43 protein-coding genes and 1 pseudogene (2 of these 44 running past the window's edge) are annotated in these 57,671 nt (G+C 72.9%); 30 read left to right on the top strand and 14 right to left on the bottom strand.

Going from position 1 to position 57,671, the window contains the following annotated elements; translation table 11 throughout:
• Positions 1-635 carry the 5' portion of an urea amidolyase associated protein UAAP2 gene (locus OG519_RS05575; RefSeq protein WP_405579404.1) on the bottom strand. The gene continues 55 nt to the left of window position 1, outside the view, so only the first 635 of its 690 coding nucleotides appear in the window; the start codon lies at positions 633-635; the stop codon falls past the left edge of the window.
• Positions 632-1,501: an urea amidolyase associated protein UAAP1 gene (locus OG519_RS05570; protein WP_405579401.1), complete on the bottom strand. Its 870-nt coding sequence runs from the start codon at positions 1,499-1,501 to the stop codon at positions 632-634. Before OG519_RS05570 ends, OG519_RS05575 begins: the two co-directional genes overlap by 4 nt.
• Positions 1,502-1,681: 180 nt before the next feature.
• On the opposite strand from OG519_RS05570, the gene OG519_RS05565 reads away from it, so the two are divergent.
• Positions 1,682-2,347: a TetR/AcrR family transcriptional regulator gene (locus OG519_RS05565; RefSeq protein ID WP_405592486.1), complete on the top strand. Its 666-nt coding sequence runs from the start codon at positions 1,682-1,684 to the stop codon at positions 2,345-2,347.
• 66 nt (positions 2,348-2,413) lie between these two features.
• Here OG519_RS05565 and OG519_RS05560 read toward each other — a convergent pair whose 3' ends face one another.
• The 3 genes from OG519_RS05560 to OG519_RS05550 all read right to left on the bottom strand — a co-directional run bounded on the left by OG519_RS05560 (position 2,414) and on the right by OG519_RS05550 (position 6,142).
• Entirely contained in the window at positions 2,414-3,364 is a 951-nt protein-coding gene (locus OG519_RS05560) for an ADP-ribosylglycohydrolase family protein (protein WP_405579398.1), read from the bottom strand.
• Positions 3,365-3,422: 58 nt separating this feature from the next.
• Positions 3,423-4,955, bottom strand: coding sequence for an amino acid permease (locus tag OG519_RS05555; protein WP_405579395.1), 1,533 nt, complete (start codon positions 4,953-4,955; stop codon positions 3,423-3,425).
• A 350-nt stretch (positions 4,956-5,305) separates the two neighbouring features.
• Complete coding sequence (locus tag OG519_RS05550; protein WP_405579392.1) at positions 5,306-6,142, bottom strand: siderophore-interacting protein; 837 nt, start codon at positions 6,140-6,142, stop codon at positions 5,306-5,308.
• Between the two features lie 368 nt (positions 6,143-6,510).
• On the opposite strand from OG519_RS05550, the gene OG519_RS05545 reads away from it, so the two are divergent.
• From OG519_RS05545 to OG519_RS05530, 4 genes are all read left to right on the top strand, one after another.
• Positions 6,511-8,175, top strand: a complete 1,665-nt coding sequence (locus OG519_RS05545) for a cellulase family glycosylhydrolase (RefSeq protein ID WP_405592484.1) — start codon at positions 6,511-6,513, stop codon at positions 8,173-8,175.
• 251 nt (positions 8,176-8,426) lie between these two features.
• Positions 8,427-10,139: an MFS transporter gene (locus OG519_RS05540; RefSeq protein ID WP_405579389.1), complete on the top strand. Its 1,713-nt coding sequence runs from the start codon at positions 8,427-8,429 to the stop codon at positions 10,137-10,139.
• A gap of 113 nt (positions 10,140-10,252) precedes the next feature.
• Positions 10,253-11,425, top strand: a complete 1,173-nt coding sequence (locus OG519_RS05535; RefSeq protein ID WP_405579386.1) for a LuxR C-terminal-related transcriptional regulator — start codon at positions 10,253-10,255, stop codon at positions 11,423-11,425.
• A gap of 176 nt (positions 11,426-11,601) precedes the next feature.
• On the top strand, positions 11,602-15,858 hold the full coding sequence (locus OG519_RS05530) for a carboxypeptidase regulatory-like domain-containing protein (protein WP_405579383.1): 4,257 nt from the start codon (positions 11,602-11,604) through the stop codon (positions 15,856-15,858).
• Positions 15,859-16,047: 189 nt separating this feature from the next.
• Here the strand turns inward: OG519_RS05530 and OG519_RS05525 are convergent.
• Both OG519_RS05525 and OG519_RS05520 read right to left on the bottom strand, forming a co-directional pair.
• Positions 16,048-16,737: pseudogene (locus OG519_RS05525) on the bottom strand (FadR/GntR family transcriptional regulator); the annotation flags it as partial.
• A 129-nt stretch (positions 16,738-16,866) separates the two neighbouring features.
• Positions 16,867-17,352 (bottom strand): winged helix-turn-helix transcriptional regulator, encoded by a 486-nt coding sequence (locus OG519_RS05520; RefSeq protein ID WP_405579380.1) that lies wholly within the window; start codon positions 17,350-17,352, stop codon positions 16,867-16,869.
• A 165-nt stretch (positions 17,353-17,517) separates the two neighbouring features.
• Here OG519_RS05520 and OG519_RS05515 point away from each other — a divergent pair, with 165 nt between their 5' ends.
• The gene (locus OG519_RS05515) at positions 17,518-19,032 is read left to right on the top strand and encodes an MFS transporter (protein ID WP_405579379.1); all 1,515 of its coding nucleotides are present in this window, start codon (positions 17,518-17,520) and stop codon (positions 19,030-19,032) included.
• A 100-nt stretch (positions 19,033-19,132) separates the two neighbouring features.
• Here the strand turns inward: OG519_RS05515 and OG519_RS05510 are convergent, their stop codons facing one another.
• Positions 19,133-20,086, bottom strand: a complete 954-nt coding sequence (locus tag OG519_RS05510) for a 5'-3' exonuclease H3TH domain-containing protein (RefSeq protein ID WP_405579376.1) — start codon at positions 20,084-20,086, stop codon at positions 19,133-19,135.
• A 162-nt stretch (positions 20,087-20,248) separates the two neighbouring features.
• On the opposite strand from OG519_RS05510, the gene OG519_RS05505 reads away from it, so the two are divergent.
• Both OG519_RS05505 and OG519_RS05500 read left to right on the top strand, forming a co-directional pair.
• Complete coding sequence (locus OG519_RS05505; RefSeq protein WP_405579373.1) at positions 20,249-20,956, top strand: helical backbone metal receptor; 708 nt, start codon at positions 20,249-20,251, stop codon at positions 20,954-20,956.
• 196 nt (positions 20,957-21,152) lie between these two features.
• On the top strand, positions 21,153-22,136 hold the full coding sequence (locus tag OG519_RS05500) for a DUF2510 domain-containing protein (RefSeq protein WP_405579370.1): 984 nt from the start codon (positions 21,153-21,155) through the stop codon (positions 22,134-22,136).
• A gap of 154 nt (positions 22,137-22,290) precedes the next feature.
• On the opposite strand, the gene OG519_RS05495 is transcribed toward OG519_RS05500, so the two are convergent.
• Positions 22,291-23,496, bottom strand: coding sequence for an amino acid deaminase/aldolase (locus tag OG519_RS05495; RefSeq protein ID WP_405579368.1), 1,206 nt, complete (start codon positions 23,494-23,496; stop codon positions 22,291-22,293).
• Positions 23,497-23,941: 445 nt separating this feature from the next.
• Here OG519_RS05495 and OG519_RS05490 point away from each other — a divergent pair, with 445 nt between their 5' ends.
• The 4 genes from OG519_RS05490 (at position 23,942) to OG519_RS05475 (ending at position 27,922) form a co-directional block, all read left to right on the top strand.
• On the top strand, positions 23,942-24,943 hold the full coding sequence (locus OG519_RS05490) for a hypothetical protein (RefSeq protein ID WP_405579365.1): 1,002 nt from the start codon (positions 23,942-23,944) through the stop codon (positions 24,941-24,943).
• Positions 24,940-26,172 carry a type VII secretion-associated serine protease mycosin gene (gene mycP / locus OG519_RS05485; RefSeq protein ID WP_405579363.1) on the top strand — a complete coding sequence of 411 codons (1,233 nt, stop codon included), beginning with the start codon at positions 24,940-24,942 and terminating at the stop codon, positions 26,170-26,172. The genes OG519_RS05490 and mycP overlap by 4 nt, the downstream gene beginning before the upstream one ends.
• A gap of 10 nt (positions 26,173-26,182) precedes the next feature.
• Positions 26,183-26,947, top strand: a complete 765-nt coding sequence (locus tag OG519_RS05480; RefSeq protein ID WP_405579360.1) for an SseB family protein — start codon at positions 26,183-26,185, stop codon at positions 26,945-26,947.
• A gap of 150 nt (positions 26,948-27,097) precedes the next feature.
• Complete coding sequence (locus OG519_RS05475) at positions 27,098-27,922, top strand: MIP/aquaporin family protein (RefSeq protein WP_405592482.1); 825 nt, start codon at positions 27,098-27,100, stop codon at positions 27,920-27,922.
• An 11-nt stretch (positions 27,923-27,933) separates the two neighbouring features.
• Here OG519_RS05475 and OG519_RS05470 read toward each other — a convergent pair whose 3' ends face one another.
• Positions 27,934-28,335 (bottom strand): DUF1844 domain-containing protein, encoded by a 402-nt coding sequence (locus tag OG519_RS05470; RefSeq protein ID WP_405579357.1) that lies wholly within the window; start codon positions 28,333-28,335, stop codon positions 27,934-27,936.
• Positions 28,336-28,690: 355 nt separating this feature from the next.
• On the opposite strand from OG519_RS05470, the gene infC reads away from it, so the two are divergent.
• The 9 genes from infC to OG519_RS05425 all read left to right on the top strand — a co-directional run bounded on the left by infC (position 28,691) and on the right by OG519_RS05425 (position 42,118).
• Positions 28,691-29,398, top strand: coding sequence for a translation initiation factor IF-3 (infC, locus tag OG519_RS05465; RefSeq protein WP_405592480.1), 708 nt, complete (start codon positions 28,691-28,693; stop codon positions 29,396-29,398).
• 164 nt (positions 29,399-29,562) lie between these two features.
• Positions 29,563-29,757 carry a 50S ribosomal protein L35 gene (gene rpmI, locus OG519_RS05460; protein ID WP_405579354.1) on the top strand — a complete coding sequence of 65 codons (195 nt, stop codon included), beginning with the start codon at positions 29,563-29,565 and terminating at the stop codon, positions 29,755-29,757.
• Between the two features lie 98 nt (positions 29,758-29,855).
• The gene (gene rplT, locus OG519_RS05455) at positions 29,856-30,239 is read left to right on the top strand and encodes a 50S ribosomal protein L20 (RefSeq protein WP_093739444.1); all 384 of its coding nucleotides are present in this window, start codon (positions 29,856-29,858) and stop codon (positions 30,237-30,239) included.
• Positions 30,240-30,453: 214 nt separating this feature from the next.
• Positions 30,454-31,311 (top strand): TrmH family RNA methyltransferase, encoded by an 858-nt coding sequence (locus OG519_RS05450; RefSeq protein WP_405579352.1) that lies wholly within the window; start codon positions 30,454-30,456, stop codon positions 31,309-31,311.
• Positions 31,312-31,354: 43 nt separating this feature from the next.
• Positions 31,355-32,650: an ATP-binding protein gene (locus OG519_RS05445; protein WP_405579351.1), complete on the top strand. Its 1,296-nt coding sequence runs from the start codon at positions 31,355-31,357 to the stop codon at positions 32,648-32,650.
• A gap of 219 nt (positions 32,651-32,869) precedes the next feature.
• Positions 32,870-33,991: a phenylalanine--tRNA ligase subunit alpha gene (gene pheS, locus OG519_RS05440; protein WP_405579349.1), complete on the top strand. Its 1,122-nt coding sequence runs from the start codon at positions 32,870-32,872 to the stop codon at positions 33,989-33,991.
• The gene (pheT, locus tag OG519_RS05435; protein WP_405579347.1) at positions 33,991-36,612 is read left to right on the top strand and encodes a phenylalanine--tRNA ligase subunit beta; all 2,622 of its coding nucleotides are present in this window, start codon (positions 33,991-33,993) and stop codon (positions 36,610-36,612) included. The genes pheS and pheT overlap by 1 nt, the downstream gene beginning before the upstream one ends.
• Before the next feature lie 336 nt (positions 36,613-36,948).
• Positions 36,949-38,196, top strand: coding sequence for a PP2C family protein-serine/threonine phosphatase (locus tag OG519_RS05430; protein WP_405579344.1), 1,248 nt, complete (start codon positions 36,949-36,951; stop codon positions 38,194-38,196).
• Positions 38,197-38,560: 364 nt separating this feature from the next.
• On the top strand, positions 38,561-42,118 hold the full coding sequence (locus OG519_RS05425; RefSeq protein ID WP_405579342.1) for a choice-of-anchor D domain-containing protein: 3,558 nt from the start codon (positions 38,561-38,563) through the stop codon (positions 42,116-42,118).
• 55 nt (positions 42,119-42,173) lie between these two features.
• Here OG519_RS05425 and OG519_RS05420 read toward each other — a convergent pair whose 3' ends face one another.
• Positions 42,174-42,926, bottom strand: coding sequence for a TetR/AcrR family transcriptional regulator (locus OG519_RS05420; RefSeq protein WP_405579340.1), 753 nt, complete (start codon positions 42,924-42,926; stop codon positions 42,174-42,176).
• Positions 42,927-43,455: 529 nt separating this feature from the next.
• Between OG519_RS05420 and OG519_RS05415 the strand changes: the two genes are divergently transcribed.
• Positions 43,456-44,265, top strand: coding sequence for an ABC transporter ATP-binding protein (locus OG519_RS05415; protein WP_405592478.1), 810 nt, complete (start codon positions 43,456-43,458; stop codon positions 44,263-44,265).
• Between the two features lie 36 nt (positions 44,266-44,301).
• On the opposite strand, the gene OG519_RS05410 is transcribed toward OG519_RS05415, so the two are convergent.
• Positions 44,302-45,159: a 3-hydroxybutyryl-CoA dehydrogenase gene (locus OG519_RS05410; protein WP_405579338.1), complete on the bottom strand. Its 858-nt coding sequence runs from the start codon at positions 45,157-45,159 to the stop codon at positions 44,302-44,304.
• 404 nt (positions 45,160-45,563) lie between these two features.
• On the opposite strand from OG519_RS05410, the gene OG519_RS05405 reads away from it, so the two are divergent.
• Positions 45,564-46,862 carry a glycoside hydrolase family 10 protein gene (locus OG519_RS05405; RefSeq protein WP_405579336.1) on the top strand — a complete coding sequence of 433 codons (1,299 nt, stop codon included), beginning with the start codon at positions 45,564-45,566 and terminating at the stop codon, positions 46,860-46,862.
• Between the two features lie 49 nt (positions 46,863-46,911).
• On the opposite strand, the gene OG519_RS05400 is transcribed toward OG519_RS05405, so the two are convergent.
• Positions 46,912-47,511: a TetR/AcrR family transcriptional regulator gene (locus tag OG519_RS05400; protein WP_405579334.1), complete on the bottom strand. Its 600-nt coding sequence runs from the start codon at positions 47,509-47,511 to the stop codon at positions 46,912-46,914.
• A 167-nt stretch (positions 47,512-47,678) separates the two neighbouring features.
• Between OG519_RS05400 and OG519_RS05395 the strand changes: the two genes are divergently transcribed.
• From OG519_RS05395 to OG519_RS05380, 4 genes are read left to right on the top strand one after another with little or no spacing between them, the layout of a single operon-like run.
• A complete protein-coding gene (locus OG519_RS05395) occupies positions 47,679-48,260 on the top strand; it encodes a (2Fe-2S)-binding protein (RefSeq protein WP_405579331.1) in 582 nt (193 codons plus the stop codon).
• Positions 48,257-49,249 (top strand): FAD binding domain-containing protein, encoded by a 993-nt coding sequence (locus OG519_RS05390; RefSeq protein ID WP_405579328.1) that lies wholly within the window; start codon positions 48,257-48,259, stop codon positions 49,247-49,249. Before OG519_RS05395 ends, OG519_RS05390 begins: the two co-directional genes overlap by 4 nt.
• Positions 49,246-51,438 (top strand): xanthine dehydrogenase family protein molybdopterin-binding subunit, encoded by a 2,193-nt coding sequence (locus OG519_RS05385; RefSeq protein ID WP_405579326.1) that lies wholly within the window; start codon positions 49,246-49,248, stop codon positions 51,436-51,438. Before OG519_RS05390 ends, OG519_RS05385 begins: the two co-directional genes overlap by 4 nt.
• Complete coding sequence (locus OG519_RS05380) at positions 51,431-52,561, top strand: XdhC family protein (RefSeq protein WP_405579323.1); 1,131 nt, start codon at positions 51,431-51,433, stop codon at positions 52,559-52,561. Before OG519_RS05385 ends, OG519_RS05380 begins: the two co-directional genes overlap by 8 nt.
• Before the next feature lie 326 nt (positions 52,562-52,887).
• Here the strand turns inward: OG519_RS05380 and OG519_RS05375 are convergent, their stop codons facing one another.
• Complete coding sequence (locus OG519_RS05375) at positions 52,888-54,435, bottom strand: serine/threonine-protein kinase (RefSeq protein WP_405579320.1); 1,548 nt, start codon at positions 54,433-54,435, stop codon at positions 52,888-52,890.
• Between the two features lie 262 nt (positions 54,436-54,697).
• Between OG519_RS05375 and OG519_RS05370 the strand changes: the two genes are divergently transcribed.
• The 3 genes from OG519_RS05370 to OG519_RS05360 form a co-directional block, all read left to right on the top strand.
• Positions 54,698-55,432 (top strand): hypothetical protein, encoded by a 735-nt coding sequence (locus tag OG519_RS05370; protein WP_405579317.1) that lies wholly within the window; start codon positions 54,698-54,700, stop codon positions 55,430-55,432.
• Between the two features lie 460 nt (positions 55,433-55,892).
• A complete protein-coding gene (locus OG519_RS05365) occupies positions 55,893-56,717 on the top strand; it encodes an NAD(P)-dependent oxidoreductase (RefSeq protein WP_405579315.1) in 825 nt (274 codons plus the stop codon).
• Positions 56,718-56,862: 145 nt separating this feature from the next.
• On the top strand, positions 56,863-57,671 hold the 5' portion of the coding sequence (locus tag OG519_RS05360) for a methyltransferase (protein WP_405579312.1). Its footprint extends 442 nt past the window's final position; only the first 809 of its 1,251 coding nucleotides appear in the window; it begins with the start codon at positions 56,863-56,865; the stop codon falls past the right edge of the window.

The raw sequence follows: 57,671 nt of genomic DNA, 5'->3' as shown, positions 1-57,671 counted from the left end.
TCGCGCTCGCCCTCGCTGGCGCCGGGGCCGGCCTGTTCGGGCGGCGTCACCGTCATCCGCACCGGAGTCGGCTCGAAGCCGTTGCAGGGGTTGTTGATCTGCGGGCAGTTGGAGACCAGCACCAGCACATCGGTCTCGGCCCGCAGCACCACCTCAAGGCCGGGCGCGGAGATGCCGTCCACGATGCCGAGCGTCCCGTCCTCCTCGACCGGCACGTTCATGTACCAGTTGACGTTGCTCACCAGATCGCGCTTGCCGAGACCGTAACGGGCCGCCTCCGCCAGGAAGTTGTCCACGCAGGCGTGCTGCGACCAGGTGTGGTGGCCGTAGCGCAGCGTGTTGGACTCCTTGGAGCAGGCGCCGCCGATCGTGTCGTGCCGGCCGCAGGTGTCGCCGACCACCGTCATGAGCGGGGTGTGCTCGTTGGAGAGCAGGACGGATCCGGTGGTGAGGAAGACGTTGCCCAGGGCCTGGAGGGTGTCGGGGGCGCTGTAGCGGACGGCGGCGTCGTGGGCGTCGTAGACGAGGAAGTCCACCGCCTGGTTGCCGTGCAGGTCGGTGATGGTGAGCAGGGCGCCGGCCGGGAGCACCGCCGACCAGGGCGCCCGTGCCTCGACCGTCGACACGGCGCTCATCCGAGCCCTCTGGCGGTCAGGTCCGCCGCGGTGTTGAGGAAGGCGCGGCGGCCCTCCGGGGTGGTGTCCCACAGCGGATCGCCGGGGGCGGTGGCGGCGGCGCGGCGGGCGCGTACCTCCAGCGGACCGCAGGTGTACGCGGGCCGCGGGTCGAGCGGGTGCGGGACGTTCGCCAGCAGGACGGTCAGCGGCTGCTCGGCGCGCAGGGTGACGCCGGTGCCGGGCCCCGCCGAGCCGATGAACTCCAGGGCGCCGTCCGGCTCGACGCGTACGCCCTGGAAGAAGGAGAGCGACGGCGGCAGGTCGCGGGGCGTCAACCCGTGCTTGGCGGCGGCGAGTTTGAACAGTTCCCGGCCGGCGGGGGAACGGCCGTGCGGCGAACCGTCGCCGTAGCGGGTCTGGTTGCGTACCGCCGTGGAGGTGCCGCACAGCGCGTCGTGCCGGCCACTGGTGTCCGCGATCAGGGAGGCCAGCACCCGGCCCTGGTCGGACAGGAGCAGGCGGCCCGCGCCCAGGTAGGCGTTCCACTGGACCTTGGCCGTGTCGGCGGTGTTGAGCCGCTCCCAGGGGCGGTCGGTCACGAAGAGCAGCAGGTGGGCGCAGGCGTCGCCGGTCGGGTCGGCCAGCCGCAGTTCGGTGCCGCGGGCGAGCGCCTTGTGCGTGTAGCCGCCGCCCGCGACCGTCTCTGCCCACAGCAGGCCGTCCGGCGCGGGCACGATCGGCATGGCGTCGGCGTGGGCGCCGGCCTGGGCGCGGGCGTGCTTGCGGGCGCCGTGTGTCGTGCCCGTCCGCGCCGGCTTGCCCGGCTTGGGCGTCCCGCTGGTACTGGCCGGCTCGCCGGTCCTGGCTGTCCTGCCTGTCGCCATGGTGCGCCACCTCCGTTCCGTCTCGTGCTCCGTCTCGGCGGGCAGTTTCTGTCGCTCGACAGAAATTAGGCGGCGGGGACTTCGGCGCCGTTGCCCGGCGGTTGCGGCGGAGTAACCGGATGCTCACGGGAAGGGCGGGGCGAGGCCGGGGTGGCGCTGTGCGACGATCGGCCGGTGAGCATGAACGCGAAACGGGTCGGCCGGCCGCGGGCCCGGCAGCGGCCGGACAGCGGAATGAGCCCGCGCGACGAGCTGTTGGCGGCGGCGGCCGAACTCTTCACCACCCGCGGCTACACCGCCACCACCACCCGGGCGGTGGCCGAACGCGCGGGCCTGCGGCAGGCGTCGATGTACCACTACGTGGGCGGCAAGGAGGATCTGCTCGCGGAGCTGCTGGAGAGCACGGTCACCCCGTCGCTGAACCTGGCCCGCACCCTGCTCGCCGACACCGCCCGCCCCGCCGAGGCCCGGCTCTGGGAGCTGTGCCGCTCGGACGCCGAACTCCTGTGCGCGGGCCCGCACAACCTCGGCGCGCTCTATCTCCTCCCCGAGGTCGCCTCGCCGCGCTTCGGCGGCTTCCACCAGGCCCGTACCGCCCTCAAGTCGGCGTACGGCCGGCTGCTGGGGGCCACCGCCTGCTGCGCGGCGCTCACACCCGCCGAACTCGGCCTGCGGACCGACCTGCTCTTCGCGCTGATCGAGGGGCTCATCCTCGTCCACCGCTCCACGCCCACCCGCCCCGTACCGCTGATGGCCGCGGCGGCGGCGGACGCGGCCCTGCGGATCGCCGGCGTCGCGGCCGACGACCTGGCGGGCGCCCGGGCCGCGTTCACGCCGGGCGGCTGAGCGGGCTCCCGCCGGGGTCGGGTGGCTGAGCGGATCCTCTCCGGGCCCAACGGCGTCCGGGCCGGCTCAGCGGTGTGCGGGACCGATCAACGCCTCGGCCAGCGACCGCAGTTCGGCCTCCCGCAGCACCCGGCCGCGGCTCCCCGGCAGTGGCACGTGCAGGGCGGCACGCCACGCTTCCGGTATCGCGTCGACCCCGTACACCGTCCCGGCCAGTCCACCCGCCACGGCGGCCACCGTGTCCGTGTCCCCGCCCAGATCGACGGCCGCCCGAATCGCCTCCCGGTACGCCCCCGTGTGCCGCACCGCCCACACCGCCGAGCCAAGACACGGCCACACCGCCCCGTTGAACTCGGTCGCCTCGTCGGGATGCCAGTCCGGGGCGAGGACGGTCGCGTAGCGCTCGCGGTGATCGGGGTGGACCTCGGTGAGGATGCCCGGCAGGGCGGCGATCGGGTCGTCGCCGTGCAGCGCGGTCCTGACCAGCTCATGGAAGACGGCGGTGCCCTCCCAGGCGGCCGGGTCGCCGTGGGTGAGCGCGGCCAGCCGGCGCGCGGCGTCCATGGTGGCCGCCCGGCCCGCCCGCGCGAAGTACACCGCGGACGTGGCGGCCCGCATCAGCGAACCGTTGCCCGCGGCCCGGGCGTTGACCTGGAAGTGAGTGGCCGCGGCCAGATCCCACGGCATCCCGTTGGTGAGCACGTCCTCGGTCTGTAGCCCGATGTCCTTCGGCTCCGCCGCCGCCCAGCGCTGGAAACGCGCGAAGACATCGGGCAGGTCGAGCCCGCCCCGCTCCACCAATGACTCACCGACGAGCACCGCCATCTGCGTATCGTCGGTCGCCTCACCCGGCTCCCACCCGCCCCCGCCGCACATCTCGGCCCCCGACGCCGGAAACCGGGCGCTGAGCGCCCCCGCCGGCCCGAACTCGAAGGGCGCGCCCAGCGCGTCCCCGACCGCCGACCCCACCACCGCTCCGACGGCCCGCCTCCGCCACGCGTCCCGATCCCGCCCCATGACAACCCTCCCCGCTTTCACGGCCGAGTCTGCCGTACGCACGCCGGGTCGGTGTGTGTTAGGGCGCGGCCGCAGCCGGAACGCGTCTGGCGGCCCGGGTACGGACGGCGCGCCAGGCCGCGCCGAGCAGCAGGGCTCCGAGGAGGAAGAGGAGGGTGAACCACTGGAAGTACCAGTGGCCGCCCGAAGGGTCGTAGACGGCGGCGCGGGGCCAGGCGAGGTTGATGGTCATGGCGAGGCCGTAGAGCAGGGCGAGGATGTTGATGGGGATGCCCCAGCGGCCCAGGGTGAACAGGGGGTTGCCCGACTCGTCGGTGCCGGTGGGGAGTCCGCCGCGCAGCCTTCGCAGCAGCAGCGGTCCGGTGACCATCGCGTAGGCGAGGTACAGCATCACGATGCAGGTCGTGCCGATGGCCAGCCACGCCTCGGGGGAGGAGAAGCTGAGCAGGAGGAGGGCCGCGGACAGGACGCCGACGGCCAGCGCCGGCGCCGGGGGCTGGCCGGTGCGGGGGGAGACGCGGGAGAGCGTGCGAGAGAACGGCAGCGCCTCGTCCCGGGCCATGGAGAAGAGCATGCGGGTCGCCGAGGTCTGGATCGCGAGGGTCGCGACGGCGACCGCCACCGCCACGTCACAGAGCAGTGCGCGCCCGGGACCGTCCCCGAGGCGGCTGGTGAGCACGTAGGACAGGCCCTCCGTGCCGAGCCGGCCGTCGGTGAGGCTGGGCGCGGCCAGCAGGGCGGCGAGCACCAGCAGCGAGGCGAGCACCCCGGCCGCGGTGAGGGCCGACAGGATCGTCCGGGGGGCGACCCGGCGCGGCGCGCGGGTCTCCTCGCTCATCTCGCCCGCGCTGTCGAAGCCGATCATCACGTAGGCGGCGGCGAAGGAGCCGACGAGCAGCGCGGGCCCGCCGCCACCGCTGTGCACGGTGACCGATGGGGCCCGGTCCGCGTGGGTGAGGAGCAGCACGATGATCAGCGCCGCGCCGATGATCTCGGCGGTGACGCCGATCCGGTTGACCAGCGACATCACCCGGTTGTCGAGCAGATTGACGGCGGTGGTGAGGACGAGCAGCGCGATACCGAGCACCGCGGCGTTGGCGGCGCCGTCCGACGAGACCGGTGAGGTGTCCGTGCCGATGAGCTGGAAACCGGACCATACGGCGGGCAGCACGACTTGGAGGGCGAGCGCGGCCGCGGCCACCACCACGATCTGGCCGAGGACCATGATCCAGCCCGCGTACCACCCGAAGACCCTGTTGCTGAGCCGGGTCGACCACTGGTAGACGGCGCCGGAGATCGGGTAGCGGGCGGCGAGTTCGGCGAAGCAGGCGGCGACCAGGAGCTGGCCGATCAGGACGGCGGGCCAGGTCCAGAAGAAGCGGGCGCCGCCGAAGGAGTAGCCGAACGCGAAGAACTGGAAGACGGTGGTGAGCACGGAGATGAAGGAGAAGCCGGCGGCGAAGGAGGCGTAGCGGCCGAGGCTGCGGTGGAGTTCCTGGCGGTAGCCGAAGTGCGCGAGTCCTGCGCTGTCCGCGCTGCCCGGCCCCTCCGGCGGGTCGGGGCGGACGTCGGAAGGTGCGGTGGCGGTCATGGCTGTGCCCCCTGTGCTGAATTCCTGTCGGGCGACAGAAATTAGGGACCGGGTGTTTCACCACGATGACACGCCCGTATCCGCCACGGGCCGAACTCCTCACCGCCCTTGAGGTGAACCCCCACCAACGCGCCGCCCGCCCTCCGCCCCGAGCGGTGAGCCCGCGGACCACCAGCGCCGGACGCGCCCCGCCAGGGGCGCGGGGAACTGCGCGCCCAGCCACGGCGGACCGGCAGCCGGCAAAGAACGGCAAGAGGCAGGGCATGCCCCGCTCTGGGGGCGGAAGGGCCACGGCGGGTCAGTCCGGTTCGGGAGGGCCGGCGGCCCGGAACGCGGCGGGGCCGCGAGGATCAGCGTTCTTGCTCGCGCTCGACCTGTTCGTTCCAGGTCCGCTTGGTCGCCTGCCAGCCGTCCTCGTCGGCGCCGCGGCGCCAGTAGCCGGAGATGGAGAGGCGGTCGCGGGGGATCTCGCGGTCGAGGCGCAGATGGCGGCGGAGCTCCTTGACGAAGCCCGCCTCGCCGTGGACGAAGGCGTGGACGTCACCGGGCGGGAAGTCCAGCGCGCCGACCGCGGCGACCAGGGCCGCGCCCACCGGCTGCGAGGCGCGGTGGAGCCAGACGATCTCGGCGTCCGCCGCGGTGGTGAGCTTCTGCTCGTCCTCGGGCGCCGGGACCTCGAGGAAGACCTTCGCCACCGCCCCCGGCAGCAGCCGCTCCAGCGCCGCGCCGATCGCCGGGAGCGCGCTCTCGTCACCAGCGAGGAGATGCCACCCGGCCTGCGGATCAGGTGCGTACGCGCCGCCGGGGCCCATGAAGTACAGGCCGTCGCCGGGCTCGGCGCGCGCCGCCCACGGGCCGGCCAGGCCCTCGTCACCGTGGTGCACGAAGTCCACCGTCAGCTCACCGGCCGCCTCGTCCCAAGCCCGCACCGTGTACGTGCGGGTGCGCGGCCACTGCTCGGCGGGCAGGTCGCGGCGCACCGCTTCGATGTCCAGCGGCTCCGGGTAGCTGACGCCCTCCGGCGCGAAGAGCAGCTTGACGTAGTGGTCGGTGTACGCGCCGATCTCCGGCCGGTCGTCGGAGTCGATGGTGAGCACCACCCGGATCATGTGCGGGGTCAGCCGCTCGGTCCGCGTGACGGTGGCGTGCTTGGGCGGGCGTGTCCTGCGCTGCGGCCGCTCGGCCATGGGTGGGCCCCGTTCTCTCGCCAGAGGGTAGTTAGGTAAGCCTAACCGATGGTGTCGTCCGCCGCCCGCTGATTGCCGCCGGCCGACAACCGGCCCTGGAAGAAGACCACTTCACTATCTGAAGACGGTGTTACCCCTTGACGTCCATCGCGTGACATCGCTTCCATGAAGGGTGCTTGGGAGCGCTCCCACGCACCGCGCCCCCGCTCCTCGATCCCCGTACCCATCACGCACCGAAGCGTTCCGCCCCCACCGAGAGGAATCGCCACGTGGTCTCCCCGTCGGGCCCGCCGGGCCCCCCGAAAAGCGTCGGAATCCCGATCATCGGCAGTTCGCACCGGCGCACGGCATGGCTCGCGCCGGCCGCCCTGCTCGCCGCGGTCCTTCTCGTCCTGCTCTCCCTCGCCGGGCAGTCACCGGCCGGGGCCGCGCCCCGGTCGGCCGCCGCCGGCCGGTCCGACCCCGCCCGCCCGGCCGCCGCCGCCGCCGCGGGCGCCGGCTACTGGCACACCAGCGGCCGCCAGATCCTCGACGCCGCCAACCAGCCCGTACGGATCGCCGGCATCAACTGGTTCGGCTTCGAGACGAGCGACCACGTCCCCCACGGCCTCTGGTCCCGCGACTACAAGAGCATGATCGACCAGATGAAGTCCCTCGGTTACAACACCATCCGACTGCCGTACAGCGACGACATCTTCAAGGGCACCCAGCCCGCCAGCATCAACTTCTCCGGCGGTATGAACGCCGATCTGGCCGGCCTGAACTCGCTCGGCGTGATGGACAAGATCGTCGGGTACGCGGGCTCGATCGGGATGAAGGTGATCCTGGACCGGCACCGGCCGGACTCGGCCGGCCAGTCCGCGCTCTGGTACACCGCGTCGGTGCCCGAGACGACCTGGATCACCAACCTCAAGGCGATAGCGACCCGCTACCAGGGCACCTCCGCGGTGATCGGCATCGATCTGCACAACGAGCCCCACGACCCGGCCTGTTGGGGCTGCGGGGACACCAGCGTCGACTGGCGGCTGGCCGCCGAGCGGGGCGGGAACGCGGTCCTGGGCGTCAACCCCGCGCTGCTGATCTTCGTCGAGGGCGTCCAGACCTTCAACGGCTCCTCCACCTGGTGGGGCGGCAATCTCCAGGGCGCCGGGCAGTACCCGGTTCGGCTCAACGTGGCCAACCGGCTGGTGTATTCGGCGCACGAGTACGCCACCAGCGTCGCCCAGCAGCCGTGGTTCAGCGACCCGACCTTCCCGGCGAACATGTCGGCGATCTGGGACAAGAACTGGGGCTACCTCTTCAACCAGAACATCGCCCCGGTGTGGGTCGGCGAGTTCGGCACCACGCTCCAGTCGACCATCGACCAGACCTGGCTCAAGACGCTGGTGCAGTACCTGCGGCCGACCGGTACGTACGGCGGCGACAGCTACCAGTGGGCGTTCTGGTCCTGGAACCCCAACTCCGGTGACACCGGCGGCATTCTCAAGGACGACTGGCAGACCGTGGACACCGTCAAGGACGGCTATCTGGCGAGCATCAAGGCCCCGGCCTTCGGCGGCGGCACCACCACCGGCGGTACGTCATCGGGTACGTCGAGCGGTACGTCGGCCGGCACCTCCAGCGGCACCTCCGCCGGTACGTCCAGCGGCACCTCGTCCGGTACGTCGAGCGGCACCTCCGCCGGTACGTCGAGCGGCACCTCGTCCGGCACCACCGGCGGCACCGGCAACCAGGGCTGCACCGCGAGCCTGCACATCGACAACCAGTGGAGCACCGGCTTCACCGCCACCGTCACGGTGACCGACTCCGGCACCTCGCCCATCACCGGCTGGACGGTCGGCTGGACCTGGCCGGGCAACCAGCAGGAGACCAGCGGCTGGAGCGCGGACATCAAGCAGACCGGTGCTTCGGTGACCGCCCGCAACCTCGCCTACAACGGCGCCCTGTCGCCCTCGGCCGCCACCAGCTTCGGCTTCCAGGGCAACGCGACCGGCACCTTCGCCCTGCCCGCGCTGAGCTGCACCGCCTCCTGACGGACCGGCCCTTCCGCCAGGTGACAAGGCCGGCGCGCCCCACCCTGGGGCGCGCCGGCCGCTGTCCTGGTACGTCACCGCGGCTTCCGGCGGCAGTCCGGTCGATCCGGCCGCATCACCTCGTGCGCACCCCCTAGGCATACCGACTGGTCGGTACTAACCTCGGCGCACTCGGACCAGAGCCCATGACCGGCGTTCTGGCTGCTCCGAGGTCACTCCACCCGGTTTCCCGCATCTTCAGGAGGGGCCGCATGTCCGCCACCCCGACGTCCTTCGACGCCGACAGACCCGGGCCGGGGGTACCGGCCGCAACCGGCGCCCGTACCGCGCTCTCCCGGCTCTACCGCCGTGATCTGACCGAATATCCCGCCACCGGGCGCCGTCTCGCCTATCTCGCGATCGTGGTGCTCACCACCATCGTGCTGTACTACATGCTCTACATCCAGTACGCGGTGGCCACCTCGATCATCACGCACTTCGGCATGACCTACCGCTACTTCGTGTGGGTCTCGGTGATCGGCAACGCGGTCGGCGCCTTCGCGTCCCTGATCGCCGGGCTCGCCGACCGCTGGGGCCGGGCCAACCTGGTCGTCTACGGGCTGCTGATCGCCGCCCTGCTGGTCTTCTTCGGTCTGCCGAACGCGGGCGGCAAGGCCACCTATCTGGTGCTGTTCGCGCTGGTCAGCTTTATCGAGGGCATCGTCCTGGTCGCCACACCGGCGCTGATCCGGGACTTCTCACCCCAGGTGGGCCGGGCCACCGCGATGGGCGCCTGGACGATGGGCCCGGTCGTCGGCAGCCTGGTGGTCACCAGTGTCACCAGCGCCACCCTGGACAGCTCCAGTTGGCAGGACGAGCTGCGCTACTCGGCGATCGCCGGGTTCATCGTCTTCGTGGTGGCGATCGTCGCGCTGCGGGAACTCTCGCCGCGGCTGCGGGACCAGATCATGGTGAGCATGCGGGACCGTGCGCTGGTGGAGGCCCGGGCCAAGGGCCTCGATCCGGTGACCGCCCGGCGCGGGGAGTGGCGGCAGATGATGCGGCTCGACGTCACCGGCTCCGCGCTGGCGATCGCGCTCTTCCTGCTGCTCTACTTCGCCGCGGTCGGCAACTTCGTGGTCTACTTCGCCACCACCTACGGCTACAGCGAGCAGCGGGCCAACGCGGTCGCCAACTGGTACTGGGCCGCCAACGCCATCGCCCTGGTCGCGGTCGGCCTGCTGTCCGACCGGATCAAGGTGCGCAAGCCCTTCATGATCGTCGGAGCGCTCGGTTCGATCGTGACGACCGCGATCTTCGCCAGCCGGGCCACCCATCCGACCACCGACTACTACACCTTCGCCTGGCTCTTCATCGGGATCGGTGTCTTCAGCGGCGTCGCCTACGGGCCGTGGATGGCGAGCTTCACCGAGACCGTGGAGAAGCACAACCCGGCCGCGACCGCCACCGGCCTCGCGGTGTGGGGATGGACCATCCGGATCGTGGTCGCGGTCTCGGCCGCCTTCATCCCGGTGCTGGTCACGTCGGTGACCCCGCTGGTGGACCACGGGCCGCAGGTGACGGCCGCGCAGGCGCAGGCCGCTCCGGCGCTCGCCATCGTCAACGCCCATCCGCAGCTCTTCGCGGAGCTGGCCAAGTACCCGCCGGGCAAGGCCCCGGCCGCGCTCGGTGTGCAGGCGATGCGGGAGGTGGGTCCGGCGAATCTCGCGGTGGTGCAGAAGGCGCAGCCCCAGCTCGCGGTGCTCACCAAGTACGGTGCGAAGGTGCGGAAGGCCGCGCACGACGGCCCCGGGCAGTGGCGGGACTGGTGGTGGATCTGCGTCGGCGGCCAGGTGCTCTTCCTGCCGTTCGTCTTCCTGATGGCCGGCCGGTGGAGCCCGAAGAAGGCGCGCGAGGACGCCGAGCTGCATCAGCAGGCGGTCGACCAGGAGTTGGCCGCGCTGACGGCGGAACGCGCCTCGTAGCACGAAGGTGACAGGCCGTCAGCCGACGGGCTGCGGCGCCCCTGCGGCGCCGCGGCCACCCGATGTGGCGAATACCGGGTCTTGACACGGGTCTGCGGCTAGAGTCCCCGCTCATGACCGAACGTCCGTTTGAGGCACTGGGGTTGAGCGCCGAGGCGGACCGGGCCTATCCGCTGCTGATCGCCACCCGCGGAGTCACGGCGGCGGAACTGGCCCGGCAGCTTGGGGCGTCGACGCGGTCGGCCGAGGCGGCCTGCCGGGAGCTGGCCGCCCGCGACCTGGCGCGGCTCGGCCGGGACGGCCGCTGGTATCCGCTGCCGCCGCAGTCCGGGCTGCTGCCGCTGCTGTCCCGGGCCCAGGAACAGCTCCGCCACGGCCGGGAACTGCTCGACCGGCTCGGCGTGCAGTACCAGCGGGTGCACGAAGGCCGCCGGGCCGAGGAGATCGTCCAGGTGGTCGAGGGCGCCGCGGAGATCCGGCGGCGCGTGGCGAAGGCCCACGCCGAGGCGCGCACCGAGCTGATGATCTTCGCCCGGCCGCCGTGGGATCCGGACCGGGCGGCGGGCCCGGCCGGCCCGTCGGCCGAGGCCGGTACGGAAAGCCCGGCTGGTACGGAAAGCCCGGCCGGTACGGCGGGCCCGGGCCGCACCGATCCGGCGGCCTGGCAGGACTGGGCGCCCTGGATATGGCCGGGAACCGGCCAGAACGCCGGGAACGGTTCGCCCCCGGCCGACGAGGGCCCACCGGGATTACGCCGCCGGGTGGTGGTCGAGCGCGCCCTACTCGAAGCCGCGGGCGGCTTCGGACCCATCGCGACCGGCGCGACCCAGATCCGGGTCACCGAGCGCTTACCGGTCCGGATGTGTGTGGCCGACGGCGAGTTGGCGCTGCTGCCGCTCGCCCCCGACGCCCCGCTGTCCGACCCGGTCCTGCTGGTGGTCGGTCCCAGCGGGCTGCTCGACGCGCTGACCGCGCTCTTCGACGCGCTGTGGGCGACCGGGGTCCCGCTGGCCCGCCCCGACCCCCGGCATCCGCGTACCGCGCTGCACGTCCGCATCCTCGCCATGCTGGTCAGCGGCAGTACCGACGCCGCGATGGCCCGCTCCCTCGGTGTCGCGGTCCGCACCGTCCAGCGCCATATCGCGGCCATGCAGCGTGCGGCCGGCGTCGACAACCGGATCCAGCTCGTCTGGCACGCCGCCCGCCACAACTGGCTCGACGACGGTCCCGCCGCACCGGGGGAGTCCTGGCGGCCCCGGGCGCGCGGCGGCCCGCCGTCCGGATGACGTGAAGCCGACTCCGGGAATCGGCGCCCTCGGTGTCAGGTATCCGACAACCGGCGGGGGATTCCGGTGGGGCGAGTGGTGCACAGGTATACGCCAGCGGTTCGATCGGACCGCGACCGGGCGGGATCCGCTGTCGTCCAGGCCCGGTCCATTCGGAGGTCCCAGGGAGACCCGCCTTGCGCCTACCCCTTCCCAGACCCAGCCGGACCAGCCGGACCACGCGGACCAGCCGGACCGGACGAACGAGCCGGACCGGGCGATCCAGCCGATCCAGCCGGACCACCGTCCTGCTGGCCACCGTCGCGTCGGCCGCCCTCGCCGCCGTCGGACTCCAACTGCCCGCCGCCACCGCCGCGTCCGCCGCGCCCGCGCACCGGCCCGATGTCGTACGGCAGTGCGGCGACGCCAAGCCGGGCCAGTTCGCCTGCCTGGCGCTGCGCCGTACCGACCTGCCGGCCAGGGCCGGTCTCCAGCCGCTGGACACCACCCCGGACGGCTACGGACCGGCCGATCTGCAAAGCGCCTACGCGCTGCCCGCCGACGGCGGGGCCGGCCAGACCGTGGCCATCGTGGACGCCTACGACGACCCCGCCGCGGAAGCCGATCTGGCCATCTACCGCCAGCAGTTCGGGCTGCCGGCCTGCACCGCCGCCAACGGCTGCTTCACCAAGGCCAGTCAGCGCGGCGGCACCGACTATCCCGACCCGGACCCCGACTGGGCCGGCGAGATCTCCCTCGACGTGGACATGGTCTCCGCGGCCGCGCCCAACGCCCACATCCTGCTGGTCGAGGCGGACTCCGCCAACTTCGAGGACCTCGGCGCCGCGGTGGACGAGGCGGTCGCGCTCGGCGCGAAGTACGTCTCCAACTCCTACGGCACCAACTACGACAGCACGCCGGGCAGCGGCGAGGACCCCTCCGAACTCACCGCCATGGACCCGTACTACAACCACCCGGGCGTGGCCGTGGTCGCCTCCAGCGGCGACGACGGCTACGGCGTCAGCTACCCGGCCGTCTCCCCGTATGTGACCTCCGTCGGCGGCACCGCCCTGACCCGCGCCCCCGGCACGTCCCGCGGCTGGAGCGAGTCGGTGTGGAACAACGCCATCGGCGCGCCGGGTTCGGGCTGCTCGGTGTACGAACCCAAGCCGGCCTTCCAGACCGACACCCTGTGCGCCAAGCGCTCGGTCGCCGATGTCGCCGCCGTCTCCGACCCGTTGACCGGTGTCTCCGTCTACCAGACCTACGGTGACAGCGGCTGGACGGTCTACGGCGGCACCAGCGCCGCCTCCCCGCTCATCGCGGGCGTCTACGCCTCGGCCGGCACCCCGCCGGCGGGCACCTACCCCAACTCCTATCCGTACGCCCAGCAGGCCGCGCTCAACGACGTGACCCAGGGCGACGACGGCAGTTGCACACCGGCCGGGTGCACCGCGGGACCCGGCTACGACGGACCGACCGGCCTCGGCACCCCCAACGGCCTGGCCGCCTTCCGCAGCGGACCGCACGGCGTGATCAGCGGCACCGTCACCGACCACGCCACCGGCGCCCCGCTGCCCGGCGCCACCGTCAAGGCCGGCACGTCCACCGCGACGTCGGACGCCACCGGCGCGTACCGGCTCGACCTGCCGCCGGGGTCCTACGACCTGACCGCCGGCGCCTACGGCTACGCCTCCGCGACCGCCACCGGGATCGTGGTCGCCGACGGCGGCACCGTCACCCGGTCCTTCGCCCTCGACCCGGTGCCGACCCACACCGTCTCCGGCAAGGTCGCCGACGGATCAGGACACGGCTGGCCGCTCTACGCCGAGATCACCGCGGCCGGGGTGCCCGGCGGCCCGGTCTTCACCGACCCCGCGACCGGCGCCTACTCCCTGACCCTGCCGCAGAACAGCTCCTACACCCTGCACGTGGTGGCCGACTACCCCGGCTACCAGAGCGTCGACAAGACCGTGGCGGTCGCGACCGCCGACCGTACGCTGAACATCGCCGTCCCGGTGGACCCGGTCGCCGCGCGGGCGCCCGGCTACGCGGTGCACCTCAGCGGCCCGACCGAGCCGTTCACCGCCACCACCGGACCGCCGGCCGGCTGGAGCGTCGACAACGCCGCTGACTCCGACGGCGGTTGGACCTTCGACGACGAGGGCCAGCGGGGCAACCGAACCGGTGGCGCCGGCGGGTTCGCCGTCATCGACAGCGACCACATCGGCCAGGGCATGGACCAGGACAGCTCGCTGCTCTCGCCGTCCTACGACCTGACGGACCTCACCAACCCCGTCATCGGCTTCGACACCGACTACAAGGAGTTCTCCAACTCCACCGCCGACGTGGACGTCTCGGCCGACGGCGGCGTCACCTGGACCACCCTGTGGGAGCGGGACACCACCTCGCTCACCGGCCCCGCCCACGTCGACCTGCCGCTCACCGCCTACGCCGGCGGGAGCGACGTCCGGCTGCGCTTCCACTACACCGGCAGTTGGGCGTACTGGTGGGAGGTGGACAACGTCTTCGTCGGCCAGCGCGGTTACGACCCGGTCCCGGGCGGCCTGATCGTCGGCAACGTCACCGACACCAACACCAAGGCCGGCGTCAACGGCGCGACCGTCACCAGCACCGACGCGCCCGGCGACCACACCACCAGCACCGCCACGCCCGCCGACCCCGGCCTGGGCGACGGCTTCTACTGGATGTTCTCGCACCTCACCGGCAAGCACCCGGTGAGCGCCTCGGCGTCGCACTACACCTCGGTCACCCAGACCGCCAACATCCCGCCGGACGGCACGGTCGAGCGTGACCTCGCCCTCAAAGCGGGGCGGTTGAAGGTCACTCCGGCGTCCATCGCCAAGACCGTGGCCTGGGGGAAGAGCGCCACCCAGACCGTGACGGTGAAGAACACCGGCGCCGCCGCCGCCACCCTGACCCTCGGTGAGACCCCGGGCGGGGCCGTCGTCCAACAGGCCGGCGCCCCCCTGAACCTCGTCAAGGGGCACTACTCGCCGCTGTCGCTCAAGGCCCGCGCCGGATCGGGGGCCCGTTCCGGCGCCGGTTCAGGGGCCCGGCCGGGAGAAAAAGCCACCACCGACGCCTCAGCCGCCGCCCAGGGCACCGCGGGATCCGCCTGGCAGCCCGTCCCCGACCTGCCGGTGCCCACCGGTGACAACGCGGTCGCCAGCTACCAGGGCACCGTCTACTCCGCCTTCGGCTTCACCGGCACCACCGACTCCAGCGACCTGTACGCGTACAGCGCCGACAGCGGCGCCTGGACCAAGCTCGCCGCCGCGGCCGACACCCGTGAGGCCCCGGCCCACGGCGTCATCAACGGCAAGTTCTACGCGGCCGGCGGCTGGGGCGCCAGCGGAGCGCCCGACGCCAAGCTGGAGATCTACGACATCGCCGCCAACACCTGGAGCACCGGGGCCGCCTCGCCCAAGCCGTACGCCGGCGGTGGCAGCGCGGTGCTCGACGGCAAGCTGTACTCGGTCGGCGGATGCGGCGCCACGAGCTGTGGCAGTACCGATGTCACCGCCTACGATCCGGCCACCAACACCTGGGCCGGGCTGGCCCCCTACCCCGAACCGGTGGCCTGGGAGTCCTGCGGCGGGATCGCGGGCAAGCTCTACTGCGCCGGCGGCACCATCGACGCGGGCAGCCTCACCCACGCCTACGTCTACGACCCGGCGGGCAACACCTGGTCGCCCATCGCCGACCAGCCGACCGACGCCTGGGGCGCCGCCTGCACCGCAGCCAACGGCCTGCTGCTGGTGAAGGGCGGCGCGGTCGACGACGGCGGCTCGCTGACCAACCAGACCTGGGCGTACGACCCCGCCGCCAACACCTGGACGGCGCTGCCCAACGCCAACGCCTCGCTCTACCGGGCCGGTGGCGGTACCGGCTTCTACTCCATCGGCGGTCTGGCGGGCCAGGTGCCGGCCAAGACCTCCGAGGTGCTGCCCGGGTACGACCAGACCGAGACGGCCGACGTGACCTGGCTCAGCGAGAGCACCGACACGCTGACCGTCCAGCCGGGCGCCACGGCCACCCTCACCGTGACCCTGGACGCCTCGGTGCCGGAGATCAGCCAGCCGGGCACCTATACCGCGGCGCTGAACCTCGGCTCCGACACGCCGTACCAACTCGACCCCATCGGCGTGTCGCTGACGGTGAAGCCGCCCGCGACCTGGGGCAAGATCACCGGGACCGTGCAGGCGTCGGGCGGCGCGCCGCTCGCCGGGGCGACCGTGCAGATCAACACCTGGGCCACGCACTACACGCTCAAGACCGGAGCCGACGGCGGCTACGGGCTGTGGCTCGACACCCGGAACAACCCGCTCCAGCTCATCGTGGCCAAGGACGGCTACCAGCCGACCACGACCACCGTACGGATCACCAAGGGGGCGACCACGACCAGCGACTTCACGCTGCTGAAGGACTGACCGGGCCGACTGGGGGTGACGGGTCCGGCAGCACCGGACCCGTCACCCTCGCCATCCCCGGGCCGCACCGTGACCCTCACCCTCACCCTCACCTTCGCCCGGCCGCCCGCCCGCCCCGTCGTCCGCCCGCTCCCCGACCCCGGCCGCCGCCGGTCCATCGCCGCGCGCGGCCGTCTGCCGCGGGCCGCCGCGCAACCGCTGCTGGGTGGCACGCAGTTCGGACAGCAGTACGCCGCCGGCGCCGTTCGGATCGTGCGATCTGATCGCCTCGACCAGCGCCGCGTGCGCGGCCTCGCCGCTTGGCCCCGGCGGCCCCGCTGACTCCGACGGGGCCGCCGGGTCGAGCAGGCCCAGCAGCGCCTCGCGCAGGCGCGGGGTGAACTCGCCGAAGAGACCGGTCAGTACGGGGTTGTGGGCGGCCGCGACCACCGCCGCGTGCAGCGCGAGATCCGCGTCGATCAGCGTCGCCCCGCCCCGCCGGGCCGCCGCCGAACGCACCGCCAGCGCGGCGTCGAGGGTCGCGAGGTCCTCGGCGGTGCGGCGGTGCGCGGCCAGCCGGGCGGCCTGCACCTCCAGCACGGCCCGTACCTCGTAGATGTCGTGCAGGGCGGCCCGCCGCAGCCTGACCGGCCACTCCTCGGCCACCCGGTCGGCGATGACGAAGACCCCCGCGCCCTGCCGGGCCCGCACCAGCCCGGCCCCGGCCAGGACCCGCAGCGCCTCCCGTACGGTCGACCGGCCGACACCGAGCGAGGCGGCGAGCGCGACCTCACCGGGCAGCTTGGTCCCGACCGGCCACTGCCCGTCGCTGATCCGCCCGCGCAGCAGCGCGGCGGCCCGCTCCACGAGCGGGCTGGGACAGGGCGAACCGGGCGGCATGACCCTCACCTGTGGGTTTGTCCGAAGAGATGCTCAGGGTGAGTTTAGGTGGGGCGGCCCATGGCGGCCGCGTGCCGCGCCCGACGGCGGGCGCTGGGTCCGCCGCCGGCCGCCGTCTCCACCCGGCCGTCATGCCCGCTCCGGCGTCAATGACTCCCGGGTCACCCGCTCGTCGCAGTGCGCGCACCGCAGCTCGACCGCCAGTGGCTCGCCGCAACTGTGCCGGAAGATCAGCGCGGGCGCGTCCACCGCCCACGTGTCGCCCCAGCGCAGCAGCCCGAGCATCACCGGGAAAAGATCCCGGCCCGCCGCGGTGAGGTGGTACTCGTAGCGCGGCGGGTGCTCGCTGTACGGCCGGCGCTCGATGACGCCCGCCTGCTCCAGCTTGCGCAGCCGGTCCGCCAGGATGTCCCGGGACGCGCCCGTGTACCCCGCGATCTTCGCGAACCGGTGCACTCCGTACGCCATCTCCCGCAGCGCGACCAGCGTCCACCGCTCGCCGAGGACCTCCATGGCCGCGGCGAGCGAGCACGGCCGGACCGCGACCGGCCGCTCCGCCAGCACATAGCGCTCGTCTTCGGCCGGCGACTGGGCCGGCCCCCGCTCTGTCTCCATCCCGCCAGCCTAGTCCCGAGTCTGTTGGTTTTTCCTACTCACTGCTGCTAGCGTCTCCCTGTCAGTTGGAAATCACAACACACCGACCGTACGGCGCACGCCACACGCAGCGCACAGGGCGCGGCACCGCACACCGCGTGCCCACCGGAGTCGGCGAGGGAGACCATGACCATCGGGAACGCGGACGAGCCGCGCCTGGCAGCGGCGAAACCGCCACACGCGGAGGCCGGGCCCGGCCAGGAACCCGAGCAGGACGCCGCCGCCCGCAAACACGCCCTGCGGGTGCTCGCGATCAGCAGCCTCGGCGTGTTCGTGGTCTTCCTCGACACCACGATCGTCAACGTCGCCTTCGAGACGATCAGCCGCAGCTTCCACACCACCACCGACCATCTGGCCTGGGTGCTCAACGCCTACAGCCTGGTCTTCGCCGCGGTGCTGATACCGGCCGGCCGGCTCGCCGACCGCTACGGCCGCAAGCGGATCTTCCTCATCGGCATCGCCGGCTTCGCGGTGATGAGCGCCCTGTGCGGCGCGGCGCCCAACGAGGGCGTGCTGATCACCGGCCGCGCCCTGCAAGCCGTCTTCGCCGCGCTGGTCACCCCGACCTCGCTCGCCCTGGTGCTGCCCGAGTTCCCGCCGTCCCGCCGGCCGGTGGCCATCGGCACCTGGGGAGCGATGGGCGCCGCCGCGGCCGCGCTGGGCCCGACGCTGGGCGCGCTGCTCACCCAGTACGCCTCCTGGCGGTGGATCTTCCTGGTCAACGTCCCCGTCGCGGCCGTCGTCATCACCTTCGGACTGCGGCTGCTGCGGGAGAGCCGCGACCCGCAGGCATCCGGCGTCCCCGACCCGCTCGGGGTGCTGCTCGTCGCGGCGATGCCGGCCTCGCTCAGCCTGGGCATCATCGAGGGCCCGAGCTGGGGCTGGTCGGACGCCCGGGTGATCGGCGCCTTCGTGCTCGCCGTGCTGCTGCTGCCGGTCTTCCTGCTCCGCACCCGGGCCGCCGCCCAGCCGGTGGTGGACCTGGCACTCTTCAAGGTACGGCAGTTCAGGCTGGTCAACGCGGCCACCCTGATCTTCGCCGCGGCGTTCTACGGCATGCTGCTCGGCAACATCATCTTCCTTCAGACGGTCTGGCACTACTCCGTGCTGCGCGCCGCGCTCGCCACCGCGCCCAGCCCGCTCGTCGTCACCCTGCTGGCCCGCCGGGCGAGCGGGCTCTCGCACACCTACGGACACCGCCGGGTGCTCACGGCCGGCGCCCTGCTGTGGACGGCGGGCCTCAGCGTGTGGGCCGTCGGCGTCGGCGGCGGCCCGCACTGGGCCACCCACTGGCTGCCCGGCGCCCTGCTCACCGGCCTCGGCGTCGGTATGACGCTGCCCGTCCAGTCCGGCGCCGCCGTCCAGGCGCTGCCGCCGGCCCGCTTCGCCGTCGGCTCGGCGATCAACGCCAGCTTCCGGCAGCTCGGCGCGGTGCTCGGCATCAGCGTCTTCGTCGCCGTGCTCGGCGCCCCCGGGCCCGCGACCGCGGTGGACGCCTTCCACCGGGTCTGGTGGGTGCTGGCCGCCCTGGGCTTCGCCGCCGGGCTGGTGCTGTGGCTGCCCAAGGCCGGACGCGCGAGCGAACCCGGTGCGACGAAGAGTGCCGCACCGGAAGCGGTGGCGGCGCCGGAAGCCGTCTGACCACCCGCTGACCGGCAGGCGCCCGAACACCCGCCGGCCGGGCGCCCTCCCAACCGGCCGTCCCCGCCCCGGTGTCCCGCCGGGGCGGGGACGGCTCAGCTCAGCCCGCGGCCTTCGCCAGCACCTCCAGCAGCCGGGCCAGCGAACCGCCCAGGCCCCAGCGCTCGGCCAACTCCGCCAGCGCCGCTGGCTCCGCGGGCCGGCCGGGCAGCGCGGTGCCGACGTCCGGCAGCGGCACGTCGTCGGCGACCCGGACCACCTTCGGCGCCACATCCAGATACGCGGCGGCCTCGGTGATGTTCCGCCGGCGGGCGGGGGTGAGGCGGGAGAGGGGATCGGCGGCGGCCGCCCGTACCCCCGCCAGGTCCTCGTAACGGGTGACGAGTTCGGCGGCGCTCTTCTCGCCGATGCCCTTCACCCCCGGAAGGCCGTCGCTCGGGTCGCCGCGCAGGGCCGCGAAGTCCGCGTACTGACCGGCGCGCACCCCATAACGGGTGAGGATCGCCTCCTCGTCGATGAGATCGCAGTCACCGACACCCTTGCGGGGGAACAGCACCCGCACCCCCCGGGCGTCGTCCACCAGTTGGAAGAGGTCGCGGTCCCCGGTGACGATGGCGACCGGCACCTTGGCGGCGGCGGCCAGCGTGCCGATCACATCGTCCGCCTCATAGCCCGGCACACCGATCCGGGTGATGCCGATCGCGTCGAGCACCGCCTCGATCACCGGCACCTGGGGCGCCAGGGTGTCCGGCACCTGCTCGGCCGCGCCCTCCTCGCCGTCCCCGCTCGCCGAGTCGTCGGCGACGCGGTGCGACTTGTACGACGGGATCAGCTCCACCCGCCACTGCGGCCTCCAGTCGGCGTCCATACAGGCCACCAGGGCGGTGGGGGAGTGGTCGGCGACCAGCCGGGCGATGAAGTCGAGCAGTCCGCGCACCGCGTTGACCGGCGTGCCGTCCGGCGCCTTCACGGATTCGGGCACCCCGAAATAGGCGCGGAAGTACAGGCTCGCGGTGTCGAGGAGCAACAGCTTCGCGGGTTTGTCGTCAGTCACGGCGTCAGCATGGCACGCCCCACCGACAGTCGGCCGTACCGTTGGACGGTGACTCCACCGAGCCCCACGGGACCCGCGGGACCGCCCGCCGGACCCCCCGCCCGACAGCTCGCCGAGCCGGTCGCGGAAGCTCGGACCAGGCCTTCGCGCCCGGTGCGCCGGATGGTCTCACTGGTGCCGTCCCTCACCGAGGCGGTCGCGGTCACCGCGCCCGGGCTGCTGGTCGGCGCCACCGACTGGTGCAGCCGACCGGTCGGCCTCGATGTCGTACGGATCGGCGGCACCAAGAACCCGGACGTGCCGGCCGTCGCCGCGCTCGCCCCCGATCTGGTGATCGCCAACGAGGAGGAGAACCGGCCGGGGGACCTGGCCGCGCTGCGCGCCGCGGGCCTGCGCGTCATGGTCACCGAAGTCCGTTCACTCCCGCAGGCGTTCGCCGAGCTGGCGCGGGTCCTGGTGGCGGGCTGCGGAGTGGACCGGCCCGGCTGGCTGGACGCGGCGGAGACCGCCTGGCGCGAGGTGCCCGTTCTCCGGCCCAGGCGGCGGGCGGTCGTACCCATCTGGCGGCGGCCCTGGATGACGCTCGGCCGCGACACCTTCGCCGGCGACCTGCTGGCACGGCTCGGCGTCGACCATGTGCACGCCGCCGACCCGGAGCGCTATCCGAGGGTCGACCTCGCGGAGCTGCCCGCGGCCGATCTGGTCGTCCTGCCGGACGAGCCGTACCGCTTCACCGCGCACGACGGGCCGGAGGCCTTCCCCGGGCTGCCCGCCGCGCTGGTCAGCGGGCGCCACCTCACCTGGTACGGGCCCTCGCTCGCCGAGGCGCCCGAGGTCATCGGCGAGGCGCTGCGGAAAGCGGTCGGCTGACGGTTCTCGCCGCCGGCCGGCCGGTGCCCGGCCACCACGCCGCCCGTCCCGTGCCCGTCCCGTTCCCGTCCGGTGCTTGTCCCGCGGTCCTCTTCCCCGGGCTCACCGCCCGGCCGGTGTCCGGAAGGGCGGGGGCCCGAAAGCCCGCGCCCGGACGCTTACGGGATTCTCATGCTGGGGCCATAAGGTGACCGGCGTGACAACGACGACCACGCCCGGCTGGTATCCAGAACCCGGGCACACAGGCAACGGCCCGGCCATGGAACGCTGGTGGGACGGGAACGCGTGGACGGAATACACCAGGACGGCGCCGACCCCCTCGGACGCGCCGCCGGCCTACCCCGTCTATCCCGGATATCCGGTCGGCTACCACCCCGGTGAGCACTTCCCGGACGCCGGCGGCAAGCCCCGGCGCAAGCGCCGGACGGCCATCGCCATAGCGGTGGCCGTGGTGGTGATCGGCGGGCTCGTCGCGAGCGCGGTGGCGTTCGGCAGCGGTGGCAGCGGCGGCAGCAACGACAACAACGACGCGAAGGGCGTGCCGGCGCCCGCCGCGACCACCCCGAACAACCGCCCGACGGACCCCGGCCACGACGGGACCCCGAACCTCCCCGGCGGACCGGAGTCACCCGGTGGTCCGGCCATCGACGCCTACGACGGCATCAGGCTGCCGGTCCTCGACGGCTGGCAGGGCGCTTCCGGCACCCAGGGCATCGGCGCCAGCATCGTCACCGGCGGCTACCCGTGCCCCACCGATCCCACGCAGAACTGCGTGCGCGGCGGGGCCTTCGCCCAGCCCGCCAAGGCGCTGAAGCTCACCTCCACCACGGCCGAGGCGGCCGCCAAGGAGGACATCGCGCCCAACGCGGCCGAGTCGTACAGCCCCGACATCTACGGCGCCACCACCTCGCACCAAGTGGTGGCGTCCAAGGCCGTCGACGTGGCCGATCAGAAGGGCTACCTGGTCCGCTGGAAGATCTCCACGAAGTCCGGCACCGACGGGTACGTCGAGTCGCTGGCCTTCCCGGCCCCCTCGGACGGCGGCAAGCTGGTGGTGATCCGGTTCGGCTTCGACATCGGCGGCAAGGCCCCGGGCCTCGACGTCATGGACCAGATCACCGAGGGCATCAAGGCCGACAGCAGCGGCCATGTGGGCGGCGGTACCGGCACCGGCGTCTGAACGGCACGGCGGACGGCGGCCCCCGGGCACTCCCGGGGGCCGCCCCGTCCCCGGCGGCGCGGTCCGTGCGGCCGGCGAGCGGACGACGCGGCGGGTCCGGACCGGCGGGGACGGGCCGCCGCCCCGCCCGGATCTCGCCAGGGCCTACCAGGGCCTAAAGGAACGTTTTTCCCTCACCCCGGTACGTCGGCACCGTCGCCGTCACCCGGTCGCCCGTCACCAGGTGCAACGCGGCGAACCGCTCGCACAGTTCGCCGGCTTTCGCATGCCGGAACCACACCTTGTCGCCGATCAGCAGATCGTCGGCGGGCGGGCCGAGCAGCGGCGTCTGCACCTCGCCCGGGCCCTCCTGGCCGTCGTAGACGAGACCGGCCGGCAGATACGGCACCGGCAACCGGTCCTTGCCCGCCGGGCCGGACGCCGGATAGCCGCCGCCCAGCACCGTGACGACCCCGACCCCCGGCCGCCGCACCACCGGCTGGGCGAAGAGCGCGGCCGGCCGGCCGGTGAACGACCGGTAGTTGTCGAAGAGCCTCGGCACGTAGAGCCCCGACCCCGCGGCGATCTCCGTCACCGCCTCCTCCGCCGCCGTGGAATCCACACTGCCGGTGCCGCCGCCGTTGACGAACTCCAGGTCCGGTACGACGTCGCGGACCGCCCGCACCGCCGCCGCGCGCCGCGCCGCCAGTTCCCCGCGGGCCGTGGACTGCATCAGCCGGACCGCGAGCGACCGCCCGGGCCGGCCCGCGATCTTGTCGCCGACACCGGCGATATGACCCTCGTAGGCCATGATCCCGACCAGCCGGAAGCCCGGCCGGGCGGCGACCGTACCGGCCAGCTCGGCGATCCGCTCCGGCGAGTGCAGCGACGAACGCCGCGCCCCCACCCGCACCCGGCCGCCGAACTTCCGCAGCGAGGTGTCGAGTTCCAGGCAGACCCGCACCGTCTCGGTGCCGCTCCCGCCGCGGGCCGCGTCGATCAGATCGAGCTGCGCCACGTCGTCGACGGTCACCGTCACGGAGCGCGCGAGCTTCGGGTCGGCGATCAGCTCGGCGAAGGCGTCCCGGTCCGCGGCCGGGTACGCCAGCAGGATGTCGGTGAAGCCGGTGCGCGCGAGCCACAGCGACTCGTCGAGCGTGAAGGACATGATGCCCTCGAAGCCGTCCCGGGCCAGCACCCGTTCGAGCAGCGCGCGGCAGCGCACGGACTTGGAGGCGACCCGTATCGGTTTGCCCGCGGCCCGCCGGACGAGATCGTCGGCGTTGGCGTCGAAGGCCTCCAGGTCCACCAGCGCGAGCGGCGCCTGGAGATGGGCGGTGGCGCGGTCGTACCGCGATCGGTCGGCAGCTCGATCGGACATGGCCCGCAGCCTGCCAGACGGGACTACCGAACGGTAGTCCCGGCCGGCCGGCTCGCCCCTTCGCCCCGCCCTCGCCCCGCCTCGACCGCGCCGTGCCACGACCCCGTAGAGTGACGCGCGAGCCACGCACACAGAGGTCACGAGGGGGCGCCGGGTGAGTACCGGAGTGGACAAGGGACAGACGCCGCCGGCTCCGTTCCCCACCCTCCGACCGCACGCGCCACGCGCCGCCGCCGACCAACGGGCCGCCGGGGCGGCTCCGTCGCAGAGCCCGCCGCCACCGCCCGCGGCGCCGCCCGCCGTACCCGCCACACCGGCCGTACCCGCCGTCCCCGGTCCATCCGGTCCGTCCGGTCCATCCGGTCCATCCGGCACGGGCATACCGCCGAGGCCCGCCGTCCCGCCGCCTCCGGCCACGCCGCCGCTGCCCGCGGGCCCGCCCGCGATGCCCGCGCCGGTCCCGCCGACCGAGCAGGCCCCGTCCGCCCCGCCCGCCCGGCCCGCCGCCAACGCGCGGACGCCGTCCCCTGGTTCGGCGCTTCAAGCCGCCCCGGGCGCGGTGCCCTACGCCGCCCCGCCGGTGCCCCCGTTCAGCCCCGCGCCGCCGGCGCCGCTCATACCGGGGGCCGAGCCGCCGCCCGCCTTCGCCGCGCACGAGGCGCCGTCCCGGCTCGGCCGCCGGGTCCGCGCCGCGCTCTGCCTGGTGCTCGGCCTCGGCCTGATCGGCGGCGCCACCGCCGGCGCCGTCATCAACCACGGCCCCCGCGAGCCGGAGCCGGTGGCCGACCGGAGCGTCGCCGCCTTCGCCACCGCCCGGAACATCTGGCGGAACACCCCGGTCGACCAGCTCTTCCCGCCCGCGTACACCGAGAAGGCCGGCGGCCCCGGCGGCGCGGACCGGTCCTGGACCCGGATCGGCGTGGCCCGGCCGGCCGGCTGCGGCGGCGCCTTCGACCCGCTCCTGCAACGCGTCCTGGCCCCCGTCGGCTGCGTACGGCTGCTGCGCGCCACATACGTGGACAGCACCTCGACCACCGTCACCACCGTCGGCCTGCTCGTCACCGCGGGCCAGGCGCCTGCCATGAACGCCCTCAACCTGCGCTGGACCAAGGAGGGCCTGGGGCGGCGCGCCGACCTGATACCCAGGGCCGTCGCCTTCCCCGGCACCCCGGCCGCCTCCTTCGGCGACCACCAGCGCGGCAGTTGGGACATCCGGATCTCCGCCGACCTGCCGTTCGTGGTGTACGCGGTGAGCGGCTTCGCCGACGGCCGCCAGGTGACCCCGCAGGCCGCCGACAAGGCCGACGCCGCAGGCGCCACCACCGTCGCCGCCCAGGCCGGCCTCGGCTTCGACGCCGTCGGCCTCGCCGCCACCGTCGGCGACCGGCTGCGCACCGCGGTCACCGCGGAACTCCATCCCCCCACCGCCCGGGAGACCCACGGATGAGGTACGCCGTCCGCCGCGCCGGACGGGTGCTCACCGCCCTGGCCGGCGCCACCGCGGCGCTCGCACTGATCGCCCGGCCCGCCACCGCCGACTCCGTACGCGACGCCGACTGGGCGCTGGGCGCGTTGCACGCGCAGCAGGCCTGGCAGACGTCCAAAGGCGCCGGCGTCACCGTCGCCGTCCTCGACACCGGGGTGGACGGCACCCACCCCGATCTGACCGGGCAGGTCCTGCCGGGCAAGGACGAGGTCGGCTTCGGGGCCAAGCGCGGCGACAGCGCCTGGGCCCGGCACGGCACCGGGATGGCGGCGATCATCGCCGGCCACGGACACGGCGTGGGCGGCGGCGACGGGGTGCTCGGCATCGCGCCCCGGGCCAGGATCCTGCCGGTCCGGGTGATCCTGGAGGAGAAGGACCCGCAGCGGCAGAAGGCCCGGCAGAGCCGGGGCGACGCGCTGCCCGAGGGCATCCGCTGGGCGGTCGACCACGGCGCCGACGTCATCAACCTCTCGCTCGGCGACGACAGCGCGACCGCCGCACCGGTCGCCGAGGAGGACGACGCCATCCAGTACGCGCTGGGCAAGGGTGTCGTGGTGGTCGCCTCCGCGGGCAACGGCGGCGAGGACGCGGACCGCTCCTCCTACCCGGCCGCGTATCCCGGGGTGATCGCGGTCGCCGCCGTCGACCAGAGCGGCGCCCACGCCTCCTTCTCCACCCGCCGCTGGTACGCCTCCGTCTCGGCGCCGGGGGTGGACGTGGTGATCGCAGACCCGGACCGCACCTACTACACCGGCTGGGGCACCAGCGCCGCCTCCGCCTATGTCTCCGGCACCGCCGCCCTGATCCGCTCGGCCTGCCCCCGGCTCAGCCCGGCGCAGATCAAACAGGTCCTCCAGACCACCACCCGGCACAAGCCGGCCGGCGGCCGCAGCGACTCCCTCGGCACCGGCATGATCGACCCGGCGGCGGCGCTGGCCGCGGCGAAGAAGCTGAAGCCGGCCCCCGCGCTGCCGGTGCCGGTGACCTATCCGCGGCGCTACTTCGGGCCCGGCCCGGTCCCGGTGCCCAAGCCCGCCGACCCGGCGCGGATGCTCGGCGACGGGGTGGCGGCGGCCTGCGCGACGGCCGGCGGGGCGCTCGTGGTGACGGCGGCCGTGCTCTGGTTCCGCACCCGCCGCCGGCCCGGACGGCCGGACCCCGCGCCGGAGGCGAGCCCGTACGGCGGTTAGGGTTCCCCGGGTGGCGCTGAAGAACATCCCGGATCCCGGTTTCTCCGACGACGACGGCACGGCCGCCCCCGGCCTGGCCGCCGCGCTCGCGCGCTACGCGCGATACGCCCAGGACCGGAGTACGCCCGCGGTCGCCGACGCCGAGCGGGCGGTGGTCGAGGCGCTGCACGGGGCCCGGCTGCTGGTGCCCGTGGTGGCGCTGCTCGGCGAGGCGGAGACCGGACCCGACGGGCTGCGCCGGGAGAAGAGCAGCGACATGGCGGTGCCCACGATCCAGGCGCCCGGCGGCCGGCGCGCGCTGCCGGCCTTCACCTCGACCGAGAGCCTGGCCCGCTGGCGCCCCGACGCCCGCCCGGTCGCCGTACCGCTGCGGCAGGCCCTCCAGGCGCTGGCCCAGGAAGGCGCCGACACCCTGCTGATCGACCTCGCGGGACCGGTGGCGTACGAACTGACCGGGGCCGCCCTGCGGAGCGCCGCGCTCGGCCCGGACCGCACCGACCCGCTGGCCGACCCCGCCGTGCGCGCGGCGCTCCGGTCCGCGGTGGCGGCCGAGCCGGGGATCGTCGAGGCGCGGCTCACCGCCGCGCGGCCGGGCAGCGACGGCACCCTGGGGCTGGTGCTGGCCGCGGGCGCCGACGCGGGGACGACCGGCCGGGCGCTGGCCGCCGCGCTCGCCGCCGACGAGGTGCTGAGATCCGCTCTGGTCCAGGGCCTCGACCTGGCCCTGCTGCCGCCGGACACCGCCGCACCCGGCGAGCCGCTCTTCAGCCGGTGACCGGCAGCCGGGCGGTCCGCCCGACCGGTACCGCGATGCGCCGAGATGTGCGGATCATCCCCAAGGCCCACAATGCTGGAACGGGGCGGTGATCATCTCTGAGGAGGTCCGATGGAGGTCCGGGAAGGTCCACTGAGCACCCTGGGCAGGATCGATGAGCAGACCGCGGTCTGCGAATTCCTCGGCACCGCGCTGCTGGTCTTCTTCGCGGTCGGCGCCGCCGTGCTGTCCAGCCAGTTCATCGGCGCGCTCGGCATCGCGCTGGCCTTCGGCTTCGTGCTGCTCGCCCTGGTCTACGTCTTCGGCCCGATCTCGGGCTGCCACCTCAATCCGGCGGTGACGCTGGGCATGCTGGTCGCCCGCCGGATCGACCTGCGCACCGCGGTCACCTACTGGGCGGCCCAGATCGTCGGCGGCATCGTCGGCGCCGCGCTGATCCTGCTGATCGCCGAGCAGGTGCCCGGGTTCCGCCGCGAGGGCGCCTTCGGCACCAACGGGTACGGCACCCGGTCGGCGATCGGCGTCAGTATCTTCGGCGCCTTCGTCGCCGAGCTGATCCTGACCTTCCTGCTGGTCTTCGTGTACCTCGCGGTGAGCCGCCGGGTGGCGGTCGTCGGCTTCGGCGGGGTGGCCATCGGTGTCGCCTTCGCCGCGATCCACCTGATCGGCATCTCGCTCACCGGCACCGGCGTGAACCCGATCCGCAGCCTGGCGCCCGCCCTCTTCGCCGGCAGTCCGGCGCTGACCCAGGTCTGGCTCTTCCTGGTGGCGCCGCTGGTCGGCGGCGCGCTCGCGGCCGTCGTCCACGAGGGGATCCATCCCGCGCTCACGGCGGCGCGGACCGCCCGGGCGGCGGCGGCCGGAGCGGAGGCGGCGCTCGCCGAGGGGGACGCCTCGGGCCACGCCGGGAGGAACGGCGGCGCGGGCGGCCCGCTCGGCCAGGGTCAGCCGTGGACCGGGCCGGGTCAGCCGTAGACCGGCCTGGGTCAGCCGTAGACCGGGCCGGTGAACTTCTCGCCGGGCCCCTGGCCCGGTTCGTCCGGCACGATGGACGCCTCGCGGAACGCGAGCTGCAAGGACTTCAGGCCGTCCCGCAGCGGCGACGCGTGGAAGGAGCTGATCTCGGTCGCGCCGGCGGTGACCAGACCGGCGAGCGCCTGGATGAGCTTGCGGGCCTCGTCGAGGTCCTTGTGCTTCTCGCCTTCCTCGGCCAGCCCCAGATTGACGGCGGCCGCGCTCATCAGGTGGACGGCGACCGTGGTGATCACCTCGACGGCCGGCACGTCGGCGATGTCCCGGGTGAGGTCATCGAAGCCCGGCGCGTCAGGGTGGGGGGTGCCGGAGGCCTCGGAGGGGCCGGAGGACCCGGGCAGGGGTGCGTCGCTCATGCGGGACACGATATGCCCCGTCCGGGCGATTACGGCCTGCGGGCCGGTACGGGTATAGTGGGAGAACGACCGGTCGGATGCCCATGTGTCCGGCCACCAAGTGGAGGCTCCGATCTCCCACCTGATCGGCCCGCGGGCCGACGGGTCCGGTCAGACGGTATCCCGGACGGCTTCCCGCCGACCGGCTTCCGTCGATGCGCCCCCGCGGAATACCGCGGCGGTGCTCCCGGTTGTGAGGAGCCCCGCCTGTGTCCCGTACGGGGTGCTTTTTCGCGCCTCGGGTACGGGAGTCGACGAGACAGACTCAAGCGCGGCTGTCGGCCAGTCAGTCGCGTCGTACAACCGAGGAGGCCCCATCAGCGCCGAGCCCCGCATCAACGACCGGATTCGCGTTCCCGAGGTGCGACTTGTCGGTCCCAGTGGCGAGCAGGTCGGCATCGTGCCGCTTGCCAAGGCCCTGGAGCTCGCGCAGGAGTACGACCTCGACCTGGTCGAGGTCGCGGCGACCGCCCGTCCGCCCGTGTGCAAGCTCATGGACTACGGGAAGTTCAAGTACGAGTCGGCCATGAAGGCCCGTGAGGCGCGCAAGAACCAGGCGCACACGGTCATCAAGGAGATGAAGCTCCGGCCGAAGATCGACCCGCACGACTACGACACCAAAAAGGGTCACGTCGTCCGGTTCCTCAAGCAGGGCGACAAGGTCAAGATCACGATCATGTTCCGTGGCCGTGAGCAGTCCAGGCCGGAACTCGGCTACCGACTGCTGCAGCGGCTCGCGGAGGATGTCCAGGACCTGGGGTTCATCGAGTCGAACCCCAAGCAGGACGGCCGCAACATGATCATGGTTCTCGGCCCGCACAAGAAGAAGACCGAGGCCATGGCCGAGGCCCGCGAGGCGCAGGCCGCCCGCAAGGCCGGCCGCCAGGGTGACGGCGGCGAGGCCGCGGCGGACGACGCCGAGGACGCCGGTGACGGCGAGTACACCGAAGACGCCGAGGACACTGAGGACACCGAGGGAGCGGACACCGCGGAACACGCGGACGCCACCCACGACGCCGGCTGAGCGATCGGCCGGCACACCAGCGACATCCCCGGAGCCACCGGCTTCGGGACCAGTGCGGAGCTGTGCAGACCACCTGCGCCTCACCGCACAGCCCATGCAGAACTGACGGTCTCCGTACGCCCCACGGCGTACGGGAGGGCCAGCGACGAGGAGACCACGGCGCCATGCCGAAGAACAAGACGCACAGCGGTGCTAGCAAGCGCTTCAAGATCACCGGCTCCGGCAAGGTGCTCCGTGAGCGCGCCGGCAAGCGCCACCTGCTCGAGCACAAGCCGTCCAGCAAGACGCGCGCCCTGACCGGCACGGTCGAGGTGGCCCCGTCGGACGCCAAGAAGATCAAGAAGCTTCTCGGCAAGTGATCCGTGTGCCCCCGACCGGGGCGCGCGGTCCGTTCCGGGACCCCATTCGCTTTCGGGCCGTGTGAGTCTCACCGCGGTCCCCTAAAAGGAGTTATCAAGTGGCACGCGTCAAGCGGGCAGTCAACGCCCAGAAGAAGCGCCGGGCGATCCTCGAGCAGGCCAGCGGTTACCGCGGTCAGCGTTCGCGCCTGTACCGCAAGGCCAAGGAGCAGGTCACCCACTCCCTGGTCTACAACTACAACGACCGCAAGAAGCGCAAGGGCGACTTCCGTCAGCTCTGGATCCAGCGCATCAACGCGGCCGCCCGCGCCAACGGCATCACCTACAACCGCTTCATCCAGGGTCTGAAGGCCGCCAACGTCGAGGTCGACCGCAAGATCCTCGCCGAGCTGGCCGTCAACGACGCCAACGCCTTCGCGACGCTGGTCGAGGTGGCCCAGAAGGCGCTGCCCTCCGACGTCAACGCGCCGAAGGCCGCGTAACGCCGCGACGGACCGAGCACGGTTCCGGGCCCGCGGGTGGGTTGTCCCCTGCGGGCCCGTGGTCTGTCCGCTCGCCGCGGGCCCCTCGGCCCCGGCCGCGGGGTCCCGCCGGCTTCCCTCGCGCGCTCCGACCGCTCCGACCGGTCCGACCGGTCCGACCGGCCCTGACCGCCTGCCCGTGCGCAACCGCCCGCCCCGAAGAGAAGCGAGTCCCATGCCCGGCCCCGAGCTGACCTCCCTGCGCTCCGCGCGGGTCACCGCCGCGCACCGGCTGGGCAAGCGCGGCTTCCGGGGCAAGGAGCGCCGCTTCCTCGCCGAGGGCCCGCAGGCGGTGCGGGAAGCCGTCGCGCACCCCGGCGGCGACGCCGGACGTACCCTCATCGAGCTCTACGCCACCCCCGAGGCGGCGGAGCGGCACGCCGACCTGGTGGCCGCCGCCCGCGCGGCCGGCGCGCCGGTGCTGACCGCCACCCCCGAGGTCGTCGCCGAGATCTCCGACACGGTCACCCCGCAGGGCCTGGTCGGCGTCTGCCGCTTCCTCGACGCGCCGTTCGCCGAGGTGCTGGCCGCCCGCCCCCGGCTGGTCGCCGTGCTCGCGCACGTCCGCGACCCGGGGAACGCCGGCACCGTGCTGCGCTGCGCCGACGCGGCGGGCGCCGACGCGGTGGTGCTCACCGACGCCTCCGTCGACCTCTACAACCCCAAGGCGGTACGCGCCTCGGCCGGCAGCCTCTTCCATCTGCCGATCGCGGTCGGTGTCCCGGTGGCCGACGCGATCGCGGGCCTGCGCGCCGGGGGCGTACGGGTGCTGGCCGCGGACGGGGCCGGCGACCGCGACCTGGACGCCGAACTGGACGCCGGAACCATGGGCGGGCCCACCGCCTGGGTGTTCGGCAACGAGGCCTGGGGTCTGCCCGAGGAGACCCGCGCACTCACCGACGGGGTGGTACGGGTGCCCATTCACGGGCGCGCGGAGAGTCTCAATCTCGCCACCGCCGCCGCAGTCTGCCTCTACGCCTCCGCGCGCGCCCAGCGCGCTCCCGGAGGGTGCCGCGCTGTCACGTCGAGCTAGTAGGGTGGCGTGCCCGGGGGCCCTGAGAGGGGGGTGGCGCGGAATGGACGTGATGCCGCAGAACGGCGTCCGCAGCACGCCGAAGGGTCGGCCCGCGGACGGGCGGCCCGTCGAGTCCCGCCCCGGCGGACCGCCTGACGACCCGGCGCCGGACCAGCACCCGTCGCACCACCCGTCGCATCAACCGTCGCATTTGCCGCCGGCCCGTTCCGGGGTGGCCGCCCCCGGCGATCCGTTCGTGCCGCCGGGTCCGCTGGGCCCGTTGGATCACCTGGACTCGCTCGCGCTGGACCCGGACGACCTGCCGGACGGCCTCGTCGTCGCCGACGAGCAGCACCGGGTGATCTGCTTCAACGCCGCCGCCGCCCGGATCACCAAGCTGCGCGCCGCCGATGTCCTGGGGCGGCCGGTGGAGCAGGCGCTGCCGCTCGAAGACCTCGAAGGCCGCCGCTGGTGGCAGCTCACCGAGCCGTACGCGGGCCTGGCCATCCGGGTCGGCCAGCCCGAGCGCAATCTGCTGCTGCCCGGCGGTCGCGAGGTGCTGGTGGTGGCCCGCTTCGTCCGCGCCCACCCCGGCGGACCGGTCCGCCGGCTGGTGGTCACCTTGCGCGGCACCGAGGCCCGGCGCCGTACCGAACGCAGCCACGCCGAACTCATCGCCACCGTCGCCCATGAGCTGCGCTCCCCGCTCACCTCGGTGAAGGGCTTCACCGCCACCCTGCTCGCCAAGTGGGAGCGTTTCACCGAGGACCAGAAGAAGGTGATGCTGGAGACGGTCGACGCCGACGCCAACCGCGTCACCCGGCTGATCGCCGAGCTGCTGGACATCTCCCGGATCGACTCCGGGCGGCTGGAGGTCCGCAGGCAGCCGGTGGACCTCGCCGCCGCCGTCCAGCGCCACGTGGACGGGCATGTCGCCGCCGGCCAGCCGGCCGACCGCTTCCATCTGCGGGTCGGCGGACCGCTGCCGACGTTGTGGGCCGACCCCGACAAGGTCGACCAGATCCTCGGCAACCTGCTGGAAAACGCGGTGCGCCACGGCGAGGGGACTGTCACCATCGAGGTGTCACCCGCCCCGGCCACCGGCGGCGACCGTACGGCGCAGGGCACCGCGGTCACCGTGAGCGACGAGGGGCCCGGCATCCCGGAGGAGTCCATGAGCCGTGTCTTCACCCGCTTCTGGCGGGGCAGCAAGCGCGGCGGCACCGGTCTGGGCCTCTACATCGTCAAGGGCATCGTCGAGGCGCACGGCGGGACCATCACCGTCGGCCGGGCGGACGGCGGCGGCGCCGAGTTCCGATTTATCCTGCCCGTCGGGGCCCCCGCGTTCATGACCTGACCCGTACCACCGGCGCGCCGAGCCTGCCGCGCCGACCGGGCCACCGTCGAAGGAACCGCGCGGCAGCCGCCCCGGCGGGCGCCCCCGCCACGTCCCCGGCGCCCTCCGCATGCCCACTAGACTGAGACTTTGGCATGTGTCCGGCCGGGCAGCGCCTCCGCCTGAGGCCATCTGCCCTGGAGGCGCCTCCAGCAGCACCCAATTTCGGAACGGGAAGAGATGTCGGCACCGAACAAGTCGTACGACCCAGTCGAGGTCGAGGCGTTGCAGCCGGAACAGATCGAGCGGACGCGTGACGAGGCGCTCGCCGCGATCGCCGGCGCCGCCGATCTGGACGCCCTCGCCCAGGTGAAGACCGCGCACACCGGCGGCACCTCACCGCTGGCGCTTGCCAACCGGGAGATCGGCGCGCTGCCGCCGCAGGCCAAGGCGGAGGCCGGCAAGCGGGTCGGCCAGGCGCGCGGCGCGGTCAACAAGGCCCTCGCGGCCCGGCAGGGCGAGCTGGAGGCCGAGCGCGACACCCGGGTGCTGGTCGAGGAGGCGGTCGATGTCACGCTGCCGTACGACCGCGGCCCGGTCGGCGCCCGCCACCCGCTGACCACGCTGTCGGAGCGGATCGAGGACCTCTTCGTGGCCATGGGCTACGAGGTCGCCGAAGGCCCCGAGGTCGAGGCCGAGTGGTTCAACTTCGACGCGCTGAACTTCCCGCCCGACCACCCGGCCCGCGAGACCCAGGACACCTTCTTCGTTCAGGGCCCGCAGGGCCAGGAGCAGTCCGGGGTGGTGCTGCGCACGCACACCTCCCCGGTGCAGATCCGCGCGCTGCTCGACCGCGAGCTGCCGGTGTACGTCATCGCGCCCGGCCGGGTGTACCGCTCGGACGAACTCGACGCCACCCACACCCCGGTCTTCGCGCAGGTCGAGCTGCTCGCGGTGGACGAGGGCCTGACCATGGCCGACCTCAAGGGCACCCTGGACCACATGGTCGTCTCGCTCTTCGGCGAGGGCATGACGACCCGGCTGCGGCCCAACCACTTCCCCTTCACCGAGCCGTCCGCCGAGATGGACATGCTCTGCTACGTCTGCCGCGGCGCGTCCGTCGGCGACCCCGACCGCCCCTGCCGCACCTGCTCCTCCGAGGGCTGGATCGAGCTGGGCGGCTGCGGGATGGTCAATCCGCAGGTGCTGATCGCCTGTGGTGTGGACCCCCGCAAGTACAGCGGCTTCGCGTTCGGCTTCGGCATCGAGCGGCTGCTGATGTTCCGCCACAACGTCGAGGACATGCGCGACATCGTCGAGGGTGACGTGCGCTTCACCCTTCCGTTCGGGATGGAGATCTGATGCGGGTCCCGCTTTCTTGGCTGCGGGAGTACGTCGACCTGCCCGCCGGTGTCACCGGCCGCGACGTCCAGGCCAAACTCATTTCCGCCGGCCTTGAGGTCGAGACCGTCGAGCAGCTCGGCGCCGGCATCAAGGGCCCGCTGGTGGTCGGCGAGGTGCTCACCATCGAGGAGCTGACGGGCTTCAAGAAGCCGATCCGCTTCTGCACGGTGGACGTCGGTGACACCAACGGAACGGGCGAGCCGCAGGAGATCGTCTGCGGCGCCAGCAACTTCGCGGTCGGCGACAAGGTCGTGGTGATCCTGCCCGGCGGTGTGCTGCCCGGCGACTTCCAGATCTCGGCGCGCAAGACGTACGGCCACACCTCGCACGGCATGATCTGCTCCGCCCGCGAGCTGGGCATGGGCGACGACCACGACGGCATCATCGTGCTGCCCGACGAGCACGAGGCCGGCACCGACGCGATCGCGCTGCTGGAGCTGGTCGACGAGGTGCTCGACATCGCGGTCACCCCGGACCGCGGCTACTGCCTGTCGCTGCGCGGCGTCGGGCGGGAGACCGCCATCGCCTACGGGCTGCCGTTCAGCGACCCGGCGCAGATCGACGTGCCGTCGGCGGACGACGCGGGCTACCCGGTCAAGGTCGCCGACCCGGTCGGCAGCGACCGGTTCACCGCCCGGACGGTGACCGGGATCAACCCTGCCGCCCGCTCGCCGATCTGGCTCCAGCGGCGGCTGCAGAAGGTCGGTATGCGGCCGATCTCGCTCGCCGTCGACATCACCAACTACGTGATGATCGAGATCGGGCAGCCGCTGCACGCGTACGACCGGACCCGGCTGGCCGGACCCATCGGGGTGCGGCGCGCCGAGGCCGGCGAGAAGCTCACCACCCTCGACGGTGTGCAGCGGGTGCTGGACACCGAGGACCTGGTCATCACCGACGACAGCGGTCCGATCGGCCTGGCCGGGGTGATGGGCGGCGCCCACACCGAGATCGCCGACGCGGGCGAGGACGCCGGGACGACCGAGGTCGTCATCGAGGCCGCGCACTTCGCCCCGGTGTCCGTCGCGCGCACCGCCCGCCGCCACAAGCTGGGCTCCGAGGCGTCCCGCCGCTTCGAGCGCGGCACCGACCCGGAGGCGACCGCCGCGGCAGCGCAGCGGGCCGTCGACCTGCTGGTGCTGCTGGCCGGCGGGTCGGCGGAGCCGGGCGTCACCGATGTGGTCACGCCGTCGGCGCCGCGCACCGTCGCTATGGCCGCCGACCACCCCGACCGGGTGGCCGGCACGGTCTACGGCCGTGAGACGGTGATCCGGCGGCTGCGGGAGATCGGCTGCGAGGTCGCCACGGCCGGCGCCGGCGATGTGGACGGGGCCGACGGGGCCGACGGGGCCGACGAGTTGATCGTCACCGTGCCGAGCTGGCGGCCGGACCTGTCCTTCCCCAACGACCTGGCGGAGGAGGTCATCCGGCTCGAAGGGTACGAGAACCTGCCGTCCACCCTGCCGCGGCTGCCGGCCGGGCGCGGTCTGACCGCCTCGCAGCGACTGCGCCGGCGGGTCGGCCGGGCGCTGGCCGGGGCCGGATACGTGGAGGCGCCGAGCTACCCCTTCCTCGGGGCGGAGGTCTTCGACCAGCTCGGTCTGGCCGCGGATGATCCGCGGCGGCGGACCGTACGGCTCGCCAATCCGCTCTACGAGACCGAGCCGTCGCTGCGGACCACGCTGCTGCCCGGGCTGCTGGCGACGCTGCGGCGGAACCTCGGGCGTGGCGCGCACGATCTGGCGCTCTTCGAGACGGGGCTGGTCTTCCAGCCCAAGGAGTCGCGGGAGCACAGCCCGGTGCCGCCGAGGCTGCCGGTCGACCGGCGTCCGACGCCGGAGGAGATCGCCGAGCTCGAAGCGGCGCTGCCGGACCAGCCGCGGCGGGTCGGTGTGGTGCTGGCCGGGGGCCGGGAGCAGGCCGGCTGGTGGGGCGAGGGCCACCCGGCGACGTGGGCCGACGCGATCGAGGCGGCCCGGACCATCGCCCGGGAGGCCGGCGTACGGCTGACGGTCCGCCAGGGCCAGTACGCGCCCTTCCACCCCGGACGGTGCGCGGTGCTGCTGGCGAGCCCCGCGGGCGGTACGGAGGCCGCCGGCGGTGACGGTGCAGACAGTGGAGACGCTGCCGGCGCCGGTGCCGGCGCGGAGGTGCTGGTCGGCCACGCGGGCGAGCTGCACCCCCGGGTCACCAAGGCGCTCGGGCTGCCCGCGCGGACGTGCGCGGCGGAAGTGGACCTGGACGTGCTGGAGCGGGTGGGCGGCGCCGCGGTGACCGGCCCCCGGGTCTCCGCCTTCCCGGTCGCCACCCAGGACGTCGCCCTGGTGGTGGACGAGAGCGTCCCGGCCGCCGACGTCGAGCGGGCCCTCTGCGAGGGCGCGGGCGAACTCCTGGAGTCTCTGCGGCTGTTCGACATCTTCCGCGGCCCGCAGATCGGCGAGAGCCGCAAGTCCCTCGCCTACGCTCTGCGCTTCCGCGCCCCCGACCGCACCCTGACGGCCGAGGAGGCCACCACGGCCAGGGACGCCGCGGTCGCCGCCGCCACCACCCGAACCGGTGCCACCCTCCGCGGCGCCTGACCCCCACCGCCACCCGCACCCCCACCCACAGGGGCCGCCCCCATCCCGGGAGCGGCCCCTGTGCCGTACCCCCGAGCGGGCCGGGGCGGCCCGTGCCGGGTGGGCCGGCGGGCGATGGCGGCTCTGCCCGTTCTAGGTCCGGTCAAGCTCAGTCAAACCAGTCAAACCCGGTCAAGTCCGATCAAACCCGGTCAAGCGCCCTGCCGGGCGTGGTGGGTTTCGTCGCTCTTTCGGGTGATTAAGGGGGGCGTGAGGGGTGCGATGGGAGGAGGAGTCGCCAGACTCGGGGACGCGAGAGCCGGGCGCGGGCGCGGCTGCCAGTAAGGGAGCCGGTGGATGACGCTGGAATGGGTTTGTGGTGGGCTGCGCCGGGCTCCGTGGCTGCTGGTGCCCGGCGCCTGGATCACCGCGCTGGCCACGCTGTCGTGGTGGCTGAAGGACGGCGAGGACGTGCTGGCCGGGCTGGCGATCACGCCCGCCCTGACCTGCCTGCTCGGCGGCGGGCGGCGCCGGGTGCTGGTGAGCGGGGCGCTCACCCTCGCGGTGCTCGCCGGTGAGATGACCAAGGACGCCACGGTCGACACCGGCCCCGCCATAGGCGCCGCCGTCACCATGCTCGCCGTGCTGATCACCGGTGTGTGCGCCGCCACCGGCCGCAGCCGGCTCACCTCGGAGCTCGACCGCACCCGCGAGATCGCGCTCGCCGCCCAGCAGGTGCTGCTGCGTCCGCTGCCGCACCGTATCGGCGAGTGGACGGTGGCCGGTGAGTACGTCAGCGCCAGCGTCGGCGCGCACATCGGCGGCGACTTCTACGAAGTGCTGGCCACTCCCTTCGGCGTGCGGGCCCTGATCGGTGACGCCCGGGGGCACGGCCTGCCGGCGGTCGGCGTGGTCGCCGCCCTGCTCGGCTGCTTCCGCGAGGCCGCCCACCAGGAACCCGAGCTGAGCGGTGTGCTGCACCGCCTCGACGGCGCCCTCCACCGGCATCTGCGGGACCGCGAGCCGGGCGCGTGCGACCCGGTGACCGAGGAGTTCGCCACCGTCCAGCTCATCCAGCTCGGCGCCGACGGCACCTACCAGGCCGTCAACTGCGGCCACCCGCAGCCGTACCTGCTCGGCCCGCGCCCCAGCCCGCTGCCGCTGGGCGACCCGCTGCCGCCGCTCGGCCTCCTCGAACCGGCCGCACCCGGCGCACCTGGCGGACCGGGCGGCGGACCGGGCGGCGGACCGGCCGGCCCCGGCGGCGGACCGGACAGCCCCGGTGGACCTGGTGCGCTCCCGGCCGGGTCGGCCGTCGGCCGGATCGCCGCGGGGGAGGGGCTGCTGCTCTACACCGACGGTACGCAGGACGCCCGCGACGGCGCCGGCACCTTCTTCCCGCTCTCCGCCGCCCTGACCAGGGACGCCACCCCCGGCCCGCTGTCGGCGCCGGCCGTCGCGGCCGGTCTGCGGAGCGCCGTGCAGCGCCACACCGGGGGCCGGCTCGCCGACGACATGGCCGTCCTGGTGCTGATCCGGGACGCCGCCCGCAAGCCCAACCCCGAACGCCCCGCGGCCCTCTGCTCGGGCGCGCCGCAACTCTGACGACCCGACCCGCCGGTCCGCAGCCGCCCCAGCACCACGGTCTGCGGAAATGCTTCGCGATGCCCATCGCTTCTTGCGGAAGAAAGTTTTTGATTCAGCAAACTTGAGTCTAGATATTGCGGACCCGTGTCGGTGACATTACGGTTCCCATGCGACGCGACCGCCCCGTACAGCCCGCACCGCCCGCACCGACCCGTGAACCACGAACCACCTCGCCTCCGTCGCGCACGGAGCAGTGAGGCGTTTCCGCGTGCTCTGCCACGTCGCCGACGCCTCGCTTCTCCGTGCGTCCGACGGCGGTCCGCGGTGGCCGCCGGCGCACGGACCGGCGCGGGCCGGCCTTTCATGTCGAAAGGAGCACACGTTGTTCCAGCCCATCAGACAGCTAGGGCGCACCATCGCCCTGGGAAGTACCACCGCTCTGCTCGCCGCCGCCGGCGTCATCGCCCTCGCGGCCCAGCCCGCCTGGGCCGCCGCCACCGGAGGCAGCGGCGCGAGCCTGCCCTACGTCGAGGTGCAGGCGGAGAACTCCGCCACCAACGGGACGGTCATCGGCCCGAGTTACAGCGCCGGCCAGCTCGCCGACGAGGCGTCCTACCGCAAGGCCGTGACCCTCCAGGGCAGCGGCAAGTACGTCTCCTTCACCACCCCGGTGGCGACCAACTCGATCGACTTCCGCTACAGCATCCCGGACGGCGCGGGCGGCTCGGTCTACACCGCCCCGCTGTCGCTGTACGTCAACAACGTCAAGCAGCCGGACTTCTCGCTGACCGACGCCTACAGCTGGTACTACGGCAGCTACCCCTTCACCAACTCCCCCGGCAGCAACCCGCACCACTTCTACGACGAGGCGCACCGCCTCTTCTCGCAGTCGTATCCCGCGGGCACCACCTTCAAGTTGCAGGTCGACTCCGGGGACAACGCCTCCTCGTACACCGTCGACTTCGCCGACTTCGAGCAGGTCGGCGCCGCGCTGCCGCAGCCGTCCGGTTCGGTCTCGGTGACCAGCAAGGGCGCCGACTCGACCGGCGCCGCCGACTCGACCGCCGCGTTCAACGCCGCCATCAGCGCGGCCGGCGCCGGCGGCACGGTGTGGATACCGCCGGGCACGTACAACATCCCCGGACACATCTCGGTCAACAACGTCACGGTGGCCGGCGCCGGCATGTGGTACTCGACCGTGACCGGTACCGCACCCGGCTTCTACGGCAACTCCGCGCCCTCGCCGAGCAGCAACGTGCACCTGCAGAACTTCGCGATCTTCGGCAACGTCCAGGAGCGCGACGACAGCGCCCAGGTCAACGGCATCGGCGGCGCACTCAGCAACTCCACCGTCTCCAGTGTGTGGATCGACCACATGAAGGTCGGCGCCTGGATGGACGGGCCGATGGACAAGCTGACCTTCACCGGGATGCGCATCCGCGACACCACCGCGGACGGCATCAACTTCCACGGCGGCGTCACCAACTCCACCGTCACCAACAGCGAGATCCGCAACACCGGTGACGACGGCATCGCGACCTGGGCCGACTCCGGTCTCGGCGCGGACGCCAACGACACCATCTCCAACAACACGGTGGAAACGCAGATCCTCGCCAACGGCATCGCGATCTACGGCGGCCACGACAACACCGTCAGCGGCAACCTGGTGCAGGACACCGGCCTCGCCCAGGGCGGCGGCATCCACGTCGGGCAGCGCTTCACCTCCACCCCGGTCGGCACCACCACGATCTCCAACAACACCCTGATCCGCGACGGCGGCCTCGACCCCAACTGGCAGTTCGGTGTCGGCGCGCTGTGGTTCGACGGCAGCCAGGGCGCCATCACCGGGCCGATCAACGTCACCAACGCGCTGATCGAGCAGAGCCCGTACGAGGCCGTCCAGTGGGTTGAGGGCACCGTCAGCGGGGTCAACCTCAACAACGTGACCATCGCGGGCACCGGCACCTTCGCGCTCCAGGAACAGACCGGCGGCGCCGCGAAGTTCACCAACGTGACGGCCACCGGCGTCGGCGCCCCCTCGCCGATCTACAGCTGTGAGGGCGGCAACTTCGTCGTGACCGACGGGGGCGGCAACTCCGGCATCTCCGGTACGCCGGTCTGCGGTCCCTGGCCGACCCCGGTCTTCCCGCCGTACCCGGCCGAGGGCGTCCAGGCCAACCCCAGCGCCCTCAACTTCGGCTCGGTCGCGACCGGTTCGACCAGCTCGGCGCAGACCGTCACGGTCTCCAACCCGACCGGTTCGGCGGCGGCCGTCTCCTCGATCGCCGCCACCGGCGACTTCTCGCAGACCAACACCTGCGGTACGTCGATCCCGGCCAGCGGCTCCTGCACGATCAGCGTGAAGTTCGCGCCGACCGCGGCCGGCAGCCGTACCGGCACGGTCACCGTCAACGCGGGCGGCAACACCGACACGGTCAGCCTGTCCGGCACCGGCGTCGCGCCGGGACCGATTCTGAACACCAACCCGGCCGGCCTCTCCTTCGCCAGTACGGTGGTCGGCTCGTCGGCCACCGCGCAGACGGTGACGGTGACCAACTCCGGCACCTCCGCGGCCACCGTCTCCGGCGTCACCACGTCCGGCGACTTCAGCCAGACCAACAACTGCTCCAGCCTCGCGGTCGGCGCGTCCTGCACGGTGACCGTCGGCTTCAAGCCCACCACCGGCGGCGCCCGCAGCGGCAACCTGACCGTCACCAGCAACGCCAACAACAGCCCGACCGTCGTCGCGCTGAGCGGCAGCGGCATCGACTCCAGCACCAACATCGCGGCCGGCCGGACGGCCACCGCGAGCTCCAGCAGCAGCCCGTACGTGCCGGCGAACCTCACCGACACCGACGCGTCCACCTACTGGGAGAGCGCCAGCTCCTTCCCGCAGTGGGCCCAGGTCGACCTCGGGCAGAACTACAGCGTCGGCAAGGTCGTCCTGAAGCTCCCGCCGGCCACCGCGTGGGCGACCCGCACCGAGACCCTGTCGCTCCAGGGGTCGACGGACGGCTCCAGCTTCTCCAACCTCGTGGGCTCGGCCACCTACACCTTCGACCCGAACGCCAACAACAACACGGTGACCATCACCTTCAACGCGGCCACCGCCCGCTACGTACGGGCCAACATCACCGCCAACTCGGGGTGGAGCGCCGGCCAGCTGTCGGACTTCCAGGTGTTCCCGAGCGGCAGCGGCGGCGGCACCACGTCGGCGAACCTGTCCACCAGCCCGTCCTCGCTGACCTTCGCCAGCCAGGCGCTCAACACCACGAGCGCCGCGCAGACGGTGACCGTCACCAACACCGGAACCGCGGCCGCGGCCGTCTCCGGCGTCACCGCCGGCGGTGACTTCTCGCAGACCAACACCTGCGGGTCCTCGATCGCGGTGAACGCCTCCTGCACGGTCAGCGTGAAGTTCACCCCGACCGCGTCCGGCACCCGCACCGGCTCCGTCACCGTCAACAGCAACGCGTCGAACAGCCCGGCCACGGTCGCGCTGACCGGCACCGGGGCGGGCACGGTGGCCACCAACCTGGCGGCCGGCAAGCCCACCAGCGAGTCGAGCCACTCGGACGTCTACCCGTCGTCGGACGTGACGGACGGCAACCAGAACACCTACTGGGAGAGCGCCAACAGCGCCTTCCCCCAGTGGGTCCAGGTCGACCTCGGTTCCGCGCAGAGCGCGAGCCGTGTCGTCCTCGAGCTCCCCGCCACCTGGGGCGCCAGGACCCAGACGCTGTCGGTCTCCGGCAGCACCAACGGCAGCACCTTCACCACGCTCAAGGCGTCGGCCGCGTACTCCTTCGACCCGGCCGGCAACAACATCGTCACCATCACCTTCGCCGCGTCCACCCAGCGCTACTTCCGGGTGAACGTCACGGCGAACACCGGCTGGCCCGCGGGCCAGCTCTCGGAGCTCCAGGTCTGGAACAGCTGACCGGCTCCTCAGCGGTGCCGCCGGGCGCGTTCGCGCGCCCGGCGGCACCGCCGCGTCAAGGGCCGGCCGGTGCGGCCGAGACCAGGGCCGCCACCACCGCGGCGGCGAGCGCGTCCAGCCCGCCGGGACCGTAGGACTCGCGCAGCACGGTGAGCCGCCAGTAGAGCGGTCCCGCCAACAGGTCGAGGGCGAGGGCCGGATCGGTGTCCGCGGCGATCTCGCCGCGCGCAGCGGCCTGCCGGAGCACCGCCGAGGTGACCGCGCGGTGGGTCTCGCGCAGCGCGGTGGCCAGCGCGCCGGCCAGTTCCGGGGTGCGGGCCGCCTCGGCGAGCAGGTCCGGGACGATCCGTACGGCCAGCGGGTGCCGCAGCGCGCCCGCTCCCACCTGGAGCAGCGCCCGTACGTCCCCCAGCAGCGAGCCGGTGTCCGGCACCGGCAGCCCGGCCGCGGCCACGTCCGGTACCAGGTCGAGCACGAGCGGCAGCTTGGCGCGCCACCGCCGGTAGACGGCGGCCTTGCCGACGCCCGCCCGCCGGGCGATGCCCTCCATCGACATCCGCCCGTAGCCGACGGCGGCGAGTTCGGCGAAGACGGCCGCCCGGATCGCCTCGGTCACCTCCGTCCGCAGTACGGCCGCGCCCGCGGGCGCCCGGCGCGAGGTGCGGGCGCTGCCGGCCGATCGGTCGGTGGGCCCGGTCCGCTCTTCGGTCGGGGCGCGCCCCTCGCCACTGTTGCCGTCGCCGCCGTCGCTGCTGTTGCCGCTGTCGCCCTCGTCCGGCCGGCCGGCCACCGGAGATCCCGCTTCCATGGCGGTGAGCCTAACCGAACAACGGATCGGTGGCGTGGCGACGGAACGGTTGCGTTCCGTCCCTGCTCGTCCTACTCTCGGTCGCGACGATACGGACCCGTTCCGTCGTGCTGTACGCCGTACCTCCGGGAGGCCCCGATGTCCGTCGCGTCGCCTGCCGCCCTGGCAGCCGTCCCGCCCGCCGCTCGCGCCCGGGTCCGGCCGTACGGGTGGCCGCTCGGCCTGATGTGGGCGACTGTGGCCGCAATGGGTGGGTACGTGTTCTTCTGGTCGTCCGAGGAGGAGTACGGGCGTGGCTGACCGAACCGCTGAACAGGCCACGGGCGAGCAGCCCGGGACCGAGGGGCCACCCGAGGCGGTCTCCGAGCCCCGGGAAGCGCCCGCGGCCGGCGGCCCCGAACCCCGCGACGCCCCGCCGGGCCCGTCGCCGAGCCCGTCGGCCGCCGCGGAGCCCGTCGCCGAGCCCGCGGCCGGTGCGACCGCCGCGCCGGGGGAGGCCGCCGGGGTCAACGCCCCGGCCGAGACCCGGGTGCCCACGGTGATCGTGGAGGACCTGCACGTCGTCTACCGGATCTACGGCGCCGGCACCGGCCGCGGCAACGCGACCTCCGCCCTGCGCCGGCTGCTGCTGCGCAGGGGGACGCCGAACGTGCACACCGTCCACGCGGTCCGCGGCGTCACCTTCACGGCCTATCGCGGCGAGGCGATCGGCATCATCGGCTCCAACGGCTCCGGCAAGTCCACGCTGCTCAAGGCGATCGCGGGGCTGCTGCCCGCCGACCGCGGCAGGGTCTACAGCGAGGGCCAGCCGTCCCTGCTCGGCGTCAACGCCGCGCTGATGAACGACCTCACCGGCGGCACCAACGTGCTGCTCGGCGGCCTCGCCATGGGCATGTCGCAGGAGGAGGTCCGCGGCCGCTACCGGGGCATCGTGGAGTTCTCCGGCATCAACGACCAGGGCGACTTCATCTCGCTGCCGATGCGGACCTACTCCTCCGGCATGGCGGCCAGGCTCCGCTTCTCCATCGCCGCCGCCAAGAACCACGACGTACTGATGATCGACGAAGCCCTGGCCACCGGCGACCACGCCTTCCAGAAGCGCTCCGAGGAACGTATCCGGGAGCTGCGCAAGGAAGCGGGCACGGTCTTCCTGGTCAGCCACAACAACAAGTCGATCCGGGACACCTGCGACCGCGTGCTCTGGATCGAGCACGGCGAACTCCTCATGGACGGGCCGACGGAGGAGGTCGTCCAGGCCTATGAGCGGCACGGCGACGATGACGGCGACGACGGCGACGGCGGGGATCACGGCGACCGGGCCGACCGGGCCGGGAAGTGACGAGTTGTCCGGTCGAGGGCGAGCGCGCCGCTCCGGTCAGTACGGGTAGAAGCCCGCGCCCGACTTGCGGCCCAGCCGCCCCGCGTCCACCAGCCGCCGCAGGATCGGCGGCGGCGCGTAGAGCGGCTCCTTGAACTCGTCGTACATCGAGTCGGCGATCGCGGCGACCGTGTCCAGGCCGATCAGATCGGAGAGCTTCAGCGGACCCATCGGGTGCGCGCAGCCCATCTCCATACCGTTGTCGATGTCCTCGCGGGTCGCCGCCCCCGACTCGTACATCCGGATCGCGGCCAGCAGATACGGCACCAGCAGCGCGTTCACCACGAACCCCGAGCGGTCCTGGGCGCGGATGGCGTGCTTGCCCAGCACCTCGGTGACCAGGTGTTCCGCCCGCTTGACGGTGTCGCCCGCGGTGGTGAGCGCCGGGATCAGCTCCACCAGCGACTGCACCGGCGCCGGGTTGAAGAAGTGGATGCCGAGCACGTGGTCGGGGCGGGAGGTGGCGACCGCGAGCCGGACCAGCGGGATGGAGGAGGTGTTGGAGGCCAGGATCGCGTCCCGGCGGAGCACCACCTCGTCGAGCGTCCGGAAGATCCCGGTCTTGACCCGCTCGTCCTCGACCACGGCCTCGATCACCAGATCGCGGTCGGCGAAGTCACCGAGGTCGGTGGTGAAACCCACCCGGGCCAGCGCCGCGTCGCGCTCCGCCGCGGTGATCTTGCCGCGCTCGGCGGCCTTGCCGAGCGAACCGGTCAACCGGGCGCGGCCCTGGTCGAGTGCCTCACGGGTGGTCTCCGCGATCCGGACGTCGAGCCCGGCCTTCGCGCACACCTCGGCGATCCCGGAACCCATCTGGCCCGCGCCCACCACTCCGACGCGCTGGATGTCACTCACTCGTCTGCCCCTCGCCTCTCCGGCACTCCCAGGTACTCCTCGCGGGTACCGCACAGACGTTACCGCCGCCCGGCCACCCGGCGGGGGCATCGGCGCCATGGTCGCGATTGGTGCGGAAGTGATGGGACGGTCTGGTGGGTTGTGGACCCGGGCGCCGGGGCCCATCATCGGCGGGACGGCCCGGTCGTGGCGGCCCGGTCGTGGCGGCCCGGTCGTGGCGGTCAGGTCGCCGTGGCCCGGTCGCGGCGGACCCGGTTGTGGACACGGCTTCACGACCCCAGGGTTGGGACGGACGTTGTGGTGGACGTTGTGGTGGACACGTGACGGACACGTGACGGACACGTGGCGGACATCGTGACGGACGAGGCGCGCTCGATGGTGTGACCGACGGTCAGGAGGAACGGATGGGACGGCTCTCCCGCAGGACCCTCACCGTGACGGCGGCGGCCGCGCTGGCGGCCGGCGGCGTCCCAAGATCCGCGGCGGCGGCCGCCGCGAAGGTGTCACCGAGCGCCCCGGGCGCCTCGCCGGCGGCGGGCGGAGCCCTCCCCGCGAGCGGGTGCCGGGCGGCGGACGCCACCTCCTGCCGGGAACTGCGCGGCATGTGGATCGCCACCGTCGCCAACACCGACTGGCCGTCAGCCCCCGGCCTCACCCCCGCCGAGCAGCGGGCCGAACTGCTCGGCCTGCTCGATCTCGCCGTCGAACGGCGGCTGAACGCGGTGATGTTCCAGGTCAGGCCGACCGCCGACGCGTTCTGGCCGTCGCCGTACGAGCCCTGGTCGCGGTATCTGACGGGCACCCAGGGGCGTGACCCCGGCTGGGACCCGCTTGGCACGGCCGTCCAGGAGGCGCACCGGCGCGGCCTGGAACTGCACGCCTGGTTCAACCCCTACCGGGTGGCGATGACCGACGACCCCGGCACGCTGGTCCCCACCCACCCGGCCCGGCTGCGTCCGGAGTGGGCCGTGCCGTTCGGCGGCAAGCTCTACTACAACCCCGGTCTGCCCGAGGTCCGCCGCTTCGTCGAGGACGCGATGCTGGACGCGGTCCGCCGCTACCCGATCGACGCCGTGCACTGGGACGACTACTTCTATCCGTATCCGGTGGCGGGACAGACCTTCCCCGACGACGACGCCTACGCCCGCTACGGCGCGGGCTTCCCCGACCGCGACGCGTGGCGCCGCCACAACACCGACCTGCTGGTCCGGGAGACCGCCGCCCGGATCAAGCGGATCCGGCCCAGGACCCGTTTCGGCATCAGCCCGTTCGGCGTCTGGCGCAACGCGGCCGACGACCCCCTCGGCTCGGCCACCACGGCCGGTGTGCGGACCTACGACGACCTGCACGCGGACACCCGCACCTGGGTCCGTAAGGAATGGATCGACTACATCGTCCCCCAGGTCTACTGGAACATCGGTTTCGCCGCCGCCGACTACGCGACGCTGATCCCCTGGTGGTCCGCCGCGGTGGCCGGCACCCGGGTGCGCCTCTACATCGGCGAGGCCCTCTACAAGGTCGGCGACCCGGCGCAGCCGGCACCGTGGCAGGACCCCCGGGAACTGCTCCGGCACCTCGACTTCTGCGACCGGTACCCCGAGGTCCGGGGCAACATCTACTTCTCCGCGACGCAGGTCGTCGCCGATCCGCTGGGCGCCATGAGCCTGGTCGCCGAGCGCTACAAGCACCGCGGGAGGCGGTAGCCGGGGGCCGCGGCTCCGGCGGCGTCCGGGGCGGGTTCACGTGGCTCTGTCACCGGTGGTCCGGTCTTCGTCCGGGCGCCCCGGCGCGCAGTCCGTCCATGACGATGTCCAGCAACCGGGTGGCCCTCGGCTGCCAGTCCTCGCGCGGGTCGATCTGCCAGAGGCCGGCGATCGCCAGGAAGAAGTCGTCCGGGGTCACCCCTGGGCGGATGGTGCCGGCCTCCTCGTTGGTGCGGAGCAGGATTTTGGCGGCGTCCATCATCGGGGTGGGACCCGGTTTGGCGGGGGGGCCCGGCGGCGCGCCGGTGACCAGCCGGATCGCGTTGGCCAGGCCGGCCTTGGCCATGGCGAATCCGGCGAGGCGGTCCATCCACTCGCGCAGGGCCTGTTCGGGTGCGCGCGTGGCGAGCAACCCGGTCGCCGCTTCGGAGACCTGCTGCATCTCGTGGCGGTAGAGCTCAAGGACCAGCGCCTCGCGATGGGGGAAGTTGCGGTAGATCGTGCCCTGGCCGACGCGGGCCTTCTTGGCGATCTCGCTCAGCGGGACGTCCGCCCGCAGGGTCAGTTCGACCATCGCGACCTGAAGGATGCGTTCGCGATTGCGCTGCGCGTCCGAGCGCAGGGGAGTGTCCTTCTTCGGCTGGGGCACGTCTTTCTCCTCACGGGTTCGCCGCCGCATCCCGTCCTTGCCAACCGGACAGTTGTCCGTTAGTCTGAGGCGAAATGGACGGCAGTCCGGTTAGTTGTCACCTTAGGGGTGCCTGCCGGTGCCCACAGCCCGAATTCCTTGTCACCGGACACAAAGGAAGGCTGAACATGGACCCAGCTCCCTCGTCGACGTCCAGTGCGATCACTCTGCACATCAACGGCGAGAAGCACCGTCTGTCCATCGATCACCGCACCACCCTGCTCGACGCACTGCGCGAGCGCTTGGACCTCACCGGCACCAAGAAGGGTTGCGACCAGGGGCAGTGCGGCGCCTGTACCGTTCTGGTCGACAAGCGTCGTGTCGTCTCCTGCCTGAGTCTCGCGGTCGCGGCCGAGGGGCGCGAAGTCACCACCATCGAAGGCGTGGCCGAGGGCGCCGAACTGCACCCCGTCCAGCAGGCCTTTCTCGACCTCGACGGCTACCAGTGCGGCTACTGCACGCCCGGCCAGATCTGCTCGGCCATCGGCGTCATCGAAGAACACGCGGCCGGCTGGCCGAGCGCCGTCACCGACGACGTGGGCATCGAGGCGGCGCCGGTACCGCTCACGCCCGACGAGATCCGCGAGCGCATGAGCGGGAATCTGTGCCGCTGCGGCGCCTACGTCTCGATCGTCCAGGCCGTCAGTCGGGCGGCGGCGTCGTACGAAGGAGACCGGACGCCGGAAGCCGTGAAGGAGGCAGCCGTATGAGGGAGTTCGGTTATCGGCGTGCCCATGACGTCGCCGGTGCGGTCGCCCTGCTCGCCGCCGACCCGGACGCGCGGTTCCTCGGCGGAGGCACCAACCTCGTCGACCTGATGAAGGCCGGAGTCGAACGTCCCGCCCGGTTGGTCGACGTCCGTGAACTCCCGCTGGACCGCGTCGAGCGCACCGCGGACGGCGGCCTGCGCATCGGCGCGACCGTCACCAACAGCGACCTCGCCGCCCACCCCGAAGTCCGCAGCCGGTACCCGGCGTTGACCCAGGCCGTGCTGGCTGGGGCCTCCGGGCAATTGCGCAACATGGCCACCGTCGGCGGCAATCTGCTCCAGCGAACCCGCTGCGGCTACTTCTCCGACGTGAGCAAACCCTGCAACAAGCGCGTCCCGGGCAGCGGTTGCCCCGCAGTCGGCGGCGAGCACCACAACCACGCCGTCCTCGGCGCCTCCGACCACTGTGTGGCGGTGCACCCATCCGACATGGGCGTGGCACTGACGGCGTTCGATGCCGTGATCTCCTACGAGACTCCCGACGGGCCGGGCGAGGTGCCGCTCACCGACTTCTACCTCCCCGTCGGCGACACCCCGCACCTGGAGACCGCCTTGCCGCCCGGTGCGCTGATAACCCATGTCAGCCTGCCGCCGATTCCGGTCGCCGCCCGCTCCCGCTACCGCAAGGTGCGCGAACGCGCCTCGTACGCCTTCGCCATCGGCTCCGTCGCCGCCGCGCTGGACATCGAGGACGGCTTCGTACGGGACGCGCGGCTGGCCTTCGGTGCCGTCGCCTCCCGGCCCTGGCGGGCCCGTGCGGCCGAATCCGTCCTGATCGGGGCGCCGGCCGACGGCGGGGCCTTCGCCGCCGCCGCGGATGCCGAACTGGAGGCCGCCAGGCCGCTGCCCGAGAACGGATACAAGGTGACCCTCATGCGCAATCTGGTGGTCGCCGTCCTGACCGAACTCGCCGAGAGGGACGTCCGATGACGATCATCACGCCAGGAGCCACCGGGCTGCGAGGGGCCGTCGGCGTCGCGCATACCCGCGTGGAGGGTCGGGACAAGGTCACCGGAGCCGCCCGCTACGCGGGAGAGATCCCCTTCGCCGAACTGGCCCACGGCTGGCTGGTCCTGTCGACCGTCGCCCGCGGCCGGATCCGCTCGGTCGAGACCGCCCCGGTGCTCGACATGCCGGGCGTGCTCACCGTGCTGCACCACGGCAACGCACCGCGCCTGAACACCAGTTACGTCGGCAGGCTCGGAACTCCCGACCCGACCGCCGCCGTCTTCCAGGACGACCGGGTGCCCAGCGCCGGCTGGCCGGTCGCGCTGGTCGTCGCCACCACCTCCGAGGAGGCCAGGGAGGCCGCCGAGGCGCTGCTCGTCACCTACGACGAGGAGCCGCACGACACCGCACTCGTCCCCGACCACCCCGGCGCCCACCCCGGCGAGGGGCACATGCCGGCGGAGACGGAGAAGGGGGACCTGGAGACCCAACTCGCCACGTCCGCCGTCGTCATGGACGCGCGGTACACCACCCCCGAAGAACAGCACAGTATGATGGAGCCGCACGCCGCGACCGCCCTGTGGGACGCCGGCCGGCTGGAAATCTTCGACTCCAACCAGGGCGCCACCTGGATCCAGAGCGATCTGGCCAAGCTGTTCTCGCTCGACGAGTCCTCGGTGCGGGTGCGTTCCGAACACGTCGGTGGCGGCTTCGGCAGCAAGGGCCTGCGCGCCCACCAGGTGTCCGCCGTGATGGCCGCCACCGCCCTGCGGCGCCCGGTACGGGTGGTGATGACCCGACGTCAGATGTTCTCGCTGACCGGGCACCGCAGCCCCACCGCGCAACGAGTCAGGCTCGGCGCCGACCGGGACGGCCGGCTGCGCGCCCTCGAACACATCTCGCTGAGCCGGACGTCGACCGTGTACGAGTTCGCCGAGCCCAGCGCGGGCTTCGCCCGGGTGATGTACGACGCCGACGCCCACCGCACGGCCAACCACGTCGTACGACTTGACGTGCCGTCCCCGACCTGGATGCGCGCACCGGGCGAGGCACCCGGATCGTTCGCGATCGAATCGGCCCTCGACGAACTCGCGGAACGCTGCGGCGTCGACCCGATCCAACTGCGGCTGCGCAACGAGCCGGAGACCGGCCCCGTCTCCGGGCTCCCGTTCAGCAGCCGCAATCTGGCGGCCTGCTTCCGCGAGGGCGCCCGCAGATTCGGCTGGGCGGACCGCGACCCGCGTCCCGGCGTGCGCCGGGACGGACGCTGGCTGCTGGGCACCGGCACGGCCGCCGCGTCCTACGGCGCCGGGGCCATGCCCTCCACAGCCCTGGCAACGGCGGAGGCGGACGGTTCGTTCACCGTACGGATCTCCGCCGCCGACATCGGCACCGGCGCCCGCACCGCCCTCACCCTGATCGCCGCCGACGCGCTGGGGACCGCGCCCGAAGGGGTCCGGGTCCGGATCGGGGACAGCGACTTCGGCCCCGCGATGATCGCCGGCGGTTCGATGGGCACACGCTCGTGGGCCTGGGCGGTCACGGCCGCGGCCGCCGAGCTGCGGGCGCGGCTTGAGGCGGCCCCGGACATTCCCCCTGAGGGGATCACCGTTCGGTCCGACACCACCGAGGCCCTTGGCGCCCTCGCACGCAAGGAACGGCACTCCTTCGGCGCCCAGTTCGCCGAGGTCGCCGTGGACGTCGCCACCGGAGAGATCCGGGTGCGCCGCATGCTGGGCATCTTCGCCGCCGGCCGGATCGTGAATCCGCTCACCGCCCGCAACCAGCTCCTCGGCGGTATGGTCTGGGGCATCTCCATGGCCCTGCACGAGGAGGCGGTCCGCGACCGGAACACCGGCCGCCACTACGCCCCCGACCTAGCCGGCTACCACGTGGCCACGCACGCGGACGTCCCGGACATCGAGGCGGACTGGGTGGACGACCACGACCCGGACGACCCGGTCGGCATCAAAGGCGTCGGCGAGATCGGCATCGTGGGCGCGGCGGCGGCCGTCGCCAACGCGGTCTGGCACGCCACCGGCGTACGACACCGGGATCTGCCGATCCGACCCGATCGCGTGCTGACGGCTCCGGTTCCGGACCCGGGCCCGGACTCGGTTCCGGACCCGGCCAGGGCGACCCGGCTGGGCAGCGGAGCGGCGCATGCTTGACATCGCCGACGAGCTGCACCGCTGGATGGAGGAGGGCCGGGAGTTCGCCGTCGGCACCGTCGTCTCCGTCGGCGGAAGCGCGCCGCGCGGCCCCGGTGCCGCCCTCGCCGTCGACAGCGAGGGCACCGCGATCGGCTCGGTGTCCGGCGGCTGCGTGGAGGGCGCCGTCTACGAACTCTGCGAACGGGCCCTCCAGGATGGCCGGGTCGTGCGCGAACGGTTCGGCCACAGCGACGAGGACGCGTTCGCCGTCGGGCTGACCTGCGGGGGGACCATCGACGTGATGGTCACCCCGGTCCGCGCCCACTCGCCTGAGCGGGCCGTGTTGCGGGCCGCGCTGTCCGCGGCGGCCGGCGGCGAGTCGGCCGCCCTCGCCCGCGTGGTGCGCGGTCCGGAGGAACTCCTCGGGCGGCCACTGCTCGTCCGCGCCGACGGCGCCCATGAAGGCGGGCTCGGCGGCCGCCCGGAGCTGGACCGTACCGCCCTGGCCGAGACCCGGACCCTGCTGGACGCGGGCCGCACTGGCACCGTCGCCATCTCCGAGGACGGGTCGCACTGCCCGGGCGGGATCACCCTGCTCGTCGAGACCCGCGTGCCGCCGCCCCGCATGATCGTCTTCGGCGCTGTCGACTTCGCCGCGGCGCTGGTGCGGGCGGGAAAGTTCCTCGGCCATCACGTGACCGTGTGCGACGCCCGGCCCGTCTTCGCCACCGAAGCCCGCTTTCCCGAGGCCGACGAGGTCGTCGTCGACTGGCCGCACCGCTATTTACGGCGTACGCCGACCGACGAGCGCACGGTGGTGTGCGTACTCACCCACGAGGCCAGGTTCGATGTCCCGCTGCTCGTGGAAGCACTGCGGATGCCCTTCGCGTTCGTCGGCGCGATGGGCTCACGCCGTACCCACGAGGACCGGATCCGACGCCTGCGTGAGGCGGGCCTGAGCGAGGACGAGCTGAACGGACTGCGCTCGCCCATCGGCTTGGACCTCGGCGCCCGTACGCCCGAGGAGACCGCCCTGTCCATCGCGGCTGAGATCATCGCCGCTCACCGCGGCGGCACCGGCCTACCGCTGACCGGCAGGGCGGAACCCATCCACCGGGACCTCTGGAAGGCAACGGCCTGAACAGCCCGCCGATACGGGTCAGGTGGCGTCGATGGTGGGCCACAGGCCGGTGGGCTGTGCCATGGGGTAGTCCTTCCCGCAGGTCCACTGGAACATCGGTTTCGCCGCCGCCGACTACGCGACGGCCGCCGCTGGTCGACACCGCCGTCCCTCGCGCCCTACGTCAACGCCGAGTCCTCTCCCGGCGACTGCCAGCAGTGCCCGGTGCAGACCGCCCGCACCCACACCGCAGGCTGACGTGATTATCCTCAGGACGGCGACCGCCCATTCAGCTCGTTGATCGCCCCGAACGGCGCCCGAACAAGACCTTCGACACCGTCAGGAACTCAGGGGTCGGGAATATCGTGCGGGTCCTCGTAGATCCCGTTCGCGTAGCGCTTCAGGGCGTCGCGGAGCCGCTCGGGGTTGACCGTGCGCGGACTGGTGGCGTCATCCCGGTAGACCCAGACACCGCCGCCTTCTCGTTTTTCGGCGCCGTGCTTGCTGCGCCAGGCTTTGGAGGGCTTGTCGGCCGACCGGAACCACACAGCGATAGCAGGGGGAGACGACGTGTTCGGGCGCTCTACAGCGATGCGCTCCAGCACGTCCCACCGCAGGGTGAAGGTCTTCGGTCCGGGTGGTTCGAGGGTGCCGTCCTCTGCGACGCGGCGCTCCGGGGTGCCTCGCCAGGTGCTGACAGTGAGGCCGTGCGCGTCGAGGGTGATCACGTCAGACTTGGCGTGAGCCCCGGCTATCCAGCCCATCAGCCAGAAGACGGCGTAGAGGACACCGCCGACCACCGCACCACCCAGCGCGGCGTTCCCCCAGCGGTTGTCAACGCCGATCTGCAGCGATCCCAGGCTCACGACCGGGTCCGAGGGGTTGACGGCGCCCATGAGAGCGCCGATCCCGTAGCCCGCGTACCCGCCGATCTTTCCCGCAGCCTGTGAGTAGCCTTCAGTGATCTCGCGCCGTTTGCTGGTGATCGTCACGGACTCCCGGGGCGGTATCTCCTCCAAGGTCCTGGTGTCTTCGTCGGTAGAGCGGTGCTTCGGGGGCAGCATGTTTCGCGCCGCGTCCGCGGTGGGGCGCCGGGCCGGGTCTTTCTCCAGTAGAGCAAGGATCAGAGGGGCCAGCGCTCCCGCCCGTTTCATCGGCCGTGGGTCCTGTGTCAGAGCGGCGACGGGATTTTCCGGAGGGACCGGAGGGACCGGAGGGACCGGAGAGAAAGGAAGGACTCCTTCCAGCGCCTCGTACAGGGTCACGCCGAGCGAGAAGAGGTCGGAGCGACCGTCGCCGTCGGGTTTCTGCCAGCGTTCGGGTGCCATGTAGGCGGGCGACCCGATGACAACGGAAGCGCGGGTGAGCCGGGGGTCGCTCCGTGCGACGGCGATGCCGAAGTCGGCGAGCAGGACCGAACCGTTCGCGGCGAGCAACACGTTGGCCGGTTTCACGTCGCGGTGTACGACGTCTGCGCGGTGTGCGGCCTCCAGCGCGCCGAGCAGTGCCTCGGCGATCCGAACCGCCGGCTCCAGGTTCAGCGGGCCGTCGCGCTGCAACTCCTCGGCGAGGGAGCGTCCGTCAACCCACTGCATAACGATCCAGGGAACGCGCCACGGGCCTTCGTCGACCTCGACGACGTCGTACACGGTGACGATGTGCGGGTCGTCGCGCAGCCGGGCGGCGTTCCGGGCCTCGCCGGCGGCACGGGCCATCAGCTCCGCACGCGCCTCGTCGGGCAGTGCCCGGTCGAGACGCACTTGTTTGACCGCGACGTCCACTCCGAGTACCGGATCGTGCGCCTGCCAGACCTGGCCGAAGCCGCCGCCGCCGAGCAGGCGGGTCAAGGTGTAGCGTCCGCCGATCACCGTGCCCGGCTGAGCCTCCTCTGCCATCGCTCCCCCAACTCCGATCCCACCGAGGATCACCATGGTGCGGCGGAGAAATCTTAGGGACACCCTCCGTGTCGAGGGCGGCTTTCACAGGATCACTACGCGGCATCGTCACGCGACGGTCCTTCGCGAAGGGGGCTCTGCCTGCCGCGCTGCGGTGAGGGGCCGAGGGGCCGAGGGGTCGGGTGGGAGGTGTCCGGCCGATGGCCTGGGCGGGCGGGGAAATCGGTCGAACGGGCGACCGGTGTGCTGTTACGGTCGGCCGGTGGCGAAACTCAATCAGATCATCGCGGTCGAGAAGGGCGTCAAGTCCAAGGCTCAGCAGGAGCTGACCGCGGCCCATCACGACCTGCAGAAGCCCGCGTTGCTCTCCGGCATAGCGCGGACCTATCAGCCCAAGGACGAGGAGGGCGAGCAACTGCCGCCCGAGTCGACCAGGGTGCAGATCCAGGCCGAGAGCGTGCTGCGGTCCACCGCCACCGCGCTGACCCGGCTCTTCGATGTGACCGCCACCAAGGACTGGGCCAACTGCGAGGCCCGCGCGGATGTCACGGTCGACGGCCGGGCGCTGCTGCGTGACGTCCCGGTCTCCTACCTGCTCTTCCTGGAGAAGCAACTCACCGATCTCACCACCTTCGTACGCAAGCTGCCGGTCCTGGACGCCGCCGAGTCCTGGAATCTGGACGCGTCCACCGACGCGTGGAAGACCGAGCCGGTGCGCACCATCCGCACCAAGAAGGTGCCCCGCAACCATGTGAAGGCCGAGGCGACCGAGAAACACCCCGCGCAGGTCGAGGTGTACTACGAGGACGTGCCGGTCGGTTACTGGACCACGGTGAAGTTCTCCGGCGCGCTGCCCGCTCGCCGGGTGAACGAACTCCTGGAGCGCGTGGAGAAGGTGCAGCAGGCGGTGAAGTTCGCCCGGGAGGAGGCGAACGGCGCGGACATCACCGACCAGCGGGTCGGCGAGACCGTGTTCGGGTACCTGTTCGCGCAGTGACCCCCCAAGATGCCCGCCGCGGGAGCGCGGCGGGTGCGCGAGAAGCGCAAAGCTGAAGCTGAGGCTTGTCGTGATGAAGGCGGTTCCAGTGGGGGTTCGAATCCCTCTCCCGGCACCTTCCCGCCGGGGTGGCCCAATCGGCAGAGGCAGACCGCTGTCAATCTCAGACTCTCGCTCCAGACTCAGCAGACGCCGCTTATCGCCGGATCGACCGGCCGCGGGCTAGGTCGTCAGGTGCCGGTTCGAATCCGGTCCGGTGCTCTTTCGCGCACCGGTAGTTCAATGGCAGAACGCGACGACATCAGACTGACCGGCGGCCTCAAGTGTGCCGGCGTGTGCACGGAAGCGGCACCATGAGGGGCCCGGGGGCTGGACACGCCTCCGGGCCCCGCCGCTTCGCGCGCCCCGGCGGGGGCGGGTTCATTTGTGGCGGACGGGGGAGCGCATTAGCGTCCTGAGCATGAATGACAACCGTGGGGACGCTCCTCGTATCGCCTTTCTCGGGCTCGGGCTGATGGGTGCGCCGATGGCGCGCCGGCTGCTCGACGCCGGCTGTCCGCTCACCGTCTGGAACCGTACGTCGGCCGCCGCGCAGCCCTTCGCGGCGGCCGGGGCCGCGATCGGGTCCTCGGCCGCCGAGGCGGTACGGGAGGCCGACGTGGTCTTCACGATGCTGGCCGATCCGGCGGCGGTGGCGGAAGTGGGCGCCGCGATGGCGCCCGCGCTGCGACCGGGGACGATCGTGGTGGACACCTCCAGCATCGGCCCGGACGCCGCGCGGGCCGCCGCCGAACGGCTGCCGGCCGGCGTCGCCTACGTGGACGCGCCGGTCATGGGCAGCGTCGACAAGGCGGCGGCCGGCGAGCTGCTCGTCCTCGCGGGCGGCGACCTGGAGCCGGTCGCCGAACTGCTGGCGCACTTCGGCACCGTCCGGGCCTGCGGCCCCGTCGGCTCCGGCGCCGCGCTCAAGGCGGTGCTCATCAACGCGGTGATCGGCGGCGTCGTCCTCACCGCCGAGGCGCTGGCCCTCGGCAAGAGCCTCGGCCTCCCCGATGACCTGGTCAGGGACGGCCTGGCCGCGAGCCCGCTGGCCGGCCTCCTCCAGCGGGTGTCGACCACCACCGCCCACTACCCCGTCACCCACGCCGCCAAGGACGTCCGGCTGGCCTCGGCCGCCGCCGATCTGCCGCTGGCCCGTACCGTGCTCGACCGCCTCCTCGCCTACCCCGACCTCGCCGCCAAGGACCTCGCCGTGATCGCCGACCGTATCGTCGCCGAGGCCTGAGGCCGCGTGACCCCGCCGGCCGCCGGATGGCGGGCGCTCCACGAGGGCACTCCGCGGGGGCGCCCGCCGGCGGTGGCCGGCGGAGGGTTGCCGGTCCCCGTGACCGGGCAGATCTTCCCGATACGGGGACTAGGCTGGGCGGATCATGCACCGATTCAGTACGCCGTGGGGCGACCTCGAACTGACCCGTTTTCCGGCCGAGCCGAGGGAGCAGTTGCGGGCCTGGGACGCGGCGGACGAGTATCTGCTGCGCCGGCTGGCGGGGCCGGACGCCGGGACGGATGCCGGGCCGGTCGGCGGCGGGCCGGTCGGCGGCGGGGCGGTCGGCGGCGGGCCGGCGGACTCCGGGCCGGCGGGCGGCGGACCGGTCGACCTGTCCGGTGAGGTGGTGATCGTCGGCGACCGCTGGGGCGCCCTGGCCACCGCGCTGGCCGGGCGCACCCCGACCACCCGGGTCACCCAGATCTCCGACTCCCACCTCGGGCAGCAGGCGACGCTGGCGAACCTGCGGCGCAACGCCCCCGAGGCCCGGGTGCGGCTGCTGTCCACCCGGGACACCTCGCCGGAGCGGACCGATGTGCTGCTGATCCGGGTGCCGAAGAGCCTCGCCCTCCTGGAGGACCAGCTCCACCGGCTGGCGCCCGCTGTCCGTCCGGAGACGGTGGTGGTCGGTACCGGCATGGTCAGCGAGATCCACACCTCCACCCTGCGGCTCTTCGAGCGGATCCTCGGCCCGACCCGTACCTCGCTCGCCGTCCGCAAGGCGCGGCTGATCCACTGCGCGCCGGCCCAGGCCCCGACCTCCACCGTCAACCCGTGGCCGCTGCGCTATGCCCTGCCGGACGGGATAGGTCCGCTCGCCGGCCGCTTCGTCACCAGCCACGCCGGCGTCTTCTGCGCCGACCGGCTCGACATCGGCACCCGGCTGCTGCTCCGGCACCTGCCCGCCCGAAG

The organism is Streptomyces sp. NBC_01190 (assembly GCF_045039895.1).
GTDB lineage: Bacteria > Actinomycetota > Actinomycetes > Streptomycetales > Streptomycetaceae > Actinacidiphila.
This window is presented reverse-complemented; position numbering and strand designations above follow the sequence as displayed.

What these genes read in the sequence shown, in the direction of transcription:
- OG519_RS05570 (WP_405579401.1), bottom strand. Translation starts at nt 1,501, where the DNA reads ATGGCGACAGGCAGGACAGCCAGGACCGGCGAGCCGGCCAGTACCAGC.
- OG519_RS05565 (WP_405592486.1), top strand. Translation starts at nt 1,682, where the DNA reads ATGAACGCGAAACGGGTCGGCCGGCCGCGGGCCCGGCAGCGGCCGGAC.
- OG519_RS05560 (WP_405579398.1), bottom strand. Translation starts at nt 3,364, where the DNA reads ATGGGGCGGGATCGGGACGCGTGGCGGAGGCGGGCCGTCGGAGCGGTG.
- OG519_RS05555 (WP_405579395.1), bottom strand. Translation starts at nt 4,955, where the DNA reads ATGACCGCCACCGCACCTTCCGACGTCCGCCCCGACCCGCCGGAGGGG.
- OG519_RS05550 (WP_405579392.1), bottom strand. Translation starts at nt 6,142, where the DNA reads ATGGCCGAGCGGCCGCAGCGCAGGACACGCCCGCCCAAGCACGCCACC.
- OG519_RS05540 (WP_405579389.1), top strand. Translation starts at nt 8,427, where the DNA reads ATGTCCGCCACCCCGACGTCCTTCGACGCCGACAGACCCGGGCCGGGG.
- OG519_RS05535 (WP_405579386.1), top strand. Translation starts at nt 10,253, where the DNA reads ATGACCGAACGTCCGTTTGAGGCACTGGGGTTGAGCGCCGAGGCGGAC.
- OG519_RS05520 (WP_405579380.1), bottom strand. Translation starts at nt 17,352, where the DNA reads ATGGAGACAGAGCGGGGGCCGGCCCAGTCGCCGGCCGAAGACGAGCGC.
- OG519_RS05515 (WP_405579379.1), top strand. Translation starts at nt 17,518, where the DNA reads ATGACCATCGGGAACGCGGACGAGCCGCGCCTGGCAGCGGCGAAACCG.
- OG519_RS05505 (WP_405579373.1), top strand. Translation starts at nt 20,249, where the DNA reads ATGGTCTCACTGGTGCCGTCCCTCACCGAGGCGGTCGCGGTCACCGCG.
- OG519_RS05495 (WP_405579368.1), bottom strand. Translation starts at nt 23,496, where the DNA reads ATGTCCGATCGAGCTGCCGACCGATCGCGGTACGACCGCGCCACCGCC.
- OG519_RS05490 (WP_405579365.1), top strand. Translation starts at nt 23,942, where the DNA reads ATGCCCGCGCCGGTCCCGCCGACCGAGCAGGCCCCGTCCGCCCCGCCC.
- mycP (WP_405579363.1), top strand. Translation starts at nt 24,940, where the DNA reads ATGAGGTACGCCGTCCGCCGCGCCGGACGGGTGCTCACCGCCCTGGCC.
- OG519_RS05470 (WP_405579357.1), bottom strand. Translation starts at nt 28,335, where the DNA reads ATGAGCGACGCACCCCTGCCCGGGTCCTCCGGCCCCTCCGAGGCCTCC.
- rpmI (WP_405579354.1), top strand. Translation starts at nt 29,563, where the DNA reads ATGCCGAAGAACAAGACGCACAGCGGTGCTAGCAAGCGCTTCAAGATC.
- OG519_RS05450 (WP_405579352.1), top strand. Translation starts at nt 30,454, where the DNA reads ATGCCCGGCCCCGAGCTGACCTCCCTGCGCTCCGCGCGGGTCACCGCC.
- OG519_RS05445 (WP_405579351.1), top strand. Translation starts at nt 31,355, where the DNA reads ATGGACGTGATGCCGCAGAACGGCGTCCGCAGCACGCCGAAGGGTCGG.
- pheS (WP_405579349.1), top strand. Translation starts at nt 32,870, where the DNA reads ATGTCGGCACCGAACAAGTCGTACGACCCAGTCGAGGTCGAGGCGTTG.
- pheT (WP_405579347.1), top strand. Translation starts at nt 33,991, where the DNA reads ATGCGGGTCCCGCTTTCTTGGCTGCGGGAGTACGTCGACCTGCCCGCC.
- OG519_RS05430 (WP_405579344.1), top strand. Translation starts at nt 36,949, where the DNA reads ATGACGCTGGAATGGGTTTGTGGTGGGCTGCGCCGGGCTCCGTGGCTG.
- OG519_RS05420 (WP_405579340.1), bottom strand. Translation starts at nt 42,926, where the DNA reads ATGGAAGCGGGATCTCCGGTGGCCGGCCGGCCGGACGAGGGCGACAGC.
- OG519_RS05405 (WP_405579336.1), top strand. Translation starts at nt 45,564, where the DNA reads ATGGGACGGCTCTCCCGCAGGACCCTCACCGTGACGGCGGCGGCCGCG.
- OG519_RS05395 (WP_405579331.1), top strand. Translation starts at nt 47,679, where the DNA reads ATGGACCCAGCTCCCTCGTCGACGTCCAGTGCGATCACTCTGCACATC.
- OG519_RS05390 (WP_405579328.1), top strand. Translation starts at nt 48,257, where the DNA reads ATGAGGGAGTTCGGTTATCGGCGTGCCCATGACGTCGCCGGTGCGGTC.
- OG519_RS05385 (WP_405579326.1), top strand. Translation starts at nt 49,246, where the DNA reads ATGACGATCATCACGCCAGGAGCCACCGGGCTGCGAGGGGCCGTCGGC.
- OG519_RS05380 (WP_405579323.1), top strand. Translation starts at nt 51,431, where the DNA reads ATGCTTGACATCGCCGACGAGCTGCACCGCTGGATGGAGGAGGGCCGG.
- OG519_RS05375 (WP_405579320.1), bottom strand. Translation starts at nt 54,435, where the DNA reads ATGGCAGAGGAGGCTCAGCCGGGCACGGTGATCGGCGGACGCTACACC.
- OG519_RS05365 (WP_405579315.1), top strand. Translation starts at nt 55,893, where the DNA reads ATGAATGACAACCGTGGGGACGCTCCTCGTATCGCCTTTCTCGGGCTC.